45 protein-coding genes and 1 pseudogene are annotated in these 57,671 nt (G+C 48.5%); 19 read left to right on the top strand and 27 right to left on the bottom strand.

Annotated features, from left to right (window positions below):
• The first annotated feature begins 673 nt into the window (after positions 1-673).
• Positions 674-958, top strand: a complete 285-nt coding sequence (locus tag BMZ54_RS26230) for a hypothetical protein (protein ID WP_089919104.1) — start codon at positions 674-676, stop codon at positions 956-958.
• Here BMZ54_RS26230 and BMZ54_RS32810 read toward each other — a convergent pair.
• Positions 955-1,389: a hypothetical protein gene (locus BMZ54_RS32810; RefSeq protein WP_143081138.1), complete on the bottom strand. Its 435-nt coding sequence runs from the start codon at positions 1,387-1,389 to the stop codon at positions 955-957. The genes BMZ54_RS26230 and BMZ54_RS32810 overlap by 4 nt on opposite strands.
• A 97-nt stretch (positions 1,390-1,486) precedes the next feature.
• The gene (locus tag BMZ54_RS26220; protein WP_089919099.1) at positions 1,487-1,771 is read right to left on the bottom strand and encodes a hypothetical protein; all 285 of its coding nucleotides are present in this window, start codon (positions 1,769-1,771) and stop codon (positions 1,487-1,489) included.
• 193 nt (positions 1,772-1,964) lie between these two features.
• Between BMZ54_RS26220 and BMZ54_RS26215 the strand changes: the two genes are divergently transcribed.
• The 3 genes from BMZ54_RS26215 (at position 1,965) to BMZ54_RS26205 (ending at position 3,719) form a co-directional block, all read left to right on the top strand.
• Positions 1,965-2,192, top strand: a complete 228-nt coding sequence (locus BMZ54_RS26215) for a helix-turn-helix domain-containing protein (protein ID WP_238386696.1) — start codon at positions 1,965-1,967, stop codon at positions 2,190-2,192.
• A gap of 25 nt (positions 2,193-2,217) precedes the next feature.
• Positions 2,218-2,451, top strand: coding sequence for a helix-turn-helix domain-containing protein (locus BMZ54_RS26210; protein WP_202909367.1), 234 nt, complete (start codon positions 2,218-2,220; stop codon positions 2,449-2,451).
• Positions 2,452-2,540: 89 nt separating this feature from the next.
• Positions 2,541-3,719: a serine hydrolase domain-containing protein gene (locus BMZ54_RS26205; protein ID WP_089919097.1), complete on the top strand. Its 1,179-nt coding sequence runs from the start codon at positions 2,541-2,543 to the stop codon at positions 3,717-3,719.
• A gap of 7 nt (positions 3,720-3,726) precedes the next feature.
• On the opposite strand, the gene BMZ54_RS26200 is transcribed toward BMZ54_RS26205, so the two are convergent.
• The 11 genes from BMZ54_RS26200 to BMZ54_RS26150 form a co-directional block, all read right to left on the bottom strand.
• Complete coding sequence (locus tag BMZ54_RS26200; RefSeq protein ID WP_089919095.1) at positions 3,727-4,524, bottom strand: SDR family NAD(P)-dependent oxidoreductase; 798 nt, start codon at positions 4,522-4,524, stop codon at positions 3,727-3,729.
• 264 nt (positions 4,525-4,788) lie between these two features.
• Positions 4,789-6,435 (bottom strand): sodium:solute symporter family transporter, encoded by a 1,647-nt coding sequence (locus tag BMZ54_RS26195; protein WP_089919093.1) that lies wholly within the window; start codon positions 6,433-6,435, stop codon positions 4,789-4,791.
• Positions 6,432-7,661 (bottom strand): enolase C-terminal domain-like protein, encoded by a 1,230-nt coding sequence (locus tag BMZ54_RS26190; protein WP_089919090.1) that lies wholly within the window; start codon positions 7,659-7,661, stop codon positions 6,432-6,434. The genes BMZ54_RS26195 and BMZ54_RS26190 overlap by 4 nt, the downstream gene beginning before the upstream one ends.
• Before the next feature lie 87 nt (positions 7,662-7,748).
• Positions 7,749-8,648 carry an AraC family transcriptional regulator gene (locus tag BMZ54_RS26185; protein ID WP_089919088.1) on the bottom strand — a complete coding sequence of 300 codons (900 nt, stop codon included), beginning with the start codon at positions 8,646-8,648 and terminating at the stop codon, positions 7,749-7,751.
• A gap of 23 nt (positions 8,649-8,671) precedes the next feature.
• A complete protein-coding gene (locus BMZ54_RS26180) occupies positions 8,672-9,871 on the bottom strand; it encodes an SGNH/GDSL hydrolase family protein (protein WP_089919086.1) in 1,200 nt (399 codons plus the stop codon).
• A 3-nt stretch (positions 9,872-9,874) separates the two neighbouring features.
• Positions 9,875-12,061, bottom strand: coding sequence for an alpha-galactosidase (locus BMZ54_RS26175; RefSeq protein ID WP_089919085.1), 2,187 nt, complete (start codon positions 12,059-12,061; stop codon positions 9,875-9,877).
• A 43-nt stretch (positions 12,062-12,104) separates the two neighbouring features.
• Complete coding sequence (locus BMZ54_RS26170) at positions 12,105-14,432, bottom strand: glycoside hydrolase family 95 protein (protein WP_089919082.1); 2,328 nt, start codon at positions 14,430-14,432, stop codon at positions 12,105-12,107.
• Between the two features lie 227 nt (positions 14,433-14,659).
• The gene (locus BMZ54_RS26165) at positions 14,660-16,177 is read right to left on the bottom strand and encodes a RagB/SusD family nutrient uptake outer membrane protein (RefSeq protein WP_089919079.1); all 1,518 of its coding nucleotides are present in this window, start codon (positions 16,175-16,177) and stop codon (positions 14,660-14,662) included.
• Positions 16,178-16,181: 4 nt separating this feature from the next.
• Positions 16,182-19,295 (bottom strand): SusC/RagA family TonB-linked outer membrane protein, encoded by a 3,114-nt coding sequence (locus tag BMZ54_RS26160; protein WP_089919077.1) that lies wholly within the window; start codon positions 19,293-19,295, stop codon positions 16,182-16,184.
• A gap of 311 nt (positions 19,296-19,606) precedes the next feature.
• A complete protein-coding gene (locus tag BMZ54_RS26155) occupies positions 19,607-20,329 on the bottom strand; it encodes an SDR family oxidoreductase (protein WP_089919074.1) in 723 nt (240 codons plus the stop codon).
• 65 nt (positions 20,330-20,394) lie between these two features.
• Positions 20,395-21,264 carry a helix-turn-helix domain-containing protein gene (locus BMZ54_RS26150; protein ID WP_089919072.1) on the bottom strand — a complete coding sequence of 290 codons (870 nt, stop codon included), beginning with the start codon at positions 21,262-21,264 and terminating at the stop codon, positions 20,395-20,397.
• Between the two features lie 206 nt (positions 21,265-21,470).
• Here BMZ54_RS26150 and BMZ54_RS26145 point away from each other — a divergent pair, with 206 nt between their 5' ends.
• From BMZ54_RS26145 to BMZ54_RS26130, 4 genes are all read left to right on the top strand, one after another.
• Complete coding sequence (locus BMZ54_RS26145; protein ID WP_089919070.1) at positions 21,471-25,064, top strand: alpha-L-rhamnosidase-related protein; 3,594 nt, start codon at positions 21,471-21,473, stop codon at positions 25,062-25,064.
• A 115-nt stretch (positions 25,065-25,179) separates the two neighbouring features.
• Complete coding sequence (locus tag BMZ54_RS26140) at positions 25,180-26,097, top strand: helix-turn-helix domain-containing protein (RefSeq protein ID WP_089919069.1); 918 nt, start codon at positions 25,180-25,182, stop codon at positions 26,095-26,097.
• Between the two features lie 60 nt (positions 26,098-26,157).
• Positions 26,158-26,622 carry a hypothetical protein gene (locus BMZ54_RS26135; protein ID WP_089919067.1) on the top strand — a complete coding sequence of 155 codons (465 nt, stop codon included), beginning with the start codon at positions 26,158-26,160 and terminating at the stop codon, positions 26,620-26,622.
• Positions 26,623-26,624: 2 nt separating this feature from the next.
• A complete protein-coding gene (locus BMZ54_RS26130; protein ID WP_089919065.1) occupies positions 26,625-26,933 on the top strand; it encodes a DUF3817 domain-containing protein in 309 nt (102 codons plus the stop codon).
• Here BMZ54_RS26130 and BMZ54_RS26125 read toward each other — a convergent pair.
• A complete protein-coding gene (locus BMZ54_RS26125; protein WP_089919063.1) occupies positions 26,930-27,340 on the bottom strand; it encodes a pentapeptide repeat-containing protein in 411 nt (136 codons plus the stop codon). The two genes, BMZ54_RS26130 and BMZ54_RS26125, sit on opposite strands and share 4 nt — an antisense overlap.
• Positions 27,341-27,563: 223 nt before the next feature.
• On the bottom strand, positions 27,564-28,457 hold the full coding sequence (locus BMZ54_RS26120; protein WP_089919061.1) for a PfkB family carbohydrate kinase: 894 nt from the start codon (positions 28,455-28,457) through the stop codon (positions 27,564-27,566).
• A 190-nt stretch (positions 28,458-28,647) separates the two neighbouring features.
• Here BMZ54_RS26120 and BMZ54_RS26115 point away from each other — a divergent pair, with 190 nt between their 5' ends.
• Positions 28,648-31,014, top strand: coding sequence for a CehA/McbA family metallohydrolase (locus tag BMZ54_RS26115; RefSeq protein WP_162277677.1), 2,367 nt, complete (start codon positions 28,648-28,650; stop codon positions 31,012-31,014).
• A 122-nt stretch (positions 31,015-31,136) separates the two neighbouring features.
• Here BMZ54_RS26115 and BMZ54_RS26110 read toward each other — a convergent pair whose 3' ends face one another.
• Both BMZ54_RS26110 and BMZ54_RS26105 read right to left on the bottom strand, forming a co-directional pair.
• Positions 31,137-31,559, bottom strand: coding sequence for a VOC family protein (locus BMZ54_RS26110; protein WP_089919060.1), 423 nt, complete (start codon positions 31,557-31,559; stop codon positions 31,137-31,139).
• 95 nt (positions 31,560-31,654) lie between these two features.
• Positions 31,655-32,425 (bottom strand): DeoR/GlpR family DNA-binding transcription regulator, encoded by a 771-nt coding sequence (locus BMZ54_RS26105; RefSeq protein ID WP_317043258.1) that lies wholly within the window; start codon positions 32,423-32,425, stop codon positions 31,655-31,657.
• Between the two features lie 351 nt (positions 32,426-32,776).
• On the opposite strand from BMZ54_RS26105, the gene BMZ54_RS26100 reads away from it, so the two are divergent.
• From BMZ54_RS26100 to pafA, 7 genes and pseudogenes are all read left to right on the top strand, one after another.
• Positions 32,777-34,375 (top strand): glycerol-3-phosphate dehydrogenase/oxidase, encoded by a 1,599-nt coding sequence (locus tag BMZ54_RS26100; protein WP_089919055.1) that lies wholly within the window; start codon positions 32,777-32,779, stop codon positions 34,373-34,375.
• 54 nt (positions 34,376-34,429) lie between these two features.
• Positions 34,430-35,929, top strand: a complete 1,500-nt coding sequence (gene glpK, locus BMZ54_RS26095) for a glycerol kinase GlpK (protein ID WP_202909366.1) — start codon at positions 34,430-34,432, stop codon at positions 35,927-35,929.
• Positions 35,930-35,955: 26 nt separating this feature from the next.
• Positions 35,956-36,690, top strand: a pseudogene (locus BMZ54_RS26090) (MIP/aquaporin family protein); the annotation flags it as partial.
• Between the two features lie 184 nt (positions 36,691-36,874).
• Entirely contained in the window at positions 36,875-37,804 is a 930-nt protein-coding gene (locus BMZ54_RS26085) for a glycerophosphodiester phosphodiesterase family protein (RefSeq protein WP_162277676.1), read from the top strand.
• A 159-nt stretch (positions 37,805-37,963) separates the two neighbouring features.
• Complete coding sequence (locus tag BMZ54_RS26080; protein ID WP_089919047.1) at positions 37,964-41,029, top strand: SusC/RagA family TonB-linked outer membrane protein; 3,066 nt, start codon at positions 37,964-37,966, stop codon at positions 41,027-41,029.
• Positions 41,030-41,048: 19 nt separating this feature from the next.
• Positions 41,049-42,623, top strand: a complete 1,575-nt coding sequence (locus tag BMZ54_RS26075; protein ID WP_202909365.1) for a RagB/SusD family nutrient uptake outer membrane protein — start codon at positions 41,049-41,051, stop codon at positions 42,621-42,623.
• 199 nt (positions 42,624-42,822) lie between these two features.
• Entirely contained in the window at positions 42,823-44,454 is a 1,632-nt protein-coding gene (gene pafA / locus BMZ54_RS26070) for an alkaline phosphatase PafA (RefSeq protein ID WP_202909364.1), read from the top strand.
• Between the two features lie 84 nt (positions 44,455-44,538).
• On the opposite strand, the gene BMZ54_RS26065 is transcribed toward pafA, so the two are convergent.
• The 6 genes from BMZ54_RS26065 to BMZ54_RS26040 all read right to left on the bottom strand — a co-directional run bounded on the left by BMZ54_RS26065 (position 44,539) and on the right by BMZ54_RS26040 (position 48,354).
• A complete protein-coding gene (locus BMZ54_RS26065; protein WP_089919043.1) occupies positions 44,539-44,964 on the bottom strand; it encodes a VOC family protein in 426 nt (141 codons plus the stop codon).
• A 29-nt stretch (positions 44,965-44,993) separates the two neighbouring features.
• On the bottom strand, positions 44,994-45,530 hold the full coding sequence (locus tag BMZ54_RS26060; protein ID WP_089919041.1) for an SRPBCC family protein: 537 nt from the start codon (positions 45,528-45,530) through the stop codon (positions 44,994-44,996).
• A gap of 35 nt (positions 45,531-45,565) precedes the next feature.
• Positions 45,566-46,138, bottom strand: a complete 573-nt coding sequence (locus BMZ54_RS26055) for a dihydrofolate reductase family protein (protein ID WP_089919039.1) — start codon at positions 46,136-46,138, stop codon at positions 45,566-45,568.
• 223 nt (positions 46,139-46,361) lie between these two features.
• Positions 46,362-46,778: a VOC family protein gene (locus tag BMZ54_RS26050; RefSeq protein WP_089919038.1), complete on the bottom strand. Its 417-nt coding sequence runs from the start codon at positions 46,776-46,778 to the stop codon at positions 46,362-46,364.
• A gap of 89 nt (positions 46,779-46,867) precedes the next feature.
• Complete coding sequence (locus BMZ54_RS26045; protein ID WP_089919036.1) at positions 46,868-47,830, bottom strand: hypothetical protein; 963 nt, start codon at positions 47,828-47,830, stop codon at positions 46,868-46,870.
• A 20-nt stretch (positions 47,831-47,850) separates the two neighbouring features.
• Positions 47,851-48,354: an anthrone oxygenase family protein gene (locus BMZ54_RS26040; protein WP_089919034.1), complete on the bottom strand. Its 504-nt coding sequence runs from the start codon at positions 48,352-48,354 to the stop codon at positions 47,851-47,853.
• Between the two features lie 181 nt (positions 48,355-48,535).
• On the opposite strand from BMZ54_RS26040, the gene BMZ54_RS26035 reads away from it, so the two are divergent.
• Positions 48,536-49,393 carry an NmrA family NAD(P)-binding protein gene (locus BMZ54_RS26035; protein ID WP_089919032.1) on the top strand — a complete coding sequence of 286 codons (858 nt, stop codon included), beginning with the start codon at positions 48,536-48,538 and terminating at the stop codon, positions 49,391-49,393.
• A 59-nt stretch (positions 49,394-49,452) separates the two neighbouring features.
• Here the strand turns inward: BMZ54_RS26035 and BMZ54_RS26030 are convergent, their stop codons facing one another.
• Genes BMZ54_RS26030 through BMZ54_RS26015 form a run of 4 tightly spaced genes read right to left on the bottom strand, consistent with a single transcriptional unit; the run spans position 49,453 to position 56,455 of the window.
• Positions 49,453-49,860: a response regulator gene (locus BMZ54_RS26030; protein WP_162277675.1), complete on the bottom strand. Its 408-nt coding sequence runs from the start codon at positions 49,858-49,860 to the stop codon at positions 49,453-49,455.
• A gap of 9 nt (positions 49,861-49,869) precedes the next feature.
• Complete coding sequence (locus tag BMZ54_RS26025) at positions 49,870-54,360, bottom strand: chemotaxis protein CheB (protein WP_089919028.1); 4,491 nt, start codon at positions 54,358-54,360, stop codon at positions 49,870-49,872.
• 3 nt (positions 54,361-54,363) lie between these two features.
• Positions 54,364-55,887 (bottom strand): GAF domain-containing protein, encoded by a 1,524-nt coding sequence (locus tag BMZ54_RS26020; protein WP_089919026.1) that lies wholly within the window; start codon positions 55,885-55,887, stop codon positions 54,364-54,366.
• On the bottom strand, positions 55,865-56,455 hold the full coding sequence (locus BMZ54_RS26015) for a biliverdin-producing heme oxygenase (protein WP_162277674.1): 591 nt from the start codon (positions 56,453-56,455) through the stop codon (positions 55,865-55,867). Before BMZ54_RS26015 ends, BMZ54_RS26020 begins: the two co-directional genes overlap by 23 nt.
• Positions 56,456-56,630: 175 nt before the next feature.
• Here BMZ54_RS26015 and BMZ54_RS26010 point away from each other — a divergent pair, with 175 nt between their 5' ends.
• Both BMZ54_RS26010 and BMZ54_RS26005 read left to right on the top strand, forming a co-directional pair.
• On the top strand, positions 56,631-57,032 hold the full coding sequence (locus BMZ54_RS26010) for a c-type cytochrome (protein WP_089919022.1): 402 nt from the start codon (positions 56,631-56,633) through the stop codon (positions 57,030-57,032).
• Between the two features lie 272 nt (positions 57,033-57,304).
• The coding region (locus tag BMZ54_RS26005; RefSeq protein WP_143081137.1) for a transposase at positions 57,305-57,671 on the top strand (367 nt) is incomplete at its 3' end.

The raw sequence follows: 57,671 nt of genomic DNA, 5'->3' as shown, positions 1-57,671 counted from the left end.
GCACCTTTTTTGCCAACCTGTTTTAATTGACATTTTTAGCAAATTCGGTTAAGGCTGCATTTAATCCAAAGAAGCCAAAATCGATTGCGGAGAAACACCGTCTCTCCTATATACAGATAAGGGGTCAACGTGTACCATCGTATTTACCCGATTAACGATTTATTAACCATTTATAGGTCAATTCAGGGCGCTTCGGATACACGGCAAACACAGATACTTGATCTGACAGGAAAAGAAATATACATGTCTTATTCACGAGGCCGCAAAAAGAGGTAAGAGCCGATTTAACCGATATGGGGCTGGGGACCATTATATGCGATAAGCTATTTGGGCAGCGGCGAGTATATGTCCTCGTTGCATGTTATTGGCATGGACAAATTCTTGTTTATTTTCCTTCATACCTAAGTGGTTAAAGTATCTTATAATAATAATGCCATTTTTTTGTTAGCACTATTGTTTGGGCCCGGTTACGACCATAGTTGGCAGCCGGATCAAATCTTTCCCCGCTAAGAGGCGATAGAGTTGTTTATTTAAGAAAGATAACATTAACATCTGATTCACTGTTCTTCAAACAAGAGCACTAAACTGAACAAAATGAACAATTGCCAATCTCCAATTCCATTTTATTTTCATTTTGATAATTCTATTTGTTAATCACTAAAATCAACCAGTCATGCCGAATGATAACCTTATTTCGGTTGCAGTAGCTCCTACTGCAATGGATGCTATCCAACAGGCTATTACCACTATCAAAACCCACTTACCCTTTCTATTAAAATTAAGTCCTGACGAAAAACGGATCTATGCTCGCATGGGCGATAAATCCCTTCCGTTTGTGGACAAGGCGCTGGGTTATGCAGAAACCAATCCGCACCTGGTGCCGCCTTACTTACAGGTAATGGAATTTAAAAAGGATATGGAATTGGTAAAATCGCTTACCAGATCCAGCAGCCTTTAAAAAGCCTGATGGAAGCTATTGATGATACCATGATAGTTGCCGGTAACGAGAGTTACAGTGCCGCGTTGGTATTTTATAACTCGGCCAAGCGGGCAGCTGATGCTGGCGTGCAGGGTACTCAAAGCATCGTTAATGATCTGAGGCAACGTTTTCCGGGACGAACCATCGCAAGAACGGCTCCTAAGCCAGAAACAGAGGTATAATATCTGCTCAGGCAATAAGCTAACAGCAAATTGTGGTTCTAAGCTCCGTGAATGGAGTACAACAACTGCAATTTGCTGTTCTTTTATAGGAAATTGGGAGTACGGGATAGCAATTCTGTGGTTCAAGGCCCAATGAATAAAGGTGGTTAATAGAAAATTGCCGGTATAGACTAGAAATTGGGGATCGGTAAAAGGAATGATTGCCCTTGTAACTGAAATGTCGTACATCCGGAGGGCTTTTTATCGGATACTTTAAAGCAATTTATCTTTTCGTATAAGTTAGATTGAATTTTATTATCCTCATGCTCTGCTCTCTATAAAAATCCTAACTAGCCGCTTTACCATTTTCCAATGTCTGTTTACAGCGGGTTGTTAAAACCTGTAAGTCCCTGGCAAGATCACCGGCTATTTTAATCATTTCCAAATCTTCAGCAGGGCACTTCTCTGGATGCTGCAGATAGAAATCATACCAGTGCGGCGTCCAGTTGCATTCACTTTTCACAAACCCGTTAAAGTTTTCGTGCAGCTCATAAATTCTGCTGTACAAGGTTGCAAGCAAAGGAGCCTGCGCGTCAGGGGAAACGGTTATCGGTCGTGATTTCGTTTGCATAACAAAGATATTTTAAGGGTTGACTAATGAATGATGGAGAAAAGACCAGTGTATAAAACTTACTATCCAGATGTAAAAAGGGCCTTTTAATCAAGTAATTATCATCTTGATTATACACAAATATAGGAGTTTTTTCGATAAAAATGTAGAATTCTACATTTTTTCTGCGGACATTTTTTATCACTTTACCTATGTGGAAGAATCAAAAGACATACTATTAACATTAGGAGACAACATAAAAGCCCTTAGGAAATTGAAAGGCCTTACTCAGGTTGATATGGAAACCAGGACTGGTATAGATGCCGGTGATCTTAGCAGAATTGAAAGCGGGCAGGTAAATCTCACCTTTGTAAAGCTCGTTAAACTAGCCGCTGCATTAGATGTGGAGTTAAACGAGTTGTTTGCCATAAAGAATAAATAAATTGTACTTAAACATAATCCTTACTATGGCAGGCATCACACCTATCGAACAATATGTAATTGACAAAGTAAAGAAGATGAGGCAGGAAGCAAACCTATCGCAAGCTGCATTAGCAGCCCTGCTGGATCAATCTGAGGGCTTTATAGGGGATATCGAATCTACTACCCGGAACGCTAAATACTCAATCCGTCACTTAAATGAATTGGCTAAAGTGTTTAAGTGCTCACCAAAAGATTTTCTTCCGGAAAAGCCGTTATAACATAGCGAGACGATTTATTATAATTCCTTAAAGCCTGTTTATTTGCCAACTTTCAAAATCTATTCTTTTCTTCTACACAAAATAAAAAGATGAAAAACTGCTATACTCTCCTCCTTTTTATCTTCATCCTTAGCTCACAGCTTGTAATCGCGCAAAACAAGCAGGAAACAAAACTGGATTCTCTTATACAAAAAATAGGAGAGAAAATAAAGGCCAACCCCCAGCTTGCCGGTTTGTCAATGGGCGTCTATCATAAAGGGGAAAGATCTTTTTACAACTTTGGCACTACAGAATTAGGCAAAACATTAGCTCCCACGGAAAATACCATTTATGAGATCGGATCCATCACCAAAACGTTTGCGAGCTTGCTGCTCGCCAACGCAGTGGCAGAAAAGAAGGTAAAGATGGAGGATGACATCCGTAAATATCTTGACGGTGAGTATCCCAACCTGGAGTATAATGGGAATCCAATAAAATTGATCAATTTAGCCAATACCACCTCCGGCCTGCCGGATTGGCTACCATCATTTCCGTACGAATTGCAAAATGCGCCTGCTGATTCCGTAGCCATTATAAGATCGCGAATCTATGGGAGTTACACCCGTAAGGATTTTTATGATGCCCTCCATAAAGTAAAATTAGATACTGTTCCTGGTCTTAAACCTCATCATTCTAATGCCGGGGCGCAGTTGCTGGCCTATATCCTGGAGCGTGTTTATAAAGCCCCTTTTGAGCAGTTGATACAAACTTATATTACAGCTCCGTTGGAAATGTGGAACACTGCTTTTTTATCTTCCGCTCCCCAAAGCGGACTTTTAGCAAAAGGATATAATGAGAAAGGCACCCAAATGCCATACGACTTTACCATGCCTTATTTCAAAGCTTCAGGCGGTTTAAGTTCCTGTACGGCGGATCTGCTGAAGTATGTACAATTACAGCTTGATGAAAACAATAAGGCAATCCAGACCTGCCATCAAAGAACGCTGAATGTTGATGTTCAAACCGGCAAAGTTGTAGGTCCGCTGCCAGAAGATAAAGTGAATGCAAGCGTGTATAGCGTGGGGTTAAACTGGTTCCTTTATAAATATGATAACGGTTATACACAGATCTGGGCCGATGGAGGCACCTCCGGTTTTTGCAGTTACCTGGTTATATACCCGGAGCTCAAAAGTGGCGTTGTGATCTTATCAAATGAAGTTGATCAAAAAACCTTTAACATGCTGCCGGGCATAGCGTATGAAATATTCCAGCTTTTTCAACAAAAATAAACCGGGCCTACTCTCCCCTATACACCTTCCTCCCCCCATTCATCAAACTCCTATACCCCAATTCCGCCCCCCCACTCACCTGCAAAATACACCCCGTAATAAACCTTGCCTTCTCCGATAACAGGAACACGCCAGCATCCGCAATCACATCCCCTTCCGGGCAATATCCCAAAGGATGTATATTCCGCAGGTATTCTTCCATAGATGCCTCATCTTCCTGCTCACTATTCCATTTCCGCAGCATAGGCGTCCAAACAGCAGCAGGCGCCAGCGCATTTACACGAATATGATAAGGCGCGTAGTCCAGCGCCATAGATTTTGTAAGACTATTCACAGCGCCCTTGGTAGCAGTATAGGCCGCATGGTTCTCCTGCCCTATTTCACCTACCAGGCTGCTGGTATTAAGAATACAGCCACGGGTTGCGATCAATGCATCCAGTCCGTATTTGGTGGTATGATAAATACCTTTCAGGTTCACTTCAAATAACAGCTCCCATTCATCATCTGTAGTCAGGTGTAAAGGTTTGGATGGTGCTGCAATACCGGCATTATTATGAATAGCGTCTATTTTGCCATAGCGGCGCAGGGTTTGTGCAATAGCATCTTTTACTTCTTCCGGTTTAGACACATCGCATAATATACCTAAGTGCTCATTACCTAATTCTTTCACTGTGCCATCCAAAGAGGATGCCTCATTGGCCACTACTACCACCTTAGCCCCTGCCTCCACATACTTACGGGCACACTCATACCCGATCCCCATGGAGCCACCGGTTAAAAAGATCACTTTATTTGCTAACAACATAATTCGGATGATTAATAAATTTCGAAATGAGTAGAAAGCCTGTTTTAGCAGAAAGCCGAAAGCATAAAGCAAAAAGCTTAATGCAGCGAACGTTGAGTTTTACGCTCCTGTATATTCTTCCCCCGCTTTTTTAAGCTGAAAGCATAAAGCAAAGAGCCAATGCAGCAATACTCTGGCCTTATACCCTATTTCCCTTGTGCTTTTAAAACCAGGGCCTTCAGCAACACGCCCTCAGCTTTCCGCTTTATCCTTTCTGCTTTATGCTTACCGGAACATCCAAAACAACACCACCATCACTACCAACAACACCACCGCCAATGTTTTATAATTACCAATCCCTTTCCAGCCCGGTGATTGTAACGGTTCGCCCGGTGACCGCCAGTACAACACCTTCGCTCCAACCGCCGGCTGCGGCGCAGGGAAAACAAACGTAAACACCACCTGCAGCAGCACACAGATACAAAACAAGTAAAAAGCCATCATCATAAAAGGAATATGCCCGATCACCGTATCCGGGAAAAGTTTATTCACTGCAAATACAATAGCCCCCATAGCAGAACCGATCCACAACGTAAGCTTAGCAGAAACCGCAGAAGCCTTACTCCAAAAGATACCCAATAAAAACACACAAGTAATAGGCGGCGCAATGTGTGCAATCACATCATTCAAACCGTTAAAAATGCTTTCGTAGCTATTCAGCAAAGGCATTAGTGCCAATGAGAACACCAGCGCCAGCCCGGCAGCTATCTTGCCTGCCTTTACCAGCTTTTGGTCAGACACCTCCGGGTAATAACGTTTATAAATATCATAGCTGCACAAAGTAGCAATGGCGTTCAGCGCGCCGGAGATCTGGCTCATTAAGCCGGACAGCAGTGCAGCTGCTACAATACCTATCAAACCACTGGGCAGCAGCTGCGTGATCATTACCGTATAAATACCTTTACTATTCACCACGCCCTGCGCATCTTTTAATGCGCTAATGTCCAGCAGGCCGGCTTTGGAAAGCGTGTAGGCAAACAGTCCCGGTAGTACGAAAATGAATACCGGCAATATTTTTATAAACCCGCAGAACAGGGAGCCTACCCGGGCATGATCTTCGTCCTTGGCGCCCAGCACCCGCTGCACAATAGTTTGATCCGCACACCAGTACCAGATGCCCAATACCGGGTAGCCCAGGAATACCGCATACCAGGGCATGCCGCTGCTATCACCGTGTGGGCGCAGCATGGATAGCTTGTTTAACGCACCGTCGTTCTGTAAGATGTGCACCATAGGCTGCCAGCCACCCATTTTATGCCATGCTGCTATACTGATAATAATAGCGCCTATGAGCAGCACAATGGTTTGTACCGATTCTGTTACCACTACAGCGGTTAATCCGCCTACGATGGTGTACACTGCCGTGAGTAATGAAATAACGATCACGCTGGTATACATATCTACCCCAAACAACGTATGCAATACAATACCGCCAGCCAGTAAAGAAAATGCGATATGAATAATAATGGCAGATATTACGGATACAATAGCCAGCCAATCCCGGCTGGCGCGGTCGTAGCGCTTTTCCAAAAAATCCGGTAAGGTGGCTACGCCGGAGCGGATGTAAAAAGGCGCAAAGAACAATGCCAGCAATATTAGCGCAAAGGCAGCCATCCATTCAAAATTGCCGTTCAGCAAACCGGTATCAAACCCGCTTTGGGCCAGGCTTACCAGGTGCACACAGGATATATTGGTGGCAAACAATGCCAGTCCTATCATAGGCCACTTCAGTGTTTTACCTGCCAGGAAATATTCGCCGGCAGCATTGCCGCTGGCGTGTTTTCTCCTGTGCCGGATACCACTCCACAATCCTACAGTTACAATGCCTATAACATACAGGACCGCAATGGTAAGGTCAAGCGGTTTAATCATTGGTATGCTTTAAGATCACAGCTACTGCCCGGCTCCTGTGGTGTAATATAAACACCATTGCTGATGTGTACCGGGTGTACGAAGTGCTTTTGTAAATGTGGAATATGCTCTAAAAAAAGTGCAGGATGGTCCATGGCTACGTGGTTAAACAATACCAGGTGCTGGTGCAGCTGTCCCATATCCCCTACATGCGGCACCACCGGTATACCGTATTTACGGCATAACAGGCTAACGGTTATAAATTCGCTTACGCCCCCTACCCTTACCGCATCTACCTGTATAAAACCGGCGCAACCGGTTTGCAGGTAGTTCTTAAAGATAATACGGTTGGGTACATGCTCACCCAGCGCCAGTTTGGTGGGTGCTATAGCATCTGCCAATGTTTTATGCGCCAGCACATCATCCGGGTGTGTAGGCTCTTCTATCCAGTAAGGGTTCATGGATTGCAGCTCCCTACAGATCTTCAATGCCGCAGGCAACGTCCATTGCTGGTTGGCATCCAGCATCACCTTTACTTTATCACCTGCTGCTTCCCGCACAATATGCGCGCGGCGTATATCCCTTTCCGGATCCGTGGAACCTACTTTTAGCTTCATGGCGGTAAACCCTTCTGCTACGGCTATACGTGTATTTTCCCGCACCTTATCATCAGAATAATTGAACCAGCCTATGGAAGTATCATAACCGGGATAGCCCTGTTGTATAATGCCTTGTCTGCTATTGGCCGTGGGTGCTGCATTGCGCAGCAGCTGTAATGCATCTTCTTTGGTAAGCTCATCTTCCAGGTAAGAAAGATCCAGCGTATTAACGATCTGCTCCGGGGAAAGATCAATTAATAATTTCCATAACGGCACACCTCTTTTCTTTGCCCACAGATCGTAACAGGCATTGGTTACGGAAGCCAGCGCCAAATGCACCACACCTTTGTGAGGGCCCAGCCAGCGGAACTGCTGCTCATTGGCAAAACGGTGAAACACTGCACCAAAATCCTGCATCAGCTCCTCAATATCTTTCCCTTTTAACTGCTGTGCATAGAATTGTGCTGCCTTGCATACCAGGTCATTACCTTCACCTAAGGTGAATGCAAAACCATGGCCGGTAAGACCGCTATCGTCCTTTAATTGTGTTACCGCATATGAGTAAATGGGATTGCGATGTACCGCATCACTACCAGTTCCTTCATCCAGTGGAAAACGTGCATCAAACGTGAAAATATCTTTGATCATGACTACATCTTACAAGGGTGAAATTAAACTGTTGCCGATGTTTACGAAATGATCTATTCTTTCATTATGATGAATTATCCGATTGTACTACTCCTCCCGGCGGCTGGCAGCCTTGTATTGTTCAGGAGATACATTCATATGTTTTTTAAACAGGCGGGAAAAGTGGTAGGGATCATCATACCCAATGGCTTCCGCTACATCCTTTACCTTCAAATTGTTCTGAAACAGCAGCTGGCAGGCCTTCTGGATCTTCAGATGAATAAAATAATCAATGGGTGGCATACCCGTAGCCTTGCGGAATAAAGTAGAAAAATAAGAGGCGGAGAGATTATGCGTAGCGGCCATATCTTCTACCGTTAGCTTCTCATGCAGGCGGCTGCGCATGTATAAAATGGTTTGCGTAATATGATCTTCCGCTGCCGGACTTTTACGTTGCTGATGTTTATCGGGATACAAAAAGGTAGCTATAAAATGGTACAGGCAAAAATTCGCATTATTCAGATTATCTGTACTGTAGCCCATTTCCAGGCTTTCATACATGTTCTCCCACACCTGCAAACCTTTTTCATTCAGGGGTATTTCACGCGGTCCATCGTCTGTATTAATATTAAGCGACTTATTAAATCCTGCCATATCCGGCCCGCTGAAGTGCACCCAGTAAATGGTCCAGGGGTCGGTTTCATCGGCGCCATAAGAAATGTATTGTGTGGTAGCAGGTATAATAAAGAACTGGTTAGGGCCCACCTGGTAAGTGCGGCTGCCAATGCGGTACCAGCCTTTGCCCCGCAGGCAATAGATCAGGATGTTATCCTTACACCCGTTTTTGCGCAGCCGGTAATGTGCGATGGCTTTGGGAAAGTACCCGATGTGGGTAATATAGATCTGGCTAAGGGCCGTGTTCTTCTTTGCGTGGTTAAGGCATACTGCCTCCGGTAAGCTGATCAGCTTTTGCCCTTCAAATCCGTCTCGTCGCTTGTGTTTATCCATACGCTACTGGCGCAGCGGCAGGCCTATTTATTCACCAGGAAGTAAACTATCCGGCACACATTCTTTGTATTGCCCGGATGCGGCCCGCCTGTTTGCAATCTCAAATTATGACTTTCCCTGCTTAATTCATCACCCAGGATCAAATACCAGGGCAGGTACAGGCTTCCACTCCATTGGGTATGCAGGTCTATTTCCTGCTCTATGCCACCGTCAATGCTGTATTTGATGAAACCCGCATCCGGACCGGATAATACGGCAATGCCTATCGTACGGCCGGTGAAAGGAAAGTCCAGGGAGGCAGTACCGGTGGTATCTGATACCAGCACCGGCACATTCACAAAGCCCCGGCGTGTAGGCGTACTGTCTGCCGGCTGCCATGATTCATTGATGGTAAAATGCTGCAGGTGGGTAGCATCATGAATATCTGCATAATAGCCTTCCTCATAGTTAAACGGATCTTCGGGGGAACGTTGCTGCATCACCGTTTCAATGAACTCCGGTACCGGTTTTTTAAATTCACCATCCAGCAGCTGCTTAATGCTATTGAAATATAATTGCTGCCCAAAGGGCGATGGATGCAGGTCTTTAAAATCATCTTTCCAGGTAAATTCCTTCGCGTCAATACGGTCTGTAATTTCTTTGGCAAGATTAATGAAAGGCAGGCCATACTTTTTAGCGATGGCCGCATGCACCTGCACCTCTACAGGTATTTTGCCGGCATGGTAATCCGCCATTTTATCCGGGTCCGTAAAGGCCATCAGCACAATATTGGCATTGGGATTTACCGCCAGCATATGCCGTACAATGCCTTCCAATGCGCGGCGCTGCTGTGCTTCCGTATAACCATTACCGCGGTCATTAACAGCAGATTCCACGAACAATAGATCTACCGGTCCTTTTTCAATTACATCCCGCTGAAAGCGGAAGGCATGCGGCACACTGCCCAGGGATGGAATGCCCGCATTCAGAAAAGTGAATTTGGTACCGCGGTAAGTATCCTTCAGGTATTTACACACCAGGTCGCGCCAGCCACTCATATTAGTGATGGAGCCACCCAGGAACACCACATGCGCCTCTTTATCCTTTTGCATGCGGTACCAAACATTATCCAGCCCTCCATTGCGTATAATGTAATCTTCGCTTTTCAATGGCGCCTTTACCCGCACTTGCGCGTGCAGGCTAACAGCGGCGGTAAGGCACAGGGCCAGGTATAATAGCTTCATGGTTTAAATTTCATCTATCTGCAGCACCACGCTGGTTCTGTGGCTGTTTACATCCGGGTTAAAACCTACTTTCATCAGGAAATCGCCTGAATAAGTTTTGCTTTCGTCAATGGTTGATTTGGTACCGGGATATACATTCACTTCTTTGATCTTATACTTCCCAGCCGGCTTCAAACCCTTCAGGCGTATAGGCGTAGCGCTATGCACATCATAACGGTTATTTACCAGGTAATTGAAAATAACGCCGGCGCTTTGCTGCTCATTTACATACAATATAGATGCTACATTACTTTCCCGTGGATTGGATAAACGGTACTGATCTCCCTGCCAGATGATGGGCTTCAGTGCATTATACGTTTTAACAGCGCCCTGTACAAACTGCAGGTCATTGGCAGGCAGCTTGCTTACTACAATATCAAAACCCAACTTGCCCATCATAGCTACATCCGTGCGGAACTTCAGCGGCTGCTTGCCCCAGTCTGTTACGTGGTTGGAGCTGCTGATGGCCGGGTAAAAATAAGAGTACTCCCATTGTATGAAAATACGCTCCATAGGATCCGTATTATCACTGGGCCAGAACTCCGTGAAGTATTGCAGGGCAGCATAATCCACGCGGCCGCCGCCGCCGGAGCACAGCATCATAGGCACTTTGGGATATTTAGCCCGGATGCGTTCCAGCACCTTATACAAACCGCGCATGTACTCAATGTAAAAATGCGATTGGTTTTTAAGATAAGCGGAATGCGCGTTATAGATCACTGCGTTACAGTCCCACTTAATATAGGCCAGCTGCGGATTCTTGGTGAACAGGTCATCGATAATACCAAATACAAAATCCTGCACCTGCGGGTTGCTGAGGTCCAGCTCCAGCTGGTTGCGGAAATAATATTCATCGCGTTTGGGCTGGCGCACTACCCAATCTTTATGTTTTTCATACAGCTCGCTTTTGGGGCTTACCATCTCCGGCTCCACCCAAATACCAAATTTTACACCGTCGTTCTGCGCTTCCTTAACAAGAGAGGCTATGCCGTTCGGCAGCTTGGTCTTATTCTCCTGCCAGTCGCCCAGACCTGTATGATCATCATTACGGGCATACTTGTTGGCAAACCAGCCATCATCCAGCAGGAACAGGTCCACACCTAATGATTTGGTTTCTTTCAACAGCTCAAACAGCTTGCGTTCATTAAAATCAAAGTAGGTGGATTCCCAGTTGTTCAGCAATGTTAAACGATTACCTTTCCCATCCAGCAATTTATAGTTCCTGGCCCAGCGCTGTAAGTTCCGGCTGGCGTTGCCTTTGCCCTTATCGGAAAAAGTGTACAGGAAAGCGGGCGTGGTAAACGTTTCATTGGGCTGCAGCGTGTAGTCAGATGCGTAGTTATTAATACCGGCAATAATGCGCAGGTTATCCTGCGGGTCCAGTTCCAGGTCTACCCGGAAGTTGCCGCTGTATTCCAGCGCGCCGTATAATACATTCCCTGCATCTTCGGTGGCCGGTTTGTCCATAGATACCATGAACACCGATGGCTGGAACAGGTTAGCGCGGGTACCCAGCTTGGTATCCAGCGTGCGGATGCCGTGGGTGATCTTGGATTCTTCCGGCTGCATTTCCTTTGCCCAGTCGCCATGGTACTGCGTAAGCCAGAAACCATCTGCCGCTTTCAGGTGCAGGTTGGCAGAGGCAAATTTGTGCAGCACCACGCTGCCTTTCTCTTTATGGCGGATGGCGCTCCACTGTTCTATCACATCTTCCTTAAAATAGGTTTTATAATAAAGTGTTACCTCAAAGTCATACACCGGATCTTTCAACACAATGCTGAGCAGGGAAACATTATCATCTGTTTTGGTAACTGTATGGCTTACATATTTCAGGTCCAGGGAATTATTGCCATCCGCATGCGTTACGGTAATGGCGGGTTCCACCAGGTTTCGTGAGCCGGATGGCGTGTAAGCGGAGTTGAGCAAACCGGTATAATCACCGGCCTGTTTGTACACGCCTGGTACCTGTTCATACTCATTCGCATCTGCTAACTTTTCCCCGAAATAAATAGTGTTCAGGTCCTTGCTGTTATTCACCTGCAATACCAGCGCATTATGCGCGGTTTGAACGGGAATGTTAATGTTCTGGGCTTGTGCCGCGCACACTATAAAAGGTGCGGCTAATAACGTGGCTAAATGTTTTACCTGCATGATTTGACGGTTGTTCCTATCCTTAGTTAAGACGTTCAAGATACTAAATTTTTGTTGCCATTACCTCTTTGATCTCGCCATTTACTTTCACTTTTACCTTACGCGGGTTGGGCGATGCAATGGTGTAGCGGGTGATCTTCCCGTCTTTCCAGGTCATGCTAACGGTATAGTTGCCACGGGCTTTAAGGCCGTTAACAGTACCGGCAGACTTCCACTGGTCAGGAATAGCGGGCAGCAGGTCAATGAAGCCGGCATGGCTTTGCAACAGCATTTCCGCCAGCCCTGCTTCCCCGCCAAAATTGCCGTCTATCTGGAACGGCGGGCCTGCGGTGAACATGTTCGGATAGGTACCACCGCCTGCGCCATAGTTGATATTGGTTTTCAGCGTAGGCCGCATCAGGTCTGCAAATAATTTATAGGCACGATTACCATCATGCAGGCGGGCCCAGAACAATTGTTTGAATGCAATAGACCAGCTGGGCCCATCATCGCCACGCGCCTCCATGCTTTTTTTACAGGCTTCTGCCAGATCGGGCGTGCCTTCCGGCGTGATGAGCGGCGCGGGGAACAGCCCATATAAATGCGACAGGTGCCGGTGATGCGGCTCTGATTCCGGGTATTCCTCCATCCACTCCATGAGGCGGCCATCGCTGCCTACACGGCCTATGGGCGCCGCCTTTTTCAGCTGCGCTTCCAGCCTGGTGCGCAGCGCTGCATCAATTCCCAGTACGTTCGTTGCCGTTATAACGTTGGTAAATAGTTCATGTACGATCTGGTTATCAATAGTAGCACCTACGCAGATGGCGGCATGTTTGCCATTGGGCATTACAAAACTATTTTCGGGGGAAGATGAGGGCGACAGCACCTGGTAACCGCTCTTAGGATCTGTTACCAGCTGGCTGCTGTAGAACAACGCGGCGCCTTTCAGCACCGGGTAAATATCCTGCAGGTATTTTTTATCGTTGGTAAAGGCATAATGCTCCCACAGGTTATTGCATACCCAGCCTGAGCCGGATTTGGTAGCGCCCCAGGAGGCGCTTTCGCCGGGTTCCGTAAAGCCCCATACGTTAGTGATCACATGCGCTACCCAGCCCTCTGCATTATAATAGGCTTTGGCCGTTCTTTCACCGGGCTTCACTAAACCCTTTATCAGCTCCGCCAGCGGCAGGTCAAGGTCCGGCAGGTTGCTTACCTGTACCGGCCAATGATTCATCTGCACATTTACATCCAGGTGGTAATCGCCATTCCAGGGTGTTTGCACCTGGTTGGCCCACAGGCCCTGTAAGTTGGGCGGCAGCAAGCCTACGCGGGTGCTGCTGATACTCAGGTAGCGGCCAAACTGGAAAAATAATACCGGCAGCGCATCGTCTGATGTAGGATTGGCATGAAAGCCGGCCAAACGTTCATCCGTAGGCAGCTGCTCCGCATGCGTAGCGCCCAGCTGCATTTGCACGCGGTTAAATAATTTCTGATAGTTGGTAATATGCTGTTGCTTTTGCGTGGTGTAAGGCTTTTGCATTGCAGCGGCCATCAGCTGCTTTGTTTTTGCCATAAAACCGGGATTGCGGAAATCCGTGCCCATGGAAAGGATCAGCGTTACTTCCGTGGCATTCTTTACTACCAGGGTCTTGTCTTCCGTGATTAATGTACCGTCATTCAGCTTTGCCTGTACACGCGCTATGTAACGCATGCCAGGGGTATCCGTACCGCTGGGTAGCTGACCGCTCATTTGCAGCTCCTTACCTTCCGTTCTTACCGCAAAATTTTCGGGGCGATCGATGGATACACGAAAATTTAGCTGCCCGGGTTTGCTGGCCGTAAGGCGTATGATGCCCACATCATCCCCAAAGCTGGTAAAGTATTCTCTTTTATAGGTAACACCGTTTAATGTATAGCTGGTAGCGGCTACAGCGTTGTTTAAAGACAGCTCTCTTTCGTAATGGGCAGCGGTAGTATCCGCCGTTTTATGATCATATTCCAGCATTAAGGTGCCCAACACCTGGAAACAGCCCCAGGGCAGGCCTGCAGAGCCTTTTCCGGTGCATACAAATGATTTATCCATCAGCGCCTGTGCTTCATCATTCTTATTTTCTGCCAGCAGCTGCCGGATCTGCGGCAGCAGTTTGTATGCTTCATAATTATTAGCATCCTGCGGCGCGCCGGACCACAGCGTAATATCATTCAGCACAATCTTTTCCTTGCGCACATTGCCATCCGGCATCATACCCAAACGGCCGTTGCCTAAGGGGATGGTTTCTTCCCAGGCTACAGCAGGCTGAGTGTACCATAGGCGCAATGGCTGCTGCTGGGCTAATAACGCAATAGGTAAGCATACACAAGCTATTACAGCGGTAAAAAGTTGTCGGATCATTATAGTGGAACTTTGTTTTTTTAAAATGCCAAATGTAAAAGTTAAATGCAGCGTTCAACTGCATTCAACTTTTACACGTATAATTTTATGTGATTATCCGCACATCATTGCGAGGCACGAAGCGAGAGAATAGTGCGTAGGTGCGCCGAAGCAATCCCCCGAATGGCTGGAGATTGCTTCGGCGCCTTTCCGCTGTAGCCTCCCGGCCCCTCGCAATGACGGCAATTCTATTTATACTCCGGGTTCTGCACCAGCACGCCCCCGCTCTTATCAATCTCCGGCTGCGGCAAAGGCCAGTGGTAAAACTTATCCTCATAGTGATAAGGGTTAATACCATCCTTCACAGCATTCAGCACCGTATTAGCCGTATGCCAGCGGCGCAGGTCAAAATAGCGCAGGCCTTCAAATGCCAGCTCTATCCTTCTTTCATGGCGTATCCGTTGGCGCATCTGGTCTTTGGTTAAACCAGCAGGGTACGGCGGCATGCCTACCCGCGCACGCAGGTCGGTCATGGCTTTATACACCGTGGCATCAGGTCCTGTCAGCTCATTCTGCGCTTCCGCATACATGAGCAAAATTTCAGCTAAGCGGAACACCACTGCATTCTGCTGGCTTAAGGTAGAAAATCCATACGGAATATTTTCCGGTACCAGGAATTTCATAACCCCATAACCCGTGGGCCGGCTGTTGGAAGGCGTATGAATTTTACCGCCGCCAAAATCCGGATGGTCCACGAACACGGTTTTCTTTAAACGCGGATCGCGGTTCTCAAAGGGCGCAGCAGGATTGGTAAGTGGTGAGGTACCGTAGGGTAAACCATCCGTACACTCAAAATCATTCACAAAGTTCTGCAGCGGGCTGGCGACCAGCCAGTCGCCATAATACATATCCCAGGGGGCGGTATTGTTAGGCGCCAGGAAGTTGATAGAGAAAATGATCTCTGTATTGCCCTTTTGGCTGGCATCGCGGAACACATCTTCAAAATTAGCGCTCAGCTTGTATTGCGCCTGGATCTGCAGGGTAAGGTCCCTTACCTGTGTTAGCAAAGCCGCATCAGGCGTACCATTGGCGCCGTAAGCTGCAAAAATAAGCGTACGTGCTTTCAGCGCCTGGGCCGATGATACACAGGCATGGCCGCCATTCTGGTAATAAGGCGCTGCATTCAGGTTGGCAATGGCAAAGTCTGCATCGGCCAACACCTGCTTTAACACATCCGGGGCAGCAACCTTAGCCTGGTTCTGTGTTTCCAGTGACAATGGTTCCAGCACCACCGGCACATCGCCATAAATATTATACAGCTGAAAGTAAAAATAGGCACGCAAAAAACGGGCTTCTGCCTCATACTTTTTCTTGTCGGCATCCGGGAAATCAGGGCCGGTATATTTTGCCAGCTGCATCAAAAAAATGTTGATGCGGGCAATGCCTGCATAGGCATCCTTATACAGCTGCGGTATATAGCCGCCGGTAGTGGAGCTAATGCTGCCGGATACAATTTCTTTAGCAGAGCCGGAGTTGTGCTGCGCATAACCATTGTCTGTAAAACAATCCCACACGGGCAGTTCAACCGCAAACTCAGCGGCCTGCAGCGAGGAGTAAGCTGCTGCCAGCGCCTGGTCAAAATCGCTTTTCTTTTGCCAGAAATCACCGGATGCCAGCGCATCCTTCGGGTTCTGGTCCAGGTATTTTTTACAGGCCGTACCCATTAACGACAACAACAGGCATATATAGATGGTGTATTTTTTCATAACCTTAGAACTTAACATTTAAACCAAAAGAATAGATCTTATTCTGCGGATACTGTACAAAGTTGCCACTGCCCGCACGTTCCGGATCAAGGCCACGGTACTTAGTGGCAGTAAGCAGGTTGTCGCCGGAGAAATATACCCGCACATTATCAATACCTATGCGGCTGGTAATATTAGCCGGAATGGTGTAACCAATGGTAAGGTTCTTCAGGCGGAAGTAAGAAGCATCCTGCAGGTAATAAGAGGAAGCACGGCGTATTTTTTCCGGTGCACCCCAGCCCCAGTAAATGCGCGGCATAGTGGTGGATGGGTGTTCCGGTGTCCAGCGGTTACGCCAATCGGTCGTGGGCGGCGCGCCCTGTACAAAGGGAATGGTACCCCACTCGCTTACAAAGAATTTGGTGCCTTCTACGCCCTGTGCCATAGCAGAAAAATCGAAACCTTTGTATTGCAATGCCAGGTTAAAAGAGTAGTTGATGTTAGGATAATTGCCCTTTATATAAGTGCGGTCGTCATTATTGATCACGCCATCACCATTCACATCCCGGTACTTCAGATCACCGGGCTGGGTATCATCGCCAAATTGTTTGGGAGAATTTTTCACTTCATCATCTGACTGGAAAATGCCGATCCAGTCCAGCGTATAATATGCATCATACTCCAAACCTTCATCGCGTATGCGATAGCCGCTGCTGTTAATATCGCGCTGGCCGTAACGCACCAGCTTATTCTTATAGTGCTCAAAGTTGCCGCCAATGGTATAGTTCAGGCCTTTTAATGCACCGTCTTTTATAAGATGGTTGTAGGAAATGCCTAGTTCCACCCCGGTATTATCCATTGTACCATCGTTAATGGTAGGTGCATTTAAACCCACTACCCCGGTTACTTGGGAAGGACGTAAAATATCCGTAGTACGTTTCTTATACCAGTCGGCCGTTACGTTCAAACCCTGTATTAAGGTCATATCCAAACCCACATCGGTAATAGTAGTGGTTTCCCATTTAATAGCCGGGTTGGCCAGGTTCAGCTGTGCTGCGCCGGAAGTAAGGGAGGCATCGTCAAATGAATAATTGCCGGTAAAGTTCAGGATGGACTGGTAAGGGTAGTTACCAATGTTCTGGTTACCCAGCTTGCCCCAGGAACCACGCAGCTTAAAGTTATTGAGCCAGCCAAGGTCCAGGTCTTTTATAAACTCTTCTTCCGTTAAGCGCCAGCCTCCGGAAAAGGATGGGAACACGCCCCAGCGGGAACCGGGCGTAAGTTTGGATGATCCGTCATAACGCATGTTGGCCTCAAACAAATATTTCTCTTTGTAGTTATAATCAAAGCGGCCAAAGAAAGAGAGCAGGCCCCATCCATTTTGTGTGCCATTGGCATACTGTATGGCCGGACTGCCGGCATCCAGCTCTGTGAGCTTATCTGTAGAGAATTGTTTGCGGCTTGCTTTCAGATATTGATAGGTGCTTTGCTCAGCGCTGTAACCGCCCTGCAGCTTAAAGTTATGTGCGCCAAAAGTGCGGTCGTAGCTCAGGTAAGAGTACAGGTTGGTGTAAATATTCTGCTGGTCCTGCACTTCCAGGCCACCGCCCAGATCCAGCGTAGCCATGAACTGGTTAGTGCGGAAGTTGTACAGCTGCAGCGGCGGACGAAAATCGTGGTATTTATCAAAATTCGCATTCACCGCTGCTTTGGTATACCAGGTTAAATTTTTCAGCAGTGACACTTCTATCCAGCCCTGCGCCATTACAGCATAATCGTCTGTGTTGTGATTGATCTTACCATCCAGCAGCGCCACGGGGTTCTTATTATTATATTCCAGGTCGTATGCTTTGTAGGTATAATGCCCGCTACCATCAGAGAGGTAAGGGCCGTAAGTAGGCGCCTGCGCCATAGCGGAAAGGAACATATCTTCCGAACCAAATACCGGCGCTTCCCGGTGGCCATATTTTAAAGCGATGTTAGCGCCAAAACGGATGCGCTCATTTACCTTAGAAGATATATTTAAACGCGCGTTATATTTTTTATAGTTAAATCCTTTCATGATACCATCCTGGTTCACATATCCGATAGACGCATCATACACTGTACCATTGCGGCCGCCGCTGAAACCCAGGTTATGCGTTTGCACCGGCGCGGTCTGGAAAATAAGGCTTAACCAATCCGTGTTCGGGTATAAGTTATGGTCGGTGGCATTTTTATAGGTATCTATCATTTCCTGCGTGTATAAGCCAGAGTTAAGCCCGGAATTAATACGCGCTTCATTAAACAGCTCCATATACTCCGCAGAGTTGGTGATCAGGTCAAACAGCTTGGTGGGTTTGTAAATGCCGTAGTTAAAATCATACTGCACCCGCATTTTGCCTTCCACACCCTGTTTGGTGGTTACCAGTATAACGCCATTGGCTGCACGCGCACCATAAATGGAGGCGGATGCCGCATCTTTCAGCACTGATACGTTCTGTATGTTATTCGGGTTCAGGTCAGAGAGCTTACCCTCTACCCCATCTATCAATACCAGCGGATCTACGCCTGCACCGCTGAAGGTACCGTTACCGCGGATACGGATATACGCATTTTCATTACCCGGCTCGCCGGTGCCCTGCACTACCTGCACACCGGGCATAGTGCCCTGCAGCATGGCAGAGGGGTTGGTAATAGGGCGTTTCAGCAGCTCAGCGCCATTCACGGTGGCTACTGCGCCGGTAAGGTTCACTTTCTTTTGTGTACCGTAACCTACCACCACTACCTCTTCCAGTGATTTAGGATCTACCTCCAATGCCATATCAATCACCGTGCGGCCCCCTACCGGCACCGTTTGCGGTTTATAGCCGAACATAGAGAAAATGAGCGTGGCATCCCCGCTTACATTCAGCTTATACAAACCGCCTGCATCAGTAGTAGCGCCGGTTGTACCGCCCTGTACGCGTACCACCGCGCCGGGCAGCGGGTTACCGCCGCCGGTTATTTTACCCTGTACGGTAATGGTTTGCGCCTGTGTAACCGTAGAAAAGTGCAGCAAACAAATGGTGAGCAAAGCCACCAGTCTGCCTTTTGTAATGGTACGGAGATAATTGGAATAATACGCGTACCCTGAAGTGCGCTTAGGTAAAGAGTGCATTTTTGTAAGTTTTATTTTCAAAACATGGAAGTCCTGCCCCGGAGCTGTGCACTCGCAGAAAGGTACTTCATAACGCCGGATGTCCTTATGCTATTGATATTATGGTTGATGACCCCCTAAAGTTTGCATTCGCCAGATTGTTATTCATTACGTACAATAAAAGTATCGGGAACCACGGGTTCTGGAAATAGACAAACCTTTTATATTGATGGATTATGCTATTATTTTATTCAGGACTAACATAAAAACGTCCCGGAACGTATATGTTCCGGGACGCTACACTACAATACAGCAGCGGATTACAGCCATAACTACCAGGGTATACTACCAGCTGCATTAAAAAATTGTCCGCTGGGTCCATCTGCTTCCAGCATAGCATAATGTGCTATTATCTTAGCGGAATCTGATGCTTTATTAACACCGGTATGGTTGTTAAGATCTGTAGCTGTAAAACCCGGGCACACACTGTTCACCTTAAATGCAGTATCCTTTAGCTGAAAGGCCAATGCAATGGTATAAAAGTTCAGCGCTGTTTTGGAAGGTACATAAGCCGCATCCTTAAATCCATAATACTCCCAGGCCGGTTGCTGGTGAAGGGTAAGGGAAGCTGTTTCGCTGCTTACATTCACGATCCTGGGTTGCGCAGCCTGCTGCAGCAGAGGCAGCAAAGCACTGGTAACGCGTATCACGCCAAAGTAGTTTGTATTAAATACCTGCTGTGCATTTATGATGCCCGCTTCCCCTTCAGGCGCCGGCATTTGCCCTAGTATACCAGCATTGTTGATCAGTACATCCAGCACCGTAGTTTTATCCTTCAAAGCGATAACAGCTTGTTCTACGGAAGCTGCGTCTGTAACATCCAGTGTTATGCATTCACAGGCAGTTAGCCCGGCCGTCTGCAGCTGTGCTACTGCGGCCGCGCCCAGTGCCGGGTTGCGGCAGCCCAGGTATACGTAATGACCTTGTTGTAATAAGTACTTAGCGGTTTCAAATCCAATGCCCTTATTGGCCCCGGTGATCAATGCTTTTTTCATGGCGTAATAATTTAGTCCGGGGCAAAGTTCGTACAGGCGCCAGGGAAAGGGTGGGACAAATCACCTTAAATCATAGACATTTCCTGCATCTCTTTTACAAACTGGGTAATGCTTTTACTGGTGCTCTTTTTAAACAGGCGGGAAAAATAACCGGGGTCATTAAAGCCCAGCTCATAGGCCAGCGCTTTGGCGGTGGTTTCACCATAATACAGCCTGCGCTGCGCTTCAATAATAAGCCGGTTGGTCATAAATTCTTTGGGGGATACACCGGCATATTGTTTTACAATATTGTACAAACCATTTGTGGTTAAGGATAGCCGGGCCGCCAGCGTTTGTACAGCCGGTTGTTCCATAAACTCCTCTTCCACCATACGTTTAAAGTCAATGAATTTGGAGAGATTGCCCTCCTGCTCCTGACGCTCATTATTTGTAAAATAAGTGTGGTTAAATTCTGTAAGCAGGGTATTTAAATGCGCCAGCACCAGATCCATATTAGCCTGCCGGTTGGCTAACAGCTGCTGTAAGGTTTGAAAAAGCGCCCTTACCCGTTCAAGCGAAGGCGCATCAAACGTAAGCACAGGATTGTTTAACGGGTTTAACAACAGCAGGAATGTTTTGGGCAGCAGCGATAAACAGCGCTCATCTACCGTAAGGTTAAAGGATTGCACCGGCTCCTTGCGCGGCGAAATATGATGCAGCTGGTGTGGTAATACAAACAGCAGCTGACCGGCCTGCAAGGTGTGCGCCTGCAGGTCGATAGCATGTACAACCCCACCCTGCAGCAGCAGAATAAAGGTGTACAGGCGGCTTCTGTGCGGCGTTAGCAGCTTTTGCAGCACGCCCGGCGGCAGCTGTATATGGCAGTTGGCCGTTACCCGTATGGATAAACGGTCATGTTGTGTTAAACTTTCCAGCAGCACAGTATTATCCAGCATAAAAAAATTACTATAAGGTCCTCAATGGGTTATATAAACGTTCCTGGGTCAAAGACATAAAGTTATGAATTAGACACCAAGGGACAGTTGATCCATTTATTCTTTTTAAATTTCTGAGGCAATCAAATTTTAACCTGTAAAGCTGTAATCCACGTTGCAGTCCATATCTCTTTTCCCATACCATCAAACCCTCAATTTTCAAACCCATGAAACACACAACACTTTCACTTGTAAGGAATTACTTGTTCCTGCTGATCTGTATGTTGTCCGGGATCCACCTTACCAGTGCCCAGGCAGTACTTTACACCGACATCAATTATGGCGGAACTGCCGTGTCGTTCCCCGTTGGTAATTACAGGCTTGCTGATATGAATGCAGCCGGGTTCCCGGATGACGCGGTTTCTTCCTTTACCGTACCTTCCGGGTACCAGGTAACTTTTTATGCAGATGACAATTTTACCGGTAAAAGTTTTACGGCCACAGCATCCTCAACCTGGATCGGTACTGAATGGAATGACCAGGTAACCTCTTTTATCGTGAGCCTTATTCCCCCTTCCACGGGAACGGCTAACTGGATCTGGTCTTCTGCCGCAGGACCTGCCAATACCTGGATCGCTTTCCGTAAAAAGATCACCTTATCCACGAAGCCGGCTGCTGCCATCACTAAAATTGCAGCGGAGAACAAGTACTGGCTGTATGTAAATAACCAGCTGGTAGTGAAAGACGGCGGACTGGATCTCCGCCCGGACCTGGTGAACACCTATTATGATGAAATAGACCTAGCGCCGTACCTGCAGGCCGGCGAGAACACCATTGCAGTACTGGTATGGTATAAAGGCGGGCAGAATGGTTACACGCAGCGCGCTGTGGGCAATGGCGGCTTATTATTTGATGCAGGCTCTGTGCTGGTGTCTGATGATACCTGGAAGTATAAAGTGCATCCCTCCTTTGGCGCTACCACGCAGCTCATTCTGAACGGGCAGGATTATAAGTGGATCGCATTCCCTGTTTCCTATAATGCCGCTAATGAGCTGAGCGGCTGGACTACAGCGGCCTATAATGATGCATCCTGGACCGCTGCTGTGAAAAAGGGGCTCCCTCCCATTGCGCCATGGAACAAGCTTGTGCCACGCGGCATTCCCTTCTGGAAAGAGTATGCGCTTAGCAATTATCAGAACGCAATACCTGCTGCTATTACAGCCAATACCTCTATTACCGGAACAGTAGGTACTAATATTCAGCTACGTCCATACCTGCATGTAAATGCACCTGCAGGCGTGAAGATCAAAATTATTGTGAACAGGCACTACTGGCAGGAGTACATTACGAAAGCCGGCGACCAGGAATTTGAATGTTTTGCCTGGCAAAATTCCAGTGATCATACCGTTACCTATGAGTTTACAAATGTTACCGGAACAGTGCAGATCCTTGGTTTGAAGTATAGAGAAACAAGCTACAATGCGGATATCATAGGCCAGTTCACTTCTTCCGATGCATCGTTGAACACCCTATGGACGAAGTCGAAAAATACTTCCAGGGTATGTATGCGCGATCAGTATTATGACTGTCCGGACCGTGAGCGCGGGCAGTGGTGGGGAGATGTATCTGAGCAGATCCTTTATTCATGCTACCTGTATGATACCAGCGTAAATAAGCTAACCCGCAAAGCTTTCCGCGAGCTGATGTATACACAAAAGGGAAATGGCTCCCTCTATACAACAGCGCCCGGCACCAGCTTCCACCTGCCGGATCAAAACCTTGCTGCCGTAGCCATGCTATGGAAATATTATATGTACAGCGGAGACAAAGCCTTACTACAGGAGCTCTATCCGCAGATAAAAAAATACGTTCAGTTCTGTGCAGCCAGTTGTAACGCAGATGGCATGCTCATTTTACAGAATGATGGATCGTGGAACTGGATCGACTGGGGATCTAATTTAGGAGCGCTCAATACCGGAAGCGCCAATACCATCTTTAATGCACTTTACATTTCCGTACTTGAAACAGCCATTAATACTGCCAACCTGCTGGGGCAGGCTGCTGATGCTACTTATTATCAGGGCTTGCTGACGCAGGTAAAGACTCACTTCAATGCCTATTTCTGGAATAGCGCTTCCCGTGCCTATGTATTCAGTAATCAGTCGGCCACAATTGATGACAGGAGTAACGCCTGGGCATTGCTTTCCGGTGTTGCGGACGATACGCAGAAAGCAGGCATTCTCAGTGTGCTGAAGAACAGGAATGATGCAGGCCCCTACCAGGAAATGTACATTGAACAGGCATTGTTTATGCTGGATGGCAATGCTGCTGTTACAAGAATGAAAAACAGGTATAATGGCATGATCAATAGCTGGTCATCCACCCTCTGGGAAGATTTTACAGAGAGCAACAGCAATGCGGGCTACAGCAGTAATAACCATGCATGGTCCGCAGGACCCTTATACCTGATGGGTGCTTATATGTTAGGTGTGCGGCCCACAAAGGCAGCATTTGCAGAATTTACATTTTTACCACAGCCGGGCGGTGTTACGCAGTTTTCCGGCGTGATCCCTACTGTGAAAGGGAATATTGCGGCCGGGTTCTCTGCAGGTAGTGCTTCTTTTACGCAAACGCTCACCTCTCCTGCGGGCACTACTGCGATTGTGGGTATTCCCAAAGAAGTGCTTTCCACCCTTACTTCAGAAATTAAAGCAGGCAATACTACCATCTGGAAGAATGGCACTTTCTTAGGCGGTGTCAGTGGTATTACTTTTTACCAGGAAGATGGTAAGTATGTACAGTTTAAAGTTGCAGCGGGAAGCTGGGAGTTCACGGCTTTACCATTCAGCACAACGGACCCGGTGATCGCTTATATGGATTGTAATTACAGCGGCACTGCAGTTAGCCTGGGAGTAGGCAATTACACCCTTGCACAAATGCAGGCAAAGGGCATCAGTGACGACGCCATCTCTTCCCTGGCAATTGCTGAAGGTTATAAAGTGATCCTGTATGCGGATGATAATTTCACAGGTCAAACGGAGACTTTAACCGCTAATAACAATTGTATTACCTGGTCGCCGCTGCATGATAAAACCACTTCCATTCGGGTGCTTACTAATGGGGTTACTAATTTATCCGGCACCTATTTTATACGCAACCGGGCAAGCGGTTTAATGATGGATGTAAGCGGCGCATCCACAGCTGACAATACCAGTATAATTCATTCAGAATATAACGGGAACGCCAACCAGCAGTTTATTCTTACGCATCTGGGAGACGGTAACTATAAGATGATTGCAAAACATAGCGGTAAATCTCTGGATGTTCAGGGCGTTTCCCTTGCAAATGGGGCCAATGTGATCCAGTACCCCTATCATGACCCTGCTGAGTATCATCAGAACTTTATCATCGTTGCTACCGGCGATGGATATTACAAGATCATAGCAAAGCATAGTGCGAAAGTACTCCAGGTGAATGGTGTTTCCGGTGGAGGGTTGGTACATCAGTGGTCGAATGTAGGGCAGGTGAATGGCCAGTGGAGTTTCACGGCAGCAGCTGCTGCTGCTAAAATAGCTGCAACGGATGTGGCGCTTACAGTGGATCCTAATCCGGTTACCAATATGATGACCGTAAAAGTTGCTCATGCAAAAGAAGAGAGACTCTATCTACGGATCTATACAGCTTCCGGTACAGCAGTTGCTCCGGCACAGCGCATCTTTAGCGGCCAGCAGTTTAATTTATCTGCATTGCCGGCGGGCGTTTATATTATCAATGTAACAATTGGAAAGCAGGTGCTTAGTAAAAAGATTGTAAAATACTAGGTAAGATCATGCAAGAGTTCCGCAGGAGGTAACTTCTGCGGAACTTTTTTTTATGGTAGTACTAAAATAAACCATCCTGCTCAATCGTCATCAGTTTTAGTATTCCTACAGTACTATGACAAAGTCTATTAAAGTATATGATCCGCCGGCATTTACAGCCGCCTATATGCAGCCTAAACAGGAGCTGGACAAAATGCTGCAGCCCGGCATCGATAAGTTCTTTATTGTGAAGATAGAAGAAATGTACCGGCTGGTGCAGCGCCCTGTAGCTGCCAGCCGCGCTACTACACACAGCTGCTTATTCCTTACCTCCGGTGAAGCGGTTATGAAAATAGGCAGCCGGGAATATACCCTGCATCCCAATGAAATATTGTTTGTACCTGCCGGGCAGGTATTTTCCTTTCAGCCCGGCGATGTAAATACCGGTTTCCTTTGCAACTTCCATAACGACACGCTTACCGGCCCTTATGGTAAAACCGCTGTGCTACAGGCTTTTGAATTTCTGAAAGTATGGGGTAATCCTTTGATACAGCTGCCTGCAGTCACCGTTCAATTTGTGCTGCAGCTTTTTGAGCGCCTGCTGCTGGACTATATCCAGCACGGCCTGCAGCACCCGGACATTATTCAAACTTATTTAACCACCCTGCTGTGCGAGGTGAACCGCGCCTACCAGCCGGTGAATAACGAGTTGCCCGGGGCCGCCCTGCATATTACCCGGAAGTTCAAAGAGCTGATCTTTACCCACATCCGCCATACACACCGGGTTACGGATTATGCCGCGCTGCTGCACATTAGCCCCAACCACCTTAATAAAACCGTAAAGGCCATTACGGGGCAAAGCCCCACCAAATGGATAGATGAGGCTATTATCCTGGAGGCAAAAGTGTTGTTTAACCAAAGTGAAATGAGTGTGCAGGAAGTAGCTACCGCCGTAGGGCTGGATGATCCCTCTTACTTTACCCGCCTGTTTAAGAAGTATGAAGGCTGCACGCCCACGCAGTTCCGCAGGGTGATTGAAAAGTCCTGTAATTAACAGCATTCGTCCTAACAGCAGGCGGCGCTAAACAGGAACTTTGCTGCATAAATATTGTGCATGTATCCGTACCTGTTATTCTTTCATTCTGTTGTACGCTGGCTGGTGCTGGGGAGCTTAGTATATGCCCTGCTGAGAAGCATAAAAGGCTGGGCCGGTAAAACGTCCTTTACCGCGACAGATAATTCCATACGTCATGCAACGGCTACTGTAGCGCATATACAGCTGGCCATTGGCTATGTGCTGTACTTCAACAGCCCGTTTATAGCCTATTTCAGATCGCATTACCATGAGGCTATCCAGCATTTTGAATTCCTGTTCTTTGGGCTAATCCATATCATCCTTATGACACTGGCGGTTGTTTGCATTACCATCGGCTCCTCTGTAGCTAAACGGAAAGATACACCTGCGGCTAAGTTCCAAACCATGACCTTATGGTTTGCGCTGGCCCTGCTGATTATTTTTATTGCTATACCCTGGCCGTTTTCGCCATTAGCGCAGCGGCCTTATCTCAGAACATTTTAATTATGCTGTTAAGAACAAAACTCGGAAGGCTGCGCATTATTGCTTTCCTGGAAGGTATCTCTCTGCTGGTATTGGTATTTATAGGCGTACCGCTGAAGTATGCGTACGGCAATCCTGCCCTGGTAAAAACCATGGGGCCCATTCACGGGCTGCTGTTCCTGTTCTTTGTGCTTAATACGCTCAGCGTGGGCATTGCCTACAAATGGGAGTTCCGCACCACTACCTGGAAAGTGCTGCTGGCCTGCATCATACCCTTTGGCACGTTTTACATTGACCGTAAGATATTATCCAAACTGCCGCCGGTGATCTAGGCTTTCTGTTTTTCGTAAGCAGCCAGCAGCTCCTGCACAGGTATGCCGTTGATGGTCATGCCCTGCGTATCACAGTCGCGTAGCTGCACATCCTGCAGGTTGCAGTTAATGATCTCGCTGCCGGCCAGGTAACAGTCCTCAAACTTCAGGGGGCGTTGTTTGGCAGCAGGGTCATAGAAAGGATGGCCTTTGGGCGGCATGCCTATATTGTGTATATAGGCGCCGCCTAATTGTGCGCCTTCAATTTCCAGGTCGCTTAAATTGGCATTGACGATCTTAGCGCCGGGCAGGCCTACATCATTAAACAGCAGCTTGTTCACACGGGCGTTCAGGAACTTTACTTCCTCCATACAGCCTTCCTTTAATTCCAGCAGCTTATCTGTTTGGGTGATGGTGATATTTTGCATGGATGTTCATTTTTGGTTTGCCAAAAATACGCACTGTCCGTACAAGGGACGGGGTGTAACTACGACTTATGAAGGGGGAGATCCCGGCTATTTAGCCACTTCCAGTATGGAGTTCTGGTACATATGCAGTATGCGTGGCATAACAAGCTTTATTAAAAAGACGGTTCCCCGCCCCAAAGGTTGCATGGCAAAACTGCTGTAAAAGATGCTGTAAAAGGGAATATTAGCGGGCGGCAATTACGCGCTCCTGGCTGTTGGCCAGCAGGGCTTCCACATCTTCCGGGGTACCGGTAAAGGGGCCGGAGGATTCAATTTTTAAAGTAGCCATAGCAGCGGCAAACTCGCCTGCTTCCTTAAAACCGGCGCCTTTGCTGCGCTGGTATAAATAACCTGCCATGTAGGTATCCCCGCAACCGGTAGCATCTATTACCGTGGTAGGGCTGTATGCGGGAATATGGTAAAACGTGTTGTTATGATATATCACAGAACCCATGCTGCCCAGAGTTATCACTACTTCCTTTACACCCCAGCCGGCAAGTACACGGGCGGCTTCAGGCACGGTTTTATGGCCGGTGAGCACTTCCATTTCATGCTCATTGGCCTTTAAAATATCTATGTACTGTAAAGCTTCTTTTTTTGCCGGCCAGTCAATGGGTATTACATTCCTGTTCTCTACCTTACGCAGGTAGCCCTGTGCATCCAGGGATATTTTACCTCTTTCAGAAAGGGCTTTTATCAGCGCTACCGGCATATCATCGGCCAGTAAAGGCCCCAGGTGATAATACCTGGCATGCACGGCAGAAAGCTGTTCTACCGTAAACGGATCTGCTTTCTGTAACACGCGCTGGGTGCGGTGATCCTGGTTCTCAGGATAAATATTCTCAAAATATACCGTATGTGCGCTGGGCGTTACAAACACTTCAATGCCTTTAGCCCGCAGTTCCTCTACCACATGCATTTCACTTTCCGCCAGCCCGGTAACCAGGGTGTATTTAACATCCATATTACGGATGGCATTGGAAAAGTAAAAGGAAGTGCCGCCGGACATATGCACTACGGACTTGGTGGTAACTACTTTATCTAAGGTGATATGGCCTACGCAACAGATATCGTACATGTGTGACGGTATGAGAAGATTTGACAGTTTGTTTTTTGCAATGCACAAAAGTAGCTAAAGACAGCTTGATTGCCAATATTAATATGATGAAAGAAATATAATTGTAACGTAACCAATTATTTAGCTGCCCGCTCCATCTTGACTTTACGGCCTTTTTTCGCCATTTTTGGTAAGCGTAACCACTTCCATTATGAAAGTTCTCCTCCTCATAGCCAGCTGCCTGCCCCTTTGCTTATTTGCCCAACAAGCAGCACCGCCAGCAGATATTGTTGAAGATGTTGCACCGCAGCCATTACTGGCGCAGGCTGTGCGCCTGCAGGAGGCCCTGGCTTTTCTGGGCAGCGCCCTGCCGCCGGCAGCAGCACAGCAGCTGCATGCTTTACAGCAAAAAGCGCTTACACCGGCTACCGCCATAGAGGTACAAAAAATATTAGACCCTTATTGCCTGGCCATGGTGGATATTAACCCCGAAGCGCGGGTAAAAGTGAGCCGGGGCCAGGCCAAAGCAGTGCTTACACAAGGCGGGTGGACCAGCTTCCTGGTAAAAGTGCATAACCAGGCCGGCGTTACTGCCCGGCTGGAACCAGCCAGCGCCAATGCTTTGCCGGCCTTATACATGGCCACATTTACAGACCGCCCGGTGCCGGAGGCTCACAAGCTGAGCGCCGGCCAGGTGCAAAACCGTTTTTTGGAACTACAGCTATACCGCAATCCGCCCCTGCTGCCCAACCTATCCGGCTTTCCGCTGGAATACGCTGTAGTGCAGGTGTACAGCAAAGAGGCCGGCCCCCGGGAGGCCGACCTGGGCTTTCATATTGGGCAGGGTACACAGGATATTGGTTTCCGTAACAGCATACCTGTGCTGTTTAATATACGTCCGGCTGTAAAAGTGGTGCTGCAGGTGCAGGATGAAGATGGCAGCCCGGCCATGGCATCCTTTACCATTACAGATGGTATTAACCGTGTGCCCTATGATATGGACGAGAACTACCGTTTAAGCCTGGCGCAGAATGAATACCAGGAACCTTCCCAGGCGCTCATTGGCCTCTATCCCCTGCCCTCCCGGCGGGTAGCCGCTTATGACGAGTACCCGGATTTCTTTTTCCAGCCACAGGTGTACCGCAGCAGCGGTGAGCATATTATGCTGGCCCCTGGCCGCTACCATGTTACATTCACCCGCGGGCCTGAATATAAAAGCCAGACCAAAGAATTGATCATACCATCGGGTAAAGATTCCATTACCACATCCTTTAAGCTGCAGCGCTGGATCAATATGGCTAAGCTGGGATGGTACAGCGCCGACCATCATGTGCATGCAGCCGGCTGCAGCCATTATGAAAGCCCTGCAGAGGGCGTAGCGCCCATTGATATGTGGCGGCAGGTAGTGGGCGAAGATCTGAACGTAGCCGCAGTACTGGCCTGGGGTCCGGGCTGGTACCACCAGAAACAATATTTTACCGGCCAAACAGATACACTTTCCACTGATGCCAATATTATGCGGTATGATGTAGAGGTATCCGGCTTCCCCTCCTCCCACTGCGGCCACCTGGTGCTGTTACGGTTAAAGGAAGATGATTACCCCGGTACCCATATTATTGAAGACTGGCCCAGCTGGACCGCCCCTATACTACAATGGGCGCATAAACAGGACGCAGTTACCGGCTATGCACATTCCGGCTGGGGGCTGGAACCTACACAGCCAACGCAGGAGCTGCCTAATTATGTGCTGCCTAAAATGGATGGCATAGGGGCCAATGAATACGTGGTAACCGTAACACAGGGCCTGGTAGACCTTTACAGCGCCGGAGATACGCCGGTGCCCTGGGAGCTGAACATGTGGTACCATACCCTGAACTGCGGCTTCCGTACAAGACTGAGCGGCGAAACAGACTTTCCCTGCATCTTTGATGAGCGCGTAGGCATTGCCCGCAGCTACTTTAAACCCAATGGCACGTTAAGCTATGATGGTTATGTACAGGCCCTTAAACAAGGCCGCAGCTATGTATCTGACGGGCGCTCACACATTATTGACTTTAAGGTAAATGGCCTGGAAGCAGGTACAGACAGCAGCGTGCTAAACCTGCAAAGCCCGCAGGCTTTACATATCAGCGCTAAGGTGGCCGCGCTGTTACCTGCACAGCAGAATGCTGCCGGCAAACACATAGCAGACCGTCCTTTGCAATCACCCTACTGGCATATTGAGCATGCACGCATTGGCAGCAGCCGGCAGGTGGGTGTTGAGCTGGTGGTGAACGGCGTTACAGTAGATACCGCGCAGATCACGGCAGACGGGGAATGGAAGAACATACAGTTTGATTATACTCCGCATCAATCTGCCTGGATAGCGTTACGCATCCTATATACCTCGCATACCAACCCCGTTTTTGTTACCATCGGCCACCAACCCGTACGTGTACCGCAAAGCGCTGCCTGGTGCAGAAAAGCAGTAGATCAGTGCTGGAAAATGAAGCAGAACAATATCCGCGCAAGCGAACGCCCTGCCGCTGCAGCGGCATATAAGCAGGCCCGCGTTTTATATGATAAAATGATGAGATGAAGCAGGAAGTATGATACTTGATGTTTGATTAGAATACAGATGCAAGATGGAGAAGACGCATAATGGACAATAAGTAGCTAAGCACACTTTCTGCTTTCTGCTTTCTGCTTTCTGCTTTCCGCTCAACCACCAGCCTCATAATTGATCAGCCACTGCACCCCGAACTGGTCCGCCAGCATGCCAAACCATCTGCCCTCAACCACTTCTTTAAGGGAGCATATAACATGGCCCCCGGCGGAAAGCCGGTAAAACAGGCGAAAGGCCTCCGGCCTGCTGTTAACACTGATGGCAATGGAAAATTTTTCACCGGTAATACCGTCGCCAAAGTCTGCGGGCCGGTCGCTGCCCATTAGCATGGTACGGGCACCAATAGGTAAGGAAATGTAAATGATCTTCTGTCCCTCGTGCTCCGGCAAATAAGTTTCATCTTCAACTTCATTCAAGCGGGTTTTCTGATAGAACTGGCCTCCAAACACAGACCGGTAAAAGTCAAACGCCTCCTCACAATTACCGTCAAAGGTCAGGTAAGGGCTCACTGCTGCCATTATAAATGGTTATTAGTTAGTAATGATGTAAAGCTAGGCCTATGCAGCTAATTATATGGGCTGTTAACGCGACATTATGGAGGTGCTTTGCGACATCAAACAAGGGTTACTTTGATGCCCATATCTTCCATGGTTTTTAATATGTGTGAGGATACACCTTTATCTGTAATAATCTCATCCACCTCTTCCAGCCCGCAAATACGGCCAAAGCCCCTTTTTCCGAATTTGCTGGAATCTGCCAGCACAATGGTTTTCTGGGCAGTGGCTATCATTTTCTGGTTCAGGTGCGCTTCCATGATATTGGTAGTGGTAAGGCCAAATTCCGTATCAATCCCATCTACCCCCAGGAATAATTTACTGCAGGAAAAATCTTCCAGGATCTTTTCTGCATAAGGGCCGGTAACGGATGAGGAGCTGTTGCGCAGCAGGCCGCCCAGCTGTATCACTTCTATTTCCGGAAAGCGCAGCAGTTCCAGCGCCACATTCAGCGCAGCAGTAATTACTGTAAGGTGGCCTTTAGGATGAATATTGCGGGCCAGGGCCTGCACCGTGGTGCCGGAAGCAATGATCACCGCATCATTCGGGTCTATTAATGCAGCAGCAGCCTGCCCTATGTATTGCTTTTCATCGCGGCGGATCTTTTCCTTTTCATTTACCGGCTTATCGTTGGTATAGGGATTGTTCACCATAGCCCCGCCATGGGAGCGGAACAGCAGGGCCCTGTCTTCCAGCAGTTTCAGGTCCTTACGGATGGTTACGCCGGATACATCCAGCTCTTTGCACAGGTCTACCACGCTGATATAACCTTTTTCGTACAGCTTATCCAGTATAAACTTATGACGTTCAGCAATATTGATCATAGACATACCCCCTAAAATTAAAGCATTTCAGCGCTGTTGCCACGGTATTTTTTGCAGACCCCGCTATGCCCTTCACCCCACAAATATGCGGCTTTTTATGTTTCAATTCATTTCGTAATAATTATTTAATATGGGAAAATGAAACACAAATAAAAACAATAAGAAACATTCATCCAAATAACCCTATTCATTAAATAGCTCATTATCAATGAAATTATCTGGCAGAACAGCCGTTATTTCCGTTCAAACAAAATATTTTTGCTTTTTCATATTATTTTATATTTTGGTTTCGATTTGTTTTACTTTGCATTCAATTTGATACAAACTGAAAGCACATAAAAGCAAGTCCATTATAAAATGAACAGAACAGACGCTATAGCAGAGATCAAAAAAGCGCCGGCACAACAGTGGGACCTGGTGATCATTGGCGGTGGTGCTACCGGTTTAGGTACTGCCATGGATGCAGCTACCCGCGGCTATAAAACCTTATTGCTGGAACAGGCTGATTTTGCCAAAGGCACCTCCAGCCGCAGCACCAAGCTGGTACACGGCGGCGTACGATACTTAGCCCAGGGCGATGTGGCCCTGGTACGGGAAGCCCTTTACGAAAGAGGCCTGCTGCTGGCCAATGCCCCGCACCTGGCCCATAACCAGGACTTTATTATTCCGCAATATACCTGGTGGCAGGGCCCTTTTTATACCATTGGTTTAAAAGTGTACGACCTGCTTTCCGGCCGCCTGAGCCTGGGCCGCTCCCGCCATATTGGTAAAAGTGAAACGCTGCGCAAGCTGCCCAACATTCAGCAGCGGGGATTAAAAGGCGGCATTGTATACCACGACGGGCAGTTTGACGATGCGCGCCTGGCCGTGAACATTGCCCAAACCGCAGCAGAGAACGGAGCCGTGCTGCTGAACTATTTCAAAGTAACCGGCCTGCATAAAGATGGCAGCAACCGCCTTAACGGCGTACAGGCCAAAGACCTGGAAACCGGCGATGTATATGACTTTCCTGCTAAAATAGTGATCAACGCTACCGGCGTGTTTGTAGATGAAATATTGCAGCTGGATAACCCGGGGGCCCGCCCCATGGTAAGGCCCAGCCAGGGTGTGCATGTAGTGCTGGATGCATCTTTCCTGCAAAGCAGCAGCGCCATTATGATCCCTAAAACAGACGACGGGCGCGTACTTTTTGCCGTGCCCTGGCATAATAAAGTATTATTAGGAACAACGGATACACCACTGGATGAACACAGCATGGAGCCCATTGCCCTGGAACAGGAAATAGAATTTATTTTAAGAACAGCAGCTAAATACCTCTCCCGTCCGCCAGCCAGGAGCGATGTGCTCAGCGTGTTCGCCGGCCTGCGCCCATTGGCCGCGCCGCAAAAGAACACCAGCAGCACCAAGGAAATTTCCCGCAGCCATAAAATACTGGTAGCGCCTTCCCGCCTGATCACCATTACCGGCGGCAAGTGGACCACCTTCCGCCGTATGGCGCAGGATACTGTGAACCAGGCCATTACCACCGGCGGCTTACCCGCTGCGGAATGCAAAACCAAAGACCTGCACATTCACGGCTATACGGAACATCCATCCAACACCGAACCATTAAACGTATATGGTAGTGACGCACCTTTGCTGCAAACTTTAATAGCACAGCAGGCGGAGCTGGGCCAGCCCCTGGATGCACGCCTGCCTTACATTAAAGCGCAGGTGATATGGGCCGTACGCAATGAAATGGCCCGCACCGTGGAAGATGTGCTGGCACGCCGCTTACGGGCGCTGTTCCTGGATGCACAGGCAGCTATTGATATGGCCCCGCAGGTAGCCGCCCTTATGGCTACGGAGCTGGGGAAAGATAGCAGCTGGCAGCAGGCACAGGTACAGGCCTTTAAGAACATGGCGCAGCATTACCTGTTACAGCGCAGCAATACAACACATAAAATAACAGCATAGCATACACGTATTCCATTATAAACTGAAATAGCCACGTAGATAAACAGGAAAAACATGAACAAATACATTATGGCCCTGGACCAGGGAACCACCAGCTCAAGAGCCATCTTATTTGACCATTCCGGCGCCATTGTATCCGTAGCGCAGAAAGAATTTACCCAGCTTTTCCCACAACCCGGCTGGGTAGAGCATGACCCGGCAGAAATATGGAGCAGCCAGATAGGCGTAGCCACGGAAGCCATAGCCAAAGCGGGTTTGGAAGGCGGCAACATAGCCGCTATTGGCATTACCAACCAGCGGGAAACTACCCTGGTATGGGACCGTGCTACCGGTAAACCTGTACATAACGCCATTGTTTGGCAGGACCGCCGCACCGCCGCTTACTGCGATTCATTAAAAGCAGCCGGCCACGAAAAAATGATCCGCGAAAAAACAGGCCTGGTAATAGACGCCTATTTCTCCGGCACCAAAATAAAATGGATCCTGGATAATGTGCCCGGCGCACGTGAACGCGCCAACAAAGGCGAGCTGGCTTTTGGCACCGTAGATAGCTGGCTGATATGGAACCTGACCCATGGCGCCGTACATGCCACAGATGTTACCAACGCCTCCCGCACCATGCTGTTTAACATTCACTCACTGGCATGGGACAACGAATTGTTACAGCTGCTGGATATACCCGCCTCTATGCTGCCTGCGGTAAAAGAATCCAGCGAAGTATACGGCGAAACCACACCCGGCATGTTTGCCAAACAAATACCCATAGCCGGTATTGCCGGCGACCAGCATGCAGCGCTTTTTGGGCAGATGTGTACTGCGCCCGGTATGGTAAAGAACACTTACGGCACCGGCTGTTTTATGCTCATGAACATTGGCGAAAAACCCATCATCAGCAAAAACAACCTGCTGACCACCGTAGCCTGGAAAGTGAACGGGCAGGTGCAATACGCACTGGAAGGCAGTATTTTTATTGCCGGCGCTATTGTGCAATGGCTGCGCGATGGCCTGGGCATTATCCGCGCCTCCTCTGAAGTAGAAGCGCTGGCTGCCAGCACCAAAGAAAATGAAGGTGTGTACCTGGTGCCTGCCTTTGCAGGTTTGGGCGCCCCGCACTGGGAGCAGCATGCACGGGGCACCCTGGTAGGCATGACCCGCGGCACCACTGCCGCACACATTGCCAGGGCAGCGCTGGAAAGCATTGCCTACCAGACCATGGAAGTATTAAAAGCCATGGAAGCAGATGCAAACATTAGCATTAAAGAGCTGCGTGTAGATGGTGGCGCTACCGGCAATAATTTGCTGATGCAGTTCCAGGCAGATATCCTGGACACCAAAGTAATACGCCCGCGTATCACTGAAACCACCGCCATGGGCGCCGCTTACCTGGCAGGCCTGGCCACCGGTTACTGGAAAAACCTGGAAGAGATCCGCAGCCAATGGCAAATGGATAAAACCTTTACACCCGCCACCGGACAAACCCACCGCGAAGAGTGGATCAAAGGCTGGAACCGCGCAATAAAAACGGCCAAGGTATGGGCCGCTGCAGCAGAATAAACGTTATGTAAAAACTAAATTCAACCAATAACATGCATCCCTTATTAGCGGAATTCCTTGGTACTGCATTAATGATACTGCTGGGCAACGGCGTAGTAGCGAACGTAGTGCTTAATAAAACAAAAGGCAACAGCAGCGGATGGATCGTGATCACCACCGGCTGGGCCCTGGCCGTGTTTGTAGGCGTAGTGCTGGCATCACCGTACAGCGGCGCACATTTAAATTCAGCCGTAACCATTTCGCTGGCAGTAGCCGGTAAATTTGAATGGGCCCAGGTGCCCTCCTTTATTGCCGCGCAAATGATGGGCGCCATGACAGGCTCTTTCCTGGTATGGCTTAACTATAAAGACCACCTGGATGAAACGCCCGACGCAGGTTTGCAGCGCGCCGTGTTCTGCACGGAGCCGGCTATACGTAAAATTGGCCGTAACCTGATCTGTGAGATCACCGGCACATTTGTACTGCTGTTCACGATTTTCTATTTCACCAATGCAGAGATAGGGCCTGATAAAACGCCTGTGGGGCTGGGCTCCCTGGGCGCGCTGCCGGTGGCTTTGCTGGTATGGTCTATTGGTTTGTCGTTAGGCGGCACTACCGGTTATGCCATTAACCCGGCCAGGGACTTAGGCCCCCGCATTATGCATATGCTGTTACCCATAAAAGGGAAGCAGGGCAGCGACTGGGCCTATGCCTGGGTGCCCATTGTGGGATCCATTACAGGCGCAGTACTGGCAGCCATTTTATACCTGTTCATAAAATAAACACGTCAACATATACGAATATACGATCAGTACTTTGGGGGGACTATAATTAACGGAAACGGATCAACGCATAGCGTTTAAACGCGTGCACTGTACATGTGAATATCAGCCAGATCAAGAGCATAGAACTATTCCAAACCAGGTACATAGCATTCAACCCACTATTTATTAAAACATAATGCAGATGAAAAAGCGTACCAGCATAGCCGTTATGGGCTGTGCGCTGGCCCTGTGCGGCTATTACCTTACGGCCTGTAAAACAACGCAACATGCCACCACCGCTGCCGGCAGCGATTTACCCGGGTATTATAAAGTAGGCCACCGCGGCACCCGCGGGCTTATGCCGGAGAATACGATTCCTGCCATGTACAAAGGCATTGAAACCGGCGCCAACACCATTGAGTTTGATGTGCACATTACTAAAGACGGGCAGGTAGTGGTATACCACGATGCCTCCTTTACACCCTCCTACACCACTAAACCGGATGGCAGCGATATAACAGCTGCAGAACGCAGCCAGTACATTTTTTATAACATGAACTACGCGGATATCAAGCCTTTTATTATCGGCGAAAAACCTTACCCGGCCTTCCCGGAGCAGCAGCGTATGCGCAGCTACGCCCCGCTGCTGTCTGACATGATAGATTCCGTGGAAGCCTATACCACCGCGCATAAGCTGCCGCCGGTGTATTACCTGCTGGAAATTAAATCTTCTGAAAAAACAGATGGTAAGGAACAACCCGTACCGGCAGAATACCTGCAAAAGCTAATGGCGGTAAAACAGCTGGCACCTTTAGGCAAACGTTTGTTCATACAGTCTTTTGACATGCGGCCCTTGCAGATCTTACACCGCACACACCCGCAGATAAACCTGGGCTTTCTTACTTCCGATAAACAGCACACTTTTGAACAGCACCTGCAACAGTTAGGATTTACACCGTTCTTCTATAACCCGGAATACCATATGGTTACCAAAGAGCTGGTGGATAAATGTCATGCCCAACAGATCAAGATCGTTCCCTGGACAGTAAACACAACCGGCGAGGCCGAACATCTCCAGGCACTCGGGGTAGATGGCATCATCACTGACTATCCGAACCGCTTACCGAAATGAATTAATAATTAAGAATTAATAATTAAGGGGTAGAACCAGCATGTGGCTTACACATGCTAAGGCCATCCCTATCTAAAATCTACCGTTTCCGTCATCATACTTTCTATTAATTCTTATTCATCACTATCGTTTTTCACCATTATCTAATAATAAACGTTTATGAAACTGCTCTTACGATTCCACTCATCAAGCCGGTTAAAAGTCCGGGTGTTGCTACTGGGGATCTTATGTTTTACTGCATTATCCCTGCAGGCGCAAGACCTGCCTGTTACCGGAAAAATTACCGCCGCTAACGGCATGCCATTGATCGGCGTAAACATACAGGTGGCCGGCACTTCGCGCGGTACTGCCAGTACAGCCGACGGCTCTTTTAAGATCAGCGCGGCCAAAGATGCTACGCTTAAATTCTCCTTTATCGGGTACCTGCCCAAAGAAGTAAAGGTAACTAACACTACCCCGCTGGAAATAAAGCTGGAAGAAGATGTACAAAAGCTGAACGATGTAGTGGTGGTAGGTTATGGTACGCAAAAGAAAGCCACCTTAACCGGCGCTATTACTACCGTGGAAATGGTTGACAAAGTAGGCCAGCCCCTCACCAACGTGAGTAACGCTTTACAGGGCGTGCCCGGTGTATTTGCAAACCTCAGCAACAGCCAGCCCGGTGTAGACCGCAGCACCATTCGCATACGCGGCGTAGGCACCCTCAATAACAGCGACCCGCTGGTGCTGGTGGATGGTATTGAATATTCCATGGACGAGCTGAACCCCGCGGATATTGAAAGCGTAACCGTGCTGAAAGATGCGGCAGCAGCCATTTACGGCTCACGCGCAGCCAACGGCGTAGTGCTGGTGACCACTAAAAAAGGTAAAGGCACTTCCCGTGTAAACTACAGCTACTATTACGGCCAGCAAAAAGCTACCTACCTGCCGGATATTATTGACGATCCCATTGCCTACATGAAGCTGAAGAACCAGGCCAACATCAATGAAGGTAAAGCGCCGGAATATGCGGATGCCGACATTGCAGAATACCAGGCGGGCATGGCCACCGACCACTTCACCTACCCTGCCAATAACTGGTATGATATTGCTTTGAAGAACGGCGTAATACAGAAACATGACCTCAGCGTAGCCGGTAGTACGGATAAATACCAGTACCGTCTTTCCATTGGTTACCTGAACAGGGATGGTATCCTCTTTGGGCCCGGCAACAATGAAAATAAATATTCCATAGGTATCAATGCATCCATGAATGTAAATGAGCGGCTGAAAGTAGGCGTTACCATGGATGGCTATTACCGTAATTACACCACGCCATTTTATACCTCCACCTGGTCATACCTGGCCAGGGCGCTGCCCATTTTATCAGATACCCTGCAGGATGGCCGCTATGGCAACTCCTGGCTCCGCACTCTGGGCCGCAACAACTGGGAAAACCCGCGTATGCTGGCCTACAATGGTTTAATGACCAAAACGGTGCAGCGCTTCCTGAGCACTGTTTTTGCAGAATACAAGCTGCCGTTCAACATTACGTACAATATCAAATTCGGGGTTGATAAATACGATGGATTGCTCACCGGCTTCACACCCCGTATGCAAACCTTCAACCCTAAAACCGGCGCCGCTATTAACTGGAACAGCCCGGCCACAGCGCCCCGCGCACAAAGAACAGATTATAACGACATCAACATCCACTTTTACAACACGCTGAACTGGAACCACCAGTTTGCAGCAAAACACAACGTAGCATTAATGCTGGGATCCAGCTACGATAATTTTGATTCCGATTCCTGGGGCACCAGCATGTACGGTTACCTGGATGGTACGCTGGATGCCTTTAATGCCGGCACAGTGTGGAATGCCACTGACGGTAACTATACCCGTGATGTGCTGCAATCCTACTTTGGCCGTTTGAACTATGATTTTGACGGCAAATACTTGCTGGAAGCTACTTTCCGCAGCGATGGCTCATCCCGTTTCAGCCCGGCAGGCTCATACCGCTGGGGCTTTTTCCCCTCCGCATCTGCCGGCTGGCGTATTGATAAGGAATCTTTCTTCCAGTCTAACTTCATTGACCAGTTAAAGCTGCGCGTATCCGTAGGTTCTATGGGTAACCAGGCCGTACCGCTTTACAGCTACCTGCCCACCGTGGAGCTGGGAGAAGATTACAGCTTTGGCGGCACCCTGAACTCCGGCGGCGCTACCAAAAAGTATGTGGATCCTACCATTCACTGGGAAACCACCACTACCTATAATGCAGGCGCCGACGTTAATCTTTGGGGCAACCGTATATCCTTAACCGTAGATGCCTATAAAAAACACACCACCGGTATCCTGCGCGCAGTGAACATTGCCGCGCAGATAGGCAACCTTACCGGCCCGCAGCAGAACATAGGCGCGGTAGATAATACCGGCTTTGAGGTGGTGCTGCAATACAAGAACAATATTGGCAACCTGGATTATGGCGTGTACGGCAACGTATCCTATAACAAGAATAAAATTGTGGACCTGAACGGCGAAGTAGTATATAATTCAGACGGTACTATTTTAAAAGAAGGCTCCCCGATTGATGCATTCTATGTGCTGCAGGCAGAAGGTCTGTTCCAGTCGCAGGAAGAGGTGGACCACAGCGCCAAACAAAGCGTGAACACCAAACCCGGTTACATTAAGTACAAGGATGTAAATAACGATGGTATTATTAACGGCGATGACCGTGTGCTGATCAATACTTCCTCCTCTGTGCCCAAGCTTGCTTTTGGTTTTGGGTTTAACCTGGGCTATAAGGGCATTTCACTCAACGCTGCTTTCCAGGGCATTTCCGGCGTAAAGGTATTACCGGTGGCCAACCTGGCCTTCCCCTTCTACAATGGTGCCAATGCCACCAAAGAATGGGAAACAGATGCATGGACGCCTGAGAATCCCAACGCACGCCTGCCTATTATAACTACCAGCACCGGTTATGCTGATAACTTTCAGCGCTCCAGCTTCTGGATACGGGATAACGCTTACGTACGTATGAAAAATATACAGCTGGGCTATGCCCTGCCAGAGCGCTGGTTATCTAAAGTAAAGATCAGCAAAGTGTCTGTTTTCATTAATGCGCAAAACCTGCTCACTTTTTCCAAGTACAAGGACTTTGACCCGGAAAGCGTGATGAACCGGGCAGACCTGTACAGCTACCCGATGCTGAAAACCTATAACGGCGGCCTGAATGTTACTTTTTAAACCACGAAAAAATAAACTGATGAAAAAGATATTTCTCTTAATGGCTGGTGCAGGTTTCCTGGCAATGGGCTGCAATAAAAGCCTGCTGGATACCTCCCCGCATGACCGTTATACGGAAGCTACCTTCTGGACCACCCCGGAAGCCGCAGCAGCGGGCCTTACCGGCTGCTACTCCGTATTGCGTAATGATGGCATTTATGGCGGTAAGAACAGCAGCGGCGGGTCTGCCACGGCCCTGTGGGACGAAACCCTTTCGCCCAACGCCTACAACTACAGCAATACCATGAGCTTTAACTTTATTGCAGCCGGGCAGCAGAACGCCAGCACCGGCGGCATTGTTACCGCGCGTTTTGGCGATTGTTATACCGGCATAGGCCGTTGCAACACTTTCCTGGCTAAGGTGGATCAGGTGCCGGACATGAACGAAGACGACAAAACCCGCATGAAGGGAGAAGCTAAGTTCCTGCGCGCACTGTATTATTTTATCTTACAAACCTATTATGGCGATGTGCCCCTGATCCTGGACCCGCCTAATAAAGAAACACAGGGTAAGCTGCCCCGTACACCCCGGGCACAGGTAGTAGCACAGGTAATAACAGACCTGGACAGCGCAGCGCTGGTGCTGCCTGCCTCCTATACCGGCACCAACAAAGGCAGGGCCACCAAAGGCGCAGCCATGGCTCTAAAGGCCAGGGCGCTGCTGTATGAGGCCAGCCCGCTTTTAAACACCACGAATGATGTAGCTAAATGGACCGCAGCAGCAGCGGCAGCCAAAGCAGTGATGAACCTGAACTACAAGCTGTTTGGCGATTACAGGAGCCTGTTCCTGCAGCCCAATGAAAATAATTCAGAGGTGATCTTTGATGTGCAGTACATTTTCCCGAACCAGGGCAGCTCCTTTGACCTGATCTGCACGCAGTACAATACCAATGCACCGCTGCCGGACCTTGCCAAAGCCTACTACATGAAAAACGGCTTGCCTACCTCCGATCCTGCATCCGGTTACGATGCCGCTAATCCGTACCTGAACCGCGATCCGCGCCTGTATGCTACCTTCACCTACCCGGGTGATGTGTATAAAGGCAAAAAAATAGATTCAACCCGTTTTGCCAGCACCGGCTATGGCATGAAGAAGTATAGCATCTATGACAGCATTACACCGCCCAGCGATAAATCAGATCTGAAGGATGGCCAGTCCGACATCAACTTTATTGTACTGCGTTTAGGCGATGTGCTACTGATGTATGCAGAAGCGCAGAATGAAGCAGCCGGGCCGGATGCTACTGTGTATGATGCATTGAACGCCCTGCGCGACCGGGTGAAGATGCCGCATATAGCTCCCGGGTTAACCAAAGAGCAGATGCGCGCTGAGATACACCATGAGCGCCGCATTGAGCTGGCCGGCGAAGGATTGTACTACAACGATATACGCCGCTGGAAAACCGCTCAAACGGAGCTGAACACCAGCATTTTCAGCTGGAGCGGCAAGTACCTGGAAAAACGCGCCTTTAACCCGCAAAGGGATTACTGGTGGCCTATTCCACAAACAGAAAGGGACCTGAACCCGGAGCTGACGCAGAATAACCTGTATTAAGATGCAGGAGCACATTAATACATTTATTTTTCCGTTGGTAAATTAAACTGACCAACTTTCCTGAAAAGGAAACTAAATTGGCGGTTTATGCCTTACCCGGGGTATAATAAAACAGGAAGCAGGTATTGTTACACGGGTGGCTGTATAACAGTATCTGCTTCCTGATCTTTTTTTTGCAACTTTTTAAATTACGTACGGAATGAGCAAACCATTTTCCGCCATGTTACTGGCTGGCGCCTTTGCACTTATGCAGGGCGGCACCGTTATGGCGCAGGCCAATGAGCAGCCCAAACTGATTGTGGGTATTGTGGTAGACCAGATGCGCTGGGATTATTTATACCGCTACTATGACCGGTATGGCGCCGGCGGTTTTAAACGGATGCTGGGAGAAGGTTTCTCCTGTGAGAACACCTACATCAGCCACCTGCCCTCTTTTACGGCAGTAGGCCACAGCACCGTGTACACCGGCAGCGTGCCCGCCATTCACGGTATTACTGGCAATGACTGGACAGACCAGCTTACCGGGCGCCATTGGTACTGCACGGAAGATACCACGGAACAATCTGTAGGCAGCAGCTCTGCAGCCGGTAAAATGTCGCCGCGTAATTTGCTGGCCTCTACTATTACCGATGAATTACGCCTGGCCACCAATTTCCGTTCTAAAGTAGTAGGTGTATCGCTGAAAGACCGCGCCTCCATACTGCCGGCCGGGCACACGCCCAACGGCGCTTTCTGGCTGGACGACAGCAATGCCAGCTTTATTACCAGCACCTATTACATGAAAGAGCTGCCGGAGTGGGTGCAAAAGTTCAATGCAAAAAAAGAGCCCGCACAGCTTATGTCCAAACCCTGGGAAACGCTGTATCCCATTAACACCTATCTGCAAAGCAGCGCAGATAATTCTAAATGGGAAGGTACCTACACAGGCGAAACAGCGCCTGTGTTCCCGCATAACATGCCGGAGATCTATCCAAAGAATCCCGTGAGCCTGCGCGCCACACCATCCGGCAACACACTTACGCTGGATTTTGCAAAGGCAGCCATAGAAGGTTACAACCTGGGCAAAGGCACGGCTACGGATTTCCTGACCATCAACTGCGCTTCTACAGATTATGTAGGCCACCAATTTGGCCCTAACTCTATTGAGGTGGAAGACACTTACCTGCGCCTGGATAAAGACCTGGCGGCCTTTTTCACCTATCTTGACCAGCGTGTGGGCAAAGGTAAATACCTGGTATTCCTCACCGCCGATCATGGCGCTGCACATGCCGTAGGTTTTATGAAAGAGCATAATATACCCGGCGACCTGCTGGTTAACAAAAATGAGCTGGATGGATTGCTGAAAGAAAAATTCGGTACCGGCGGGCTGGTACGCGGCCTTTGGAACTATCATGTGAACTTTAACGTAAGCCGCATTGATTCCGCAAAGTTGGATTATGACGCTATTAAAAAAGAAACGGTGAAATGGCTGCTGAAACAACCGGGCGTACAGTTTGCCGTGGATGTGGATAATATTGGCAACAGCGCCATACCGGAACCCATTAAAAGCATGATCATAAACGGGTATAACCCCAAACGCACGGGATCTGTAATGATAGTGCCGGAGCCCGGCTGGTACCAGGGCGCTGCCACAGGCACTACCCATGGTAACTGGAATGCGTATGATGTGCACATACCGCTGGTGTTCATGGGCTGGCATGTAAAACACGGCGCCAGCAACGACATTACGCACATGACAGATATTGCGCCTACCATTGCTGCTATGCTGCGTATTCAAATGCCTAATGGCTGCGTCGGCAAGCCGGTAAAACAGGTTACGGGGCAGCCGTAAAAAGTAAAAAGCAAAAAGCAAAAATTAAAAAAGGAATGCAGCGATTAAGGGACTGCATTCCTTTTTATTTTTACTTTTTTACTTTTAATTTTTCTTCTCGTAGTCGTAATTCACCATCCACTGCACGCCGTATTTGTCGGTGAACATGCCGAACAGCGCACCCCAGAAGGCTTTTTCAAGCGGCATAGTTACTTTGCCACCGGCAGAAAGGCTGTCGAATAATTTTTTGGCTTCCTCTTCGCTGGCGGCGCTGATAGCAATAGAAAGGTTATCGCCTTCCCGCAGCTGGCCAAATTCAGCAGGGCTGTCGCTGCCCATAAGAATAGTACCCTGCCCTATGGGTAATGCCACGTGCATCACCTTCTTTCCTTCCTTTTCATCGTATTTGGAATCAGGAATGTCGCTGAACAACATGCGGGTCAGGAATTCGGTACCAAATGCCGCCTTGTAAAAATCAAATGCTTCTGCGCAATTGTTACTAAAGGTGAGATAAGGATTAACGGCTGCCATTGTAAATGTTTTATGGGTGAATAATAAACTTATTGTTTTTCCAGTAATGCTTTCAGGTTGTTCAGCCCTGTTTGCAGGTCTTTACCTATCATGTCTTCCATGTTCATCAGCAGCATTAAATTCATGGGGTAAGCCATCCTGCTGCTAAAGCCCCACTTTACCGTGGTTTGTGAGCCGGATACAGGGGTGGTGCTCATAAAGGCGCTGGCCTTGCCGGGGAATGGTTTTATAAAACGGATCTCATAATTCACCTGCCCGGGCACTACCTTTTTTATTTCCTGCTCACCTTTACCTGCATCCTTGTTCTGGCTATCCCAGCGGTATACAAAACCGGGTGTAGCATCCGTACCCTGGTAGTCCTTTTTCATAGCAGGATCTATTTTAGCCCATACGCTATAGGTATCCTGGTTTTTCAGGTACTTCACATAATCAAAAACTTCACCGGCAGGTTTGTTAATATTCACTTCCCTTTCCACCGTATAATCTTTGCGGATGAACAGGGCTACGATCAGGGGAATAGCGATCAGGATCGCAATAACAAGTAAGATACGCTTGATAATTTTCATGGTATGTTGTGGTTTAGGTAAAACAGGTGAATGCATTAGCCGCGCTTAGTCTCATAATGCAGGCCCACTACGCCGGTCTTGAAGGTAACAGTACTTAACAGCTGCAGGTTTGTTTTTTGCTGCACATCCTTAAATAAGGGAATACCTGTACCCAGTAACACGGGATTCACATTGATCAGGTATTCATCTATCAGCCCCAGCTCCATAAAAGAATGTGTTAAACGCGGGCTGCCAAAGATCATCAGGTTTTTGCCGGGCTGTTGTTTCAGCCTGGCTACTGCCTCAGCAGTGTTTCCTTTTATTAAGGTAGTATTATTCCAGGTTACTTTTTCCAGCGTGGTGGAAAAAACTACTTTTTGCACCTCCTCTACCCAGGCTGCATGGTGGCGGTCCAGCTCACTGGCATTGGGATCGTTAGCCACAGTGGGCCAGTAACCTTCCATCATGCCATAGGTGGTGCGGCCATAAATAGCAGCATCTACATTCTCCATCTTGTCCGTTACATATTGAAAGATCTCATTGTCATGCTGGATCCAGTCCATGCCGCCATTAGCATCTGCAACAAAACCATCCAGGGATACGTGCATTAATAAAACTACTTTTCTCATAACAGTTATAGTGATTATTAGGTTTGCGATATTTTTAATTTAATGACCCTACAAAGATATCCGAACATTACCAGCTGTTCCGGGTGTAAATCCGACAATTTGAGGGGGGCTTTACGGCCGGACTTCAGCTTTTTGCTAACGGAAGCGGCTGCACTCCAAAAGGGAAACCCCGCTCAAAAGAACGGGGTTGTTTAATACAGGTTAGATGGCGATCATAAAAAAGCTATTGCTGCTGTGCTGTATAATAGAACAGCCATTGAATACCATATTTATCTTTTGCTGCGCCTATCTTACCGGCAAAAAAATCATGAATGGGGCGCTGCACCTGCCCGCCGGCACTTAGTTTGGAAAAGCAGGACTGCAGCTCCTCTTCCGTGCTGCAGGTAAGGGAAAGAGAGATCGCCGTTCCCGGCACCCCTTCACCTTCTACCGCCATATCAGAGGCCAGTAATACCAGGCTGCCCTTTATCAGCGAGGAATGCAGCACATTTTTCTGCATGGCTGCCGGCCATTGGTCTGCCATAGGCGATTCTTCTACCGTTTGCAGGGTAAGCTCCCCGCCCAGGCTGTTCTTATAAAAGTTCATAGCTTCCCGGCACTGGCCGTTGAATGTTAAGTAAGGATTGATCTGCGTTGTCATGGTAATTAGATTTAACACAAATCTATTACGCGGCGCTTTCCGGCCCGGGGGGGTATCCCGACAATAAACGGGGCTATTATGAAAACAGCTTACTGCAACCCGTTAATGTAGCTGCGTATCAGCGCCAGCCCCTCTGCATGCACAATGGTAGTGCCTATTTTGGGCATTTGCCCCTGTGCTACTTTATGCACCATTCTATTGCCATTCCTCTCTATATGCGTATCCTCAAATGATAGCTCATAGGAAAGCCGCAGGCCGGTACGGGCTGCCCAGCCTCCGCTGCGGTGGCAATGGGCGCAGTTCACTTCCAGGTAGGCGCGGGCCCTTTCTGCCAGCGGCGCCTGTTCATTATCCCAGGCCGGCAAAGCGGTAATAGCTGCAATATCCAGCTCCGGCAGCAAACCCGCGTGGGACAAGTATTGCAGCTGGTTCACCTTTTGTCCGTTACGCAGCACTATGCGGTTTAGGTTGCGCAGCTTAGGCCCTATAGGCAGCAGCGTACCATTACCCTGGTGGCAGGACCTGCAGCTGCGCTGGTCCGGGATCTCATAACGTACGGACTGTTGTTCCCCATTGGCATTGGTCCATTGTACCTTTTCCGTTGCGCCGCCTGTGATCAGCACCGCATCTGTTTGCGCTGCATTCCACTGGTAGGTACCGGCCTGCCAGGCATCCGCCGTTTTGATCATCACCCTGGTTTCCATAATACGCCGGCCTTTGGCAGTATCTCTTTTATCCGTGTAATAAAAGAAGGTTTTTACGAGGATAGTACCTTCCGGAAAATCCGGCAGCTGATCCCCATTCGGCGTGAGGCGGAAACCGGCAGGTACTTTTACCAGGCGCTGTTTTTCTGCGTAGTCGGAGAATAAGGTGGTGGCCAGCTCGTACGGTGTGTATTCCTTTGCAGGTATAAGATCAGCCGGGTTGCCTTCAAAAATATGATAGGCAGATAAAACAGGCAGCAGTACGCTCTTATCAGCGGCCGGCTCCCATTTCCAGGATTGCAGCAACAGCAGCATGATCACCAATAGCGGAAGGAGGATCTTTTTCATATTACAGGCACTTAACAGGTTCAGGAAGCTTTTTCAGTGTGTACCATACAAGCTGCAATTACCAGCATCAGGGAAAGGATATTTACCAGGGTACGAATGGTGTTCAAACTATTCCAGGGCCCTTCTAAACGCAGGCGCATGGCAGCTAATTCTGCCGGGGAAGCTGCCGGTATATTAAACGCATCCAGCGCATTATTTAAAGGCACATTCCCGAGCATGGTTACGCCAAACACACCAAATACATACAGGATGGTAGCGGCCAGCAGTAACCAGAACCGCAGGCTTACCGACTGGCTGTATTGCATAAAGGTGCATACCGGTAATAAAATAAGCGTGCCCATAAAGCTCATAAAGAACACGGGGTTCAGGATAGCCCGATTCATCATCTGGAAAGAGCTGAGGTATTGTGTGTCGGAAAGGCGGGCAATACCCGGCACTACAGAACAGGACCATGCATAAAAAAGTCCGGCTATCAATGCGGTAAGTGTAGCCGTGGCCCAGAGTATAAGATTGTGAATGTTCATAAAGCGGTTGTTTTAAGTGATACTGCAAATTTGAAACAGCGCGCTTCTTTAAAATAGAACAAAACCGACAGCCGCCTGTAAACCGCTGTGGTAGCGGAATATAAAACATTTGCCCTCTCCTGTCGGTTTTGTTCTATTTCTTCCCTGTACCCGGTTCTAGCTTTGAGAAAAAAAGCAGATCATGAACACACAACTCCCGCCCAAACCACACACACTGGTAACAGGTGGTACCGGTAAAACCGGCAGCCGTATTGTAAACCGTTTAACCCAAATGGACTGGCCGGTACGCATAGGCTCCCGCTCAGCCACGATCCCTTTTGACTGGTACAACCCGGATACCTGGGCCCCTGCCTTAACGGATATACAGGCCGTTTACATTTGTTTTCAGCCCGACCTGGCAGTGCCCGGTGCCACCAGCATTATCCGCGCTTTTACGCAACAGGCAGCAAAGCAGGGCATACAACACGTAGTATTACTATCCGGCCGCGGTGAGCAGGAAGCGCAGGATTGTGAGCAGATCGTAATGCAGTGCGGTATTAACTGGACCATTGTACGCGCCAGCTGGTTTAGCCAGAATTTCAGCGAAGGTTATTTGCTGGAGCCTATACAGGCTGGCTATGTAGCCCTGCCTGCCGGGGATGTAGGAGAGCCTTTTGTAGACACCGACGATATTGCAGATGTAGCAGTAGCCGCCCTTACACAGCCCGGCCATTACGGGCAGCTGTATGAAGTAACCGGCCCTAAGATGTATAGCTTTGCGGAAGCCATAGCAGTAATAGCCAAAGCTACCGGCAGAAACATCCAGTATGAATATATGCCCATAGCCGATTATACCGCTGTAATGGAGCAATATGAAGTACCGGCAGATGTGATTGCATTACTGGGTTATTTATTTACAGAAGTGCTGGATGGCCGTAATGCCTCCATAACCGGGGATATAGAACGGGTGCTGGGCCGCCCTGCGAAAGATTTTGCCACCTATGCAAAGGAAACTGCCGCTGCCGGCATATGGAATGCACCGGCTGAAGAGCATAAATAAAAAGCGGAGTTTAAGTGTGAAAAAGAAGTGCAGCGGGCTTGTTCCGCTGCATTTCGATTTTATGCTTTTGGCAGGTATTTATCTACCAGCGTTACGATCATGTCCCTGAACCCTTCAAAAGAATCAGGCTTGGTAATGATCTGGGTAACACCGATGCTGAAACATTCGCTGGAAAGGCGGCTATCGTTATAGGTGGAGTAAATAACTACCGGTATGTGATGCAAACGTGCATCTTCCCGTATGATCTGCAGGGTTTCCTTCCCGTTCATCTGCGGCATGTTCTGATCCAGCACTACCAGGTCCGGCAGCTGGGTACCATCTTTTAGCAGTTGCAGGATTTGCAGGCCATTGTCCACGGCATCAAACTGAAAGTCGTTGGTGGCTTTCAGCTCATTCAGTATTTCACTAAAGATCATTTTATCATCTTCATCATCCTCTGCTAATAATATTTTTTTGGACGTTATCATCATAGCTGTTTATTGCTCCTGCACCACTGGCAGGATGATGGAAAATACAGAACCCTCTCCTTCCTGGCTGTCGGCGGTGATCAGCCCATTATGTTTCTCTATTATTTTTTTAACAATGGCCAGGCCTATGCCGGTGCCTTCATATTTATCCTTGGGGTTTAAGCGCTGGAAAAGATCGAAGATGCGGCTCTTAAACTGCTCATTAAACCCTATGCCGTTATCGCGGATCTCAATGTGGCACCAGCGTCCATCTTCCTTTTCCGGCGCGTCAAAGGAGCAGGCAGCCACGCGGCAGGCGCTTACCCGTATTACCGGCGGTACACCGGGGCGGTTAAACTTCAGCGCATTGCCTATCAGGTTTTGGAACACCTGCTGTATATGGGGGCGTATCACCTCCATATTGCAAATATCCGCGGCAATAATGGTGGCATTCTTTTCCTTGATGATCACTTCAAAATCTTCCCGTACTTCCCGCAGCACCTGGTTAATATCTGTCATTTCAAAACCAGAGCTGTCGGCAGAGAGCTTGGAGAAATGCAGGATATTATTTACCAGCGCTTTCATGCGTGTGGCCGACTGCATGATCTTGTTCAGGTACACCAGTGATTCCTGCGGCAAATTGCCCTCATGCTTGTCCTTCACCATTTTGGAGAACATGTGGATCTTGCGCAGCGGCTCCTGCAGGTCATGGGAAGCTACGGAGGCAAACAGCTGCAGATCATTGTTGCTGGATTCCAGTTCCCGGTTAATTTCCTGCAGCTGGCGGGTACGCTTCTCTACCTTTTCTTCCAGCACCTCATTCATCACCTTTTGCTCATGCACGTCCATATTGGTAATTACCCAGCTTATGAGGTTTCCCTTTTCATCCATACGGGCTTTAGCGCGCAGCAGGTTCCAGCGGAAATCGCCATTGGCCACGCGGATCCGCAGTTCGCACTCAAAGTCCGACTGTGTGGCTGCGGCCTTTTTCCAGGTGTCCATCAGGCGTTTGCTATCATCTTCATAGATCACCTTCTGCCATTTCATACCCAGCGCTTCATCGTAATGCAGGCCGGTATAATATTCAAACTGCTGGTTCACAAAATCCACATTGCCGGCGTTATCGGCGGTCCATACTATCAGCGGCATGGATTCTGCCAGGAAAGTTTTTTCTGCAATGTTGGAAGCTATTTCTTTTTCCGCCTTGCGCAGGGCGGTTAGGTCCAGCATAGAGCCCAGCATACGGTAAGGCACGCCAAACTCATTGTGCAATATGTAACCGCGGTCCAGGATGTGCGCATACTCCCCGTCTGCACGGCGAAAACGGTATTCCCGGCTCCACTGGCTGCTGTTTTCATTAATGGCGCCATATATGCTGTCCTGCACCTGACGGCGCTCTTCTGCGGGTATATAGCTCAGCCAGCGGGCACGGCTCATGTTCTCTATGTCGTACCCGAACATTTTTGTAAAGGAATCGCTCCACCAGATCTTGTCGCGTGTAAGGTCCCAGTCCCACAGGGTATCATTGGTAGCGCGGGCCACCAGGCGAAAACGTTCTTCACTAAAGGCCAGCTCCCGGGTCCTTTCCTTTACCTTGTCTTCCAGCTCAGAATTCAGCCTTTTCAGGTTTTCTTTTACCTCATTCAGCTCGCTGTAGCTGCGTCTTATTTTTTGCTCGCCTTTCTTTTTATCGGTAATATCAGCATAGGTAACTACCAGCCCATGCGGCATTTTCACGGCCGTAAGCTCAAACCATTTTTCCTGCGCTTCCAGGTACACATCCCGGTGCACAACAGCATCATTTTTTAATACGCTTAAATATTCCTTAAACAGCTCCGGCGATGCAAGCAGTGGCAGGGCGGTTTTCAGGCTTTTTCCCATGAGCGGGTTCTCCGGATCGGCAAACTGTTCGTGCGCGCGGTTGTTGGCAGTGTCTATTATAAAATCACTGGCATTTCCCCCTGCATCGTACACGGTGCGCAGCGCCAGTATAGCGCTGGTGCTGGCATTAAATACGCTGCGGATAATATTATTCAGGTTAGTGATGATGGTAATGTCTACAAACGTAATAATAATGCCCGCATACTTTTCATCCCGCGTTATGTAGGGCATAATACGCATCAGGAAGTTCTGGCCTTCCCGCAGCATTATTTCTTTTTCCACCACCTTGCGGCTGCGCTGCACCTCGCTAATGTCCATCAGCAGCTGATCATATTTAATGTTGCTGGAAATATGCGCAATGGGGCGGCCCAGGTCCGATTCAATAAAATTGATCATCCGGGCAGAGGCCGGGTTGAATTTACGGATATTCAGCTGCGTATCCAGGAAGATCTGCGCAATGTCGGTGCTCCGGAAATAATTGTTCAGGTCATCATTCAGCTCTATCAGCTCTTTGATCTTAACCTGGTGTTCTGTATTAAGCGTATATAATTCTTCGTTCAGGGATTGCAGCTCTTCATTGGAGCTTTGCAGTTCTTCATTTGAAGAGAGCAGTTCTTCGTTAGAGCTTTGCAGCTCCTCGTTGGCGGTTTCCAGGTCTTCTACTGCCAGCTGCAGGCTTTTCCGGGTTTCTGCAAGCTCCTGTTCCAGGCTGTGTACATAGTCGGAATCTATATAGGGCTCCGGGCCGGCCTGCACGCTGCTGTTCGCCTGTAATACAGAAGACGGCCTGCTGAGCACCACCAGGGTATAATCACTGTCAGCGGCTTTTGCCACAGGATTAATGAACACGTCTACAGCCCGGGTATTACCATTCTTCCCAAATGTCAGATTGTGCAGGTGCACCTTTTCTTCCTGTTTCCAGGCTTTGCGTACTTCCTTGTTCAGCATAATGGCCAGGTCCTGCGGCAGCATACGCATCAGGTTCAGGTTCAGAATGCGTTTGGGTAAAGTAAGCAGCTGCTCATAGTTACCCATAGTTTCGCGGATCTCAAAGTTGCGGTCTATATACAGCGCTATCAGACCCAGGTCCTCTGTAAGCGCATTACGCAGGTCGCTCCACAACGCCTTCTGTCCTTTGGTATCAAAATTCTTATCCCCGTTAACAGCGCTCATTTCTTCACGCGGTATTTTTAACAGGCTTGTTAAAGGCTCGCCAAAATGTATGCGGGGTTTAATATCTGCCAGCTTTTTATAGATCCTCCATTTGGCGCTGGTCTGCTGCATGGTAGGTCCTTTGGCGTAGGGCGGGTTTTCACTGGGCCCCAGGAACAGGAAGCCGTTCTTTCTTACCGCAAAATGCAGGATGGCAAAAATGCGTTCCTGCAGCACGTTGTTCATATAGATCAGCATGTTGCGGCAGCTTACCAGGTCGTTCTTTATAAAGGGCGGGTCCTTGGTAATATCATGCCGCGCAAATACGATCTGTTTGCGGAGCCGCGGGATTATCTGGTAGCCCTTATGCTTACGTACAAAATATTTTTCCAGCAGCGGGGCCGGTACATCTTTGTCAATAGATAAAGGATACATGCCTGCAGAGGCAATATCCAGGTTGGCGGCATCAATATCGGATGCAAATATTTTTACCTGTAGCCGGCTGCCCTGGCTTTCCAGCACCTCATCCACCGCTATGGCTATAGAATAGGCTTCTTCTCCGGTGCTGCAGGCGGTTACCCATATCTTCAACTGCTCCCCTTCTGCATTGGCTATCAGCTCCGGCACTACCTTTTCCCTTAATACCTGGAAGGCCTCCGGATCGCGGAAAAAACGGGTTACTCCTATCAGGAAATCACGCGCCAGCTCCTTGCATTCATCCGGGTTTATTTCCAGGTACTGCACATACTGCTGGTGGTCATTAATACCCAGCTGCGTCATACGTTTGCTGATGCGGCGCAGAATGGTAGGCGTTTTATAGTAGTGGAAATCCTGCCCGGCAGTACGGTGTATCAGCTCAAAAATATGGTTCAGCGTCTGGTCATCCGGGTTTTTCACCAGCGTATCTGCATCAATATGGTGGATCTCTTTCACAATGGCTTCCGCAATGCCGGCGGGTGACGCTATTACATCTGCATTACCGGAGCTGATGGCGCTATTGGGCATCCCATCAAACTTGGCAGTGGAAGGTTCCTGCACCAATACCAGGCCGCCGTTTTCTTTGATGGAGCTGATACCTTTGGTACCATCTGTTCCGGTACCCGAGAGTATAACGGCTACGGCCTTATATTTTTTATCCTGCGCCAGGGAGTGCAGGAACACATCTATGGCGTTGTTGGGAACTTTATCGTGCGTTTTTTCTGTAAGCAGCAGCTTATTACGCTCTATGCGGATCTGCTTGTTGTTGGGAATTACGTAAATATAATTCTTCATCACCGGCAGGTTCTGGGATGCCTCCACCACTTTCATGTGGGTTCTGCGGCCCAGCAGCTCTACCAACAGGCTTTTGTGATCCGGCGATAAGTGCTGGATCACTACAAAAGACAGGTTGCCGGTTTGGGGCATGTGGTCAAAAAATTCCTGGATAGCCTCCAGGCCCCCTGCGGATGCACCTACCGCTACTACAAAATGTTGCTGCGTTCCTTTCATATATCATTCCTTCGAATGCTCGCGTGTCAGAAATTCAAAAATAAAGCTGCGCAGGTTCTCTGCGGCCATGATCTCCTCCTGCAGCCAGGGTTTGGAAAACCCTTTCACATGCTCCTGCCATAGTTTAAAGGAATGGCGGGGATGATAGATCTGCGGATTTTCATCAAAGAAAATACGTTCCTCCGGATTGCCGCCCCAGTTGGTGGTACGGATAAATTCTTTGCGGAAAAGAATAATGTATTCATCCTGCTCCGGCCGCATAGGTATTACCAGCATACCGCTGGCTATTTCCCGGTACTGTTCCGTAATATCGTATATGGATGGCAGTGAGTCGGTATGAAATACTTTTTTGAGATCCTTTATGTGCAGCCACAGCAGCAGGTCTTCCAGCTGGGCGGCATCCGGCACTTCGCCGGCACTATGGCTGCGGTTATTATAGGTAATAATAGCGCCGGTAGCATCCAGCAGCTTCATTACATGCGGCTCTGCGCTCAGCAGGCTGGATACCAGGTTATCTGTCTGGTAAATACTCTCTATCAGCTGCATGTAAATACCATTCAGGCGGGAGCTAAGATCACTGAACGACTGGTGATGCAATGCATTGATACGTGCGGAGATCACACTGGAGAACAACTCCATTACCGCCCTCATTTCCCCGTCAATAACACGGGCGGTTTTATGATGGCAGGCAATAAGCCCCCATAGCGCATTATCCTTAATTAACCGTACTGACATGGACGACATTACATGCATGTTCTTCAGGTATTCCACATGCACGGCCGCCACCCCCCGCAGGTTACATTCCGACATATCCAGGAAAGACCGGGATATGGGATTAATAACAGGGTACAGCTTTACCGGTTTGAACTCACGGTCCGGTATAAAACGGTAGGGGTTACGCAAATACAGGTCCCGCGCGGGTTTTGGAATATCTGATGCAGGAAAGGTAAAACCTATGTACGATTCCATATCCGGCTCCATGGCTTCTGCCAGCACATTACCGTTCCAGTCCTGGTCAAATGCATAGATCATCACTTTATCAAACCAGGTGATCTTTTTCAGCTCGTCTGCAGCTACCCTGCACAGCGCTGGAATATCCCGTGCCTGCTCTATAAGGCCAATGGAATTCCGGATATGCTGGTACAAAGCGGTAAAGGTGGCGCCCCCTGCTGCCGGCGCCTGTGCAATCTCAATTTCCACCAGCACCATATCCTCCCGCATATGCAGGATGGTAAAGTGTTCCCCGGCGCCCGTTTTCCAGGTGGTGCTGATCTTAGTACTATTGTTATTCTGCACCTGTTTTTCAAGCAGGGCAAATGCAGGCGCATCTATCAGCTCTTTAATAGTTTTACCCAACAGGTCCCGGAAAGGTACCTGGAATATTTCAGCTGCATTTTCGCTTACCTGTTCAATGGTCAGGGTTTGTTTGTCCAGCACCAGTAATACCCCGTACTCCTGGATGGTGTTGATAATATGGATCGGGATGTTTCCGCAGAATTCCGAATCATACTTTGAGAATTGACTCATATCTCTTAGTCCAGTCGTTAAATTTTAAAAATGTTTCCCTGGCAGCATCTGCTGCCTGTTGTTGTTCCACCTCCTCGGTTATAGCATTCATATAGCCGTGGAATTTTCTCCACATTTGTTGCGCAGCCTCTCCATAACCGGTGAAGAAAGTGAAGCCTTCCGGCGAGGATAGTTGTAGCTGTTCCCGGATCATTCTGGCAATGATCACCCCTCCTAAAGTAGAGCCTTCCAGTACATAGGCAGCGCCCAAAGCCTGCGGATATGATTGGATACGGGGGATAACGGCCGTTAACACCTGTGCCGGCAGCGGGCCGCCCAGGTCATGTATATCCTGTAAAATAGCTGCGGACTTCCGCCTTTCGGCCAGGTCCGGTATTTTTTCATTGGTCAAATATTGATCCATTTTAAGCTCCAGCGAATGGTAGTAACCATAGAACATTTCCAGGAGCACCAGGTAATGTTCTGTGCTGCGTATGCTGCGTATCATACCTATCAGCTTCTTCTCCAGCTGCGCATGCTCTGCTTTCGTATAGTCTTTAATGTAGGCTGCAAAAGATCGTTGTTCCAAAGTGCAAGGTTTATGGGTTAGGAACGCGAATATATATTTTCTTTCACTGACAACAGGCAGTAAGGCCCGCGCAAACCCGGCTCAGGTATATGTTTACCGGGCATCATAATTATTATTAAAAGTCGCAAAAAATTAATAAGTTACTTTTCCATAGGTCAAATCAAATAAGGAAATTATGAAAAGAAGCTTTGTATTGCTGATGACATTGTTCATCGCCGTAACGCTTTGCTCCCTGTCGTTACCACAGGACCCACCCAAAGCGAAGAACTTAAAGGTACTGCCCAAAAACATTAGCCACGAGGAGCTGATCACCGTGATGAAGACATTCGACAATTCCCTGGGCGTTAAATGCGGTTTTTGCCATGCACCGCAAAAAGATAATCCCCAAAAGCTGGACTTTGCCAGTGATGACAATGAACACAAGGATGTAGCGCGGGACATGATGCGCATGACCGCCAAGATCAACAAAAAGTTTTTTAAAGGCAGCCAGCCGATGGCCGTTACCTGCTACACCTGCCACCATGGTAATGAGGAGCCTAAACCCCTTCCTCAGGTAGCCGAAGCGCCCCAGCAATAACATAAACGGAAGCTTATATAAACAAAAGGCCTGTAAACTGCGGTTTACGGGCCTTTTTTATGGGCGGTGCTTTTGAGGCCAACCATGGTAATGCCGGGGCTTGTTGTAAACCTGGGGCAGGATTATTTAAGCCACGTGTAAACGTGTTCCAGGATTAATACATCTCTTATCTGGTAGTAAACCATAGATAAGCTATAGATAAGCCATCCTTTATAAGGGATAGGATATATTGTCACGTCCTGAAAAAGGTTTACACATGAAAAGTGTAAGACATGCAAAAAACAAACAATTTAGGGCAAAACAGAAAAGGCAAGGGCGGCCGTTCGTTCCAACATTCCCACGCTTTTATGCGCAAAGTAGTAGCAGACTATCTGTCAGGTAGCCAAAGTATGGCAGAGGTAGCGGCTCGCTATAGCGTAAATGCTAATCAGATAGGCCACTGGAAATCGCTGTTTTCTTCGGAACTTGAGCAACGAACCATCTTACCTACCGTCATGACCGAAGAGGAACAAAAGGAATTGGACGCCCTCAAAAAGCAAAATGAAGCGTTGTTGAAGAAACTGGAATATGCCAATCTGCAGGTGTTCGGGTTGCAGACGATGATAGACATTGCGGAAGAACAGTTTAAAATAGAGATCA

Source organism: Chitinophaga rupis, assembly GCF_900109685.1.
Taxonomy (GTDB): Bacteria; Bacteroidota; Bacteroidia; order Chitinophagales; family Chitinophagaceae; genus Chitinophaga; species Chitinophaga rupis.
The sequence above is the reverse complement of the archived record's forward strand: the minus strand, read 5'-3'. Positions and strand labels throughout refer to the sequence as shown.

Coding starts and splice junctions, on each gene's coding strand:
- BMZ54_RS26180 (WP_089919086.1), bottom strand. CDS start 9,871: ATGAAGCTATTATACCTGGCCCTGTGCCTTACCGCCGCTGTTAGCCTG.
- glpK (WP_202909366.1), top strand. CDS start 34,430: ATGAACAAATACATTATGGCCCTGGACCAGGGAACCACCAGCTCAAGA.
- BMZ54_RS26195 (WP_089919093.1), bottom strand. CDS start 6,435: ATGATTAAACCGCTTGACCTTACCATTGCGGTCCTGTATGTTATAGGC.
- BMZ54_RS26100 (WP_089919055.1), top strand. CDS start 32,777: ATGAACAGAACAGACGCTATAGCAGAGATCAAAAAAGCGCCGGCACAA.
- BMZ54_RS26045 (WP_089919036.1), bottom strand. CDS start 47,830: ATGAAAAAGATCCTCCTTCCGCTATTGGTGATCATGCTGCTGTTGCTG.
- BMZ54_RS26230 (WP_089919104.1), top strand. CDS start 674: ATGCCGAATGATAACCTTATTTCGGTTGCAGTAGCTCCTACTGCAATG.
- BMZ54_RS32810 (WP_143081138.1), bottom strand. CDS start 1,389: ATGTACGACATTTCAGTTACAAGGGCAATCATTCCTTTTACCGATCCC.
- BMZ54_RS26220 (WP_089919099.1), bottom strand. CDS start 1,771: ATGCAAACGAAATCACGACCGATAACCGTTTCCCCTGACGCGCAGGCT.
- BMZ54_RS26060 (WP_089919041.1), bottom strand. CDS start 45,530: ATGAAAATTATCAAGCGTATCTTACTTGTTATTGCGATCCTGATCGCT.
- BMZ54_RS26120 (WP_089919061.1), bottom strand. CDS start 28,457: ATGTACGATATCTGTTGCGTAGGCCATATCACCTTAGATAAAGTAGTT.
- BMZ54_RS26165 (WP_089919079.1), bottom strand. CDS start 16,177: ATGAAAAAATACACCATCTATATATGCCTGTTGTTGTCGTTAATGGGT.
- BMZ54_RS26105 (WP_317043258.1), bottom strand. CDS start 32,425: ATGTCTATGATCAATATTGCTGAACGTCATAAGTTTATACTGGATAAG.
- BMZ54_RS26025 (WP_089919028.1), bottom strand. CDS start 54,360: ATGAAAGGAACGCAGCAACATTTTGTAGTAGCGGTAGGTGCATCCGCA.
- BMZ54_RS26010 (WP_089919022.1), top strand. CDS start 56,631: ATGAAAAGAAGCTTTGTATTGCTGATGACATTGTTCATCGCCGTAACG.
- BMZ54_RS26115 (WP_162277677.1), top strand. CDS start 28,648: ATGAAAGTTCTCCTCCTCATAGCCAGCTGCCTGCCCCTTTGCTTATTT.
- BMZ54_RS26210 (WP_202909367.1), top strand. CDS start 2,218: ATGGCAGGCATCACACCTATCGAACAATATGTAATTGACAAAGTAAAG.
- BMZ54_RS26110 (WP_089919060.1), bottom strand. CDS start 31,559: ATGGCAGCAGTGAGCCCTTACCTGACCTTTGACGGTAATTGTGAGGAG.
- BMZ54_RS26170 (WP_089919082.1), bottom strand. CDS start 14,432: ATGATCCGACAACTTTTTACCGCTGTAATAGCTTGTGTATGCTTACCT.
- BMZ54_RS26200 (WP_089919095.1), bottom strand. CDS start 4,524: ATGTTGTTAGCAAATAAAGTGATCTTTTTAACCGGTGGCTCCATGGGG.
- BMZ54_RS26040 (WP_089919034.1), bottom strand. CDS start 48,354: ATGAACATTCACAATCTTATACTCTGGGCCACGGCTACACTTACCGCA.
- BMZ54_RS26050 (WP_089919038.1), bottom strand. CDS start 46,778: ATGACAACGCAGATCAATCCTTACTTAACATTCAACGGCCAGTGCCGG.
- BMZ54_RS26030 (WP_162277675.1), bottom strand. CDS start 49,860: ATGATAACGTCCAAAAAAATATTATTAGCAGAGGATGATGAAGATGAT.
- BMZ54_RS26185 (WP_089919088.1), bottom strand. CDS start 8,648: ATGGATAAACACAAGCGACGAGACGGATTTGAAGGGCAAAAGCTGATC.
- BMZ54_RS26145 (WP_089919070.1), top strand. CDS start 21,471: ATGAAACACACAACACTTTCACTTGTAAGGAATTACTTGTTCCTGCTG.
- pafA (WP_202909364.1), top strand. CDS start 42,823: ATGAGCAAACCATTTTCCGCCATGTTACTGGCTGGCGCCTTTGCACTT.
- BMZ54_RS26205 (WP_089919097.1), top strand. CDS start 2,541: ATGAAAAACTGCTATACTCTCCTCCTTTTTATCTTCATCCTTAGCTCA.
- BMZ54_RS26065 (WP_089919043.1), bottom strand. CDS start 44,964: ATGGCAGCCGTTAATCCTTATCTCACCTTTAGTAACAATTGCGCAGAA.
- BMZ54_RS26150 (WP_089919072.1), bottom strand. CDS start 21,264: ATGCTGGATAATACTGTGCTGCTGGAAAGTTTAACACAACATGACCGT.
- BMZ54_RS26085 (WP_162277676.1), top strand. CDS start 36,875: ATGAAAAAGCGTACCAGCATAGCCGTTATGGGCTGTGCGCTGGCCCTG.
- BMZ54_RS26020 (WP_089919026.1), bottom strand. CDS start 55,887: ATGAGTCAATTCTCAAAGTATGATTCGGAATTCTGCGGAAACATCCCG.
- BMZ54_RS26075 (WP_202909365.1), top strand. CDS start 41,049: ATGAAAAAGATATTTCTCTTAATGGCTGGTGCAGGTTTCCTGGCAATG.
- BMZ54_RS26130 (WP_089919065.1), top strand. CDS start 26,625: ATGCTGTTAAGAACAAAACTCGGAAGGCTGCGCATTATTGCTTTCCTG.
- BMZ54_RS26035 (WP_089919032.1), top strand. CDS start 48,536: ATGAACACACAACTCCCGCCCAAACCACACACACTGGTAACAGGTGGT.
- BMZ54_RS26080 (WP_089919047.1), top strand. CDS start 37,964: ATGAAACTGCTCTTACGATTCCACTCATCAAGCCGGTTAAAAGTCCGG.
- BMZ54_RS26135 (WP_089919067.1), top strand. CDS start 26,158: ATGTATCCGTACCTGTTATTCTTTCATTCTGTTGTACGCTGGCTGGTG.
- BMZ54_RS26155 (WP_089919074.1), bottom strand. CDS start 20,329: ATGAAAAAAGCATTGATCACCGGGGCCAATAAGGGCATTGGATTTGAA.
- BMZ54_RS26190 (WP_089919090.1), bottom strand. CDS start 7,661: ATGATCAAAGATATTTTCACGTTTGATGCACGTTTTCCACTGGATGAA.
- BMZ54_RS26160 (WP_089919077.1), bottom strand. CDS start 19,295: ATGCACTCTTTACCTAAGCGCACTTCAGGGTACGCGTATTATTCCAAT.
- BMZ54_RS26140 (WP_089919069.1), top strand. CDS start 25,180: ATGACAAAGTCTATTAAAGTATATGATCCGCCGGCATTTACAGCCGCC.
- BMZ54_RS26055 (WP_089919039.1), bottom strand. CDS start 46,138: ATGAGAAAAGTAGTTTTATTAATGCACGTATCCCTGGATGGTTTTGTT.
- BMZ54_RS26125 (WP_089919063.1), bottom strand. CDS start 27,340: ATGCAAAATATCACCATCACCCAAACAGATAAGCTGCTGGAATTAAAG.
- BMZ54_RS26175 (WP_089919085.1), bottom strand. CDS start 12,061: ATGCAGGTAAAACATTTAGCCACGTTATTAGCCGCACCTTTTATAGTG.